This window comes from Amycolatopsis decaplanina DSM 44594, assembly GCF_000342005.1.
In the GTDB taxonomy this organism is placed as follows: Bacteria; Actinomycetota; Actinomycetes; order Mycobacteriales; family Pseudonocardiaceae; genus Amycolatopsis; species Amycolatopsis decaplanina.
Genome location: NZ_AOHO01000072.1, coordinates 1 through 57,226 on the forward strand (window position 1 = coordinate 1; position 57,226 = coordinate 57,226).

Here is a 57,226-nt window from a genome sequence, read left to right on the forward strand (position 1 = left end):
CACCGAACACTCATCACAGACATCAACAACCTCACCAACACCCCTTGACATCTATAGGAGCATCTTTCGCGACATCCAACGTCGCGAAAGTGGCTTTCGCGACACGCCCCGACACCACGCCACGTTTGCCTTATCCGTCAATAACCGTCTTTACCACTCACGACATCAGTACAACCCGGCCGAGTACCTGCCCGGTTCGTAGTACGCCTCGAGGTCGGCCATGCTCTCCTCCGGGCGCTCGAAGGTCTTCGCGATCGCCGCGCGGGACGGCAGCGCGTCGGGCGTCCAGCTCTCCGGCGACCAGAGCTTCGACCGCATGAACGCCTTCTGGCAGTGGTGGAAGATCTCGTCGATGTCGACCACCAGCGCGAGCTTCGGCCGGCTGCCCTTCACGATCATGTCGTCGAAGAACGGCGCCTCCCGCACGAGCCGCGCGTGGCCGTTGATCCGCAGCGTGTCGCCGCGGCCAGGGATCAGGTAGATCAGCCCGACGTGCGGATTCGACAGCACGTTGCGGAACCCGTCGGCGCGCCGGTTGCCGGGACGCTCCGGGATGGCGATCCGCGTGTCGTCCAGCACCAGCGTGAACCCGGCCGGGTCACCCTTCGGCGACACATCACAGGTGCCGTCCGCCGCCGAAGTCGCGATCAGCGCGAACGGTGACTCCGCGAGCCACTGACGGTCCATCTCGTGCAGCTTCGGACGCGCCTTGTTCGCCGTCCGCTCCAGCGGCGGCGGCAGGATCTCGCGCAGCTCGGCCTCGGTGGTGACTTCGACGAATCCGTCAGACAATGTTGTGCTCCCTCGTCACGGCCCGGTCGCCGTCGAACCGGCGGACGTCGAGCCCGGTGATGTCGATGGCCGGGACCCGCCCCAGGTAGAGGTCCCGTACGAGCTCCCCCACGGCCGGGCCCATCTGGAACCCGTGTCCCGAAAACCCGGTCGCGTAGAGGAACCGCGACAGGTGGACGCTTTCCCCCACGATCTGGTTGCGGTCCGGGGTGACCTCGTACAGCCCGGCCCAGCCGCCGCGGATCCCCGCGTCGAGTACGGCGGGCACCCGGCGCGCGGCGATTTCGGCGAGTTTCGGCAGCCACTCACCCGGCTGGTACCGGGTGTCGAAGCCGGGGTCGCCGTCACCGTCGCAGAAGGACATCGCCAGGCCGGGGCCTTCGCGGTGGAAGTAGAAGGCCGACGGCATCTCGATGGTCAGCGGTACGGAGCCGGGCAGATCCGCGACCGGGCCGGTGAACACGACCTGCCGCCGGTACGGCCGCACCGGGAGGTCGACCCCGGCCAGCTCGCCGATCCGGCCCGACCACGCGCCCGCGGCGCAGACCACCGCGTTCGTCCGCACCGAACCGTCGCCGGTCCGGACGCCGGTGATCTCGTCGCCGTCGCGTTCGATCCCGACGACCTCGACGCCGGTCCTGAGCACCGCGCCGTGCCCGCGGGCCGCCCGCGCGTAGCCCTGGACCGCGGAGTCCGGGGTGGCCTTGGCGTCGTCCGGCGACCACAACGCCGCGACGACGCCCTCGGTGTCGATGAGCGGGGAGAACCGCCGTGCTTCGGCGGGCTCGACGAGCCGGCTGCGGACGCCGTAGGAGTTCTGCAGTTCGGCGCAACGCTCGAACTCGGGCAGGTCCGCAGGGTCGGTGACCAGGTACAGGTACCCGTCGCGGCGGAAGTCGATCTCGATCCCGTAGGTCTCGGCGAAAGAGGCGTACTCGGCCAGCCCGCGCAGCCCGATCTCGATGTTGACCCGGGTGGTGAACGACGACCGGATCCCGCCCGCCGCCTTCGCCGTCGAACCCGCGCCCAGGATGTCGCGTTCGAGCAGCAGCACCGAAACCCCGGCGGCGGCGAGCCGGTACGCGCAGCCGACCCCGATGATGCCGCCACCGATCACGACGACGTCGGTGTGTTCAGGAAGTGGCTCCATCCATGTCCCCGATCCGTTCGTCCTCGGGTGGCGGTCCCGGCGGCGTGCCGTCACCGAACGGGCGCCCGCCCAGCTGCTCCCGGTGATGCGGCGTCGTCCAGCCGGACAGGTCCGGTCCCAGTGGGACGATCCGCGTCGGGTTCACCTGTTCGTGTACCACGTGATAGTGCCGCTTGATGTGGTCGAAATCGACGGTGTCACCGAAACCCGGCGTTTGGAAGAGGTCGCGGGCGTAGGCCCACAGCACCGGCAGTTCGGTCAGTTTGTTCCGGTTGCATTTGAAATGCCCGTGGTAGACGGCATCGAAGCGGACGAGCGTGGTGAACAACCGGATATCCGCTTCGGTGATCGTGTCACCGACGAGGTACCGCTGCTTTTCGAGCCGTTCGGAAAGCACGTCCAGCATGGCGAAGAGGCGGGTGTAGGCGTCCTCGTACGCGGCCTGTTTGGTCGCGAAACCGGCTTGGTACACGGCGGCGTTGACGTCGGCGAAGACACCCGCGTTGACGTCGTCGATCTCGCCGCGCAGCCGCTCCGGGTAGAGGTCGGGCGCGCCGGGCCGGTGCAGACTGGTCCATTCGGTGGAAAAATCGAGGGTGATCCGCGGATAGTCGTTGCTGACCAGCCGCTTGCTCGGAATGTCCACAATGGCCGGAACGCTGATCCCGCCCATGTAGTGCGGATCGGCCGCGTGATAGGCCTCGGCCAGGTACTTGATGCCGAGCACCGGGTCCCGGTCATCGGGATCGAGGGTGAACCGCCAGCTTTTCTCGTCCTGGATCGGATCGGCCACGGCCACGCTCAGCGCGGACTCGAGACCGAGGAGCCGCCGGACGATCAGACCACGGCTCGCCCAGGGACAAGCCCGGCTGACCACCAGCCGGTACCTGCCCGCCTCCACCGGCCAGCCGTCGCGGCCGTCGGCGGTGATACGCGCGTCGAAATGGTTGCCGGACCGACGGAACTCACCCGTCTGCGGATCGGTCGGGATCGTCATGTGAGCCACCCTAAAGCGTGAGAGGGTGGTTTCGGTGTGCGTAAACTCTGGCACCCGGCGTGCCCGCACGCCGCCGCGCGGAAGGTGGTCCCGACGATGCCGTTCATGCCCGTGACCGACTCGATGTTCCTTCTCGTGGAGACGCGCGAACATCCGATGCACGTCGGCGGACTGCAGCTGTTCAAGAAACCCGAGGACGCCGGACCGGATTACCTACGGGACCTTCGCCGGAAACTGCTCGATTCCGACAACATGCGCGACGTGTTCCGCCGCCGTCCCGCCCGGCCGGTCAACACCGCGGGCCACATCGCCTGGGCGACCGACAACGATCTCGAACTCGACTACCACTTCCGTCATTCGGCGCTGCCCCAGCCCGGCCGGATCCGCGAACTGCTGGAGCTGACCGGACGCTGGCACGGCACCCTGCTCGACCGGCACCGCCCCCTGTGGGAGATCCACCTGGTCGAGGGCCTGCAGGACGGCCGGTTCGCGATCTACAGCAAGATCCACCACGCGCTGATGGACGGCGTCTCGGCGCTGCGGCATCTGCAGGGCACGCTGTCGGACGATCCGGCCGACCTCGACTGCCCGCCACCATGGGGCTCCCGGCCCAAACCGGACGGCGGCCGCGACGGCAAGGCGTCACCCTCGATACTCAGCACCTTCGGCAAGACGGTCAACCAGCTCGCCGGCATCGCGCCGGCCGCGATGAAGGTGGCGCGGGAGGCGTTCCAGGAGCACACGCTCACGCTGCCGGCGCAAGCGCCGAAGACGATGCTGAACGTGCCGATCGGCGGTGCCCGGCGGTTCGCCGCGCAATCGTGGTCACTGGACCGGGTGCGCAAGGTGGCGACGGCCGCCGGGGTGTCGCGCAACGACGTCGTCCTCGCGATGTGCTCGGGCGCCCTGCGCGACTACCTGATCGAACAGAACGCGCTCCCCGACGCGCCGCTGATCGCGATGGTCCCGGTTTCCCTGCGGCGCAAGGACAGCGGGGACGCGGCGGGGAACAACATCGGCGCGCTGCTGTGCAACCTCGCCACCCAGCTGACCGATCCGGCCGCGCGGCTCGCGACGATCAACGCGTCCATGCGGAACGGGAAGAAGCTCTTCTCGGAGCTGACCCCACTGCAGACGCTGTTGTTGTCGGGGATCAACGTCGCCCAGCTCGGCGTGTCGCCGATCCCGGGCTTCGTGAACAACACGAAACCGCCGTTCAACCTGGTGATCTCCAACGTGCCGGGGCCGCGCAAGCAGATGTACTGGAACGGCGCTTCGCTCGACGGCATCTACCCGGCGTCGGTGCTGCTGGACGGGCAGGCACTGAACATCACGCTGACCAGCAACGGGGACAACCTGGACTTCGGCGTCACCGGCTGCCGCCGCAGTGTGCCGCATCTGCAGCGCATCCTGACCCACCTGGACACCGCGCTCGCCGAACTCGAACACGCTGTGTCCCTTGGGCGCAGCTGACCCCGCAATTCGGCACCTGGTTGCGATAGTTCGACGCCGAACCACCGCAACCAGGTGCCGAATCGCGTCGAGGGCTAGCTGCCGTCGGAGACGTAGATGGCGCCCGGGGTGATCGTGTACAGCTGGCCGTCCGGGCCGGCGGTCGCGTCACGCGTGCGGCCGAGGTCGGTCCAGAGCTTGCCGCCGTTGCCGTTCAGGTCGAGCTTGTACGTGCCGCCCTTGAGCGAGGCCATGTACAGCGAGCCCTTGTACGCCGCCAGCCCGCTCGGCGTCGCCGAAGACGTCGGCCACGCCTTCACCGGGTTGGTCATCCCCGCCGTGTTGCACGGGCCTTCGCAGGTCGGCCAGCCGTAGTTCTTGCCCGGCTCGATCTTGTTCAGTTCGTCGAGCTTGCTGGCACCGATGTCGGAAACGTACAGCTGCCCGTTCGCCCAGGTCAGACCCTGGACGTTGCGGTGGCCGTAGGAGTAGACGCGGCTGTTGAACGGGTTGCCGGGCGCGGCCGCGCCGTCCGTGGTGACGCGCAGGACCTTGCCGCCGAGGGAGTTCTTGTTCTGCGCGTTGGCACCGTTCTGGCCGTCGCCGGTGCCCGCGTAGAGGTAGCCGTCCGGCCCGAACCTGATCCGCCCGCCGTGGTGGTACTGCGAACCACGCGGGATGCCGGTGACGATCGGAGTCGGCGGCTGGCCCAGCTTCAGCTTGGCGATGCGGTTGTCGGAACTGGTCGTGTAGTAGATGAAGACCGTCTCGTCGGTGGCGTATTTCGGCGAGACGGCGATGCCGAGCAGGCCTGCCTCCGCGGTGACGCTCACCCCGGGGATGGTCTGGACCGTGGTGACCTTGCCCGCCTTGTCGATCTTGCTGATCGTCTTGGCGTCCTTCTGCGTGAAGAGGCCCGTGCCGTCGGGCAGGAAGTCGATCGACCAGGCCTGGTTGAGACCGCTCGCGAGCTGCCTGATCGCCTGGATGGACGGCGCCTCGGCGGCGGCCGCCGGGATGGCCGCGATCGACACGGCCGTCGCCGCGGCGAACGTGGCGGCGAGAGTACGACGTATGGACATGGGACGCCTCCTTCAGCTACACCCCTGGAGCTCGGATGGCGGCGGTAGACGAGTGGTCGGGGTGCACCCGTCGAGTTGGATAGAAACACACCACGGGACGAAACGGACACCACTGGACGGGCTATCGGGGGCATCGGCCGTTAACCGTTGTGTGCGCCGAGCGTGACGATCAGGCCTGCTCGATCGGCCATAGGTAGGAACCTTTACGAAATGACTCCGGAACTTGGACCTTACGTCTGGTCAGAATCGGCGACGCGCTTCTAGGGTGACGGGGCCCGGCCCGGTTCGATCCCATGTGGACGTTAGGAGCAGGAAATGATCGAAACCATCGAGGTATGGACCACGCCCGACTTCGTCGAGTACGAAACGCCCATGGAGGTCACCGCTTACGCGGCCCGCATGGAGGACTGATTTCGCATCCGGTGGTGGGGGCCGCCCCCCACCACCGCGCCGCCGTCCCGATCAGCGAGCCGTTGGAGGCAGCACGGTGTCCCTCCCCCCTTCCGCCGCACCGATGTCGTCGTCGGAGTTCATCGCGGCCTTGCGCGGGCTTTCGCACCGCTACTGGGGCACCCATCCGTTCCACGTGCGGATGCACGGCGGCGGCTTGTCCGAGTACGAACTGAAGATCTGGGCCGCGAACCGCTGGTACTACCAGTGCGTGCTCCCGCAGAAGGACGCGGCGATCATCAGCAACTGCCCGGTGCCGGAAATACGCCGGGAATGGCTCGACCGCATCGCCTATCACGACGGGGCGAAGGCCGGAGACGGCGGAATCGAGCGATGGCTCCGCTTGTGCACCGCGGTCGGGCTCGGCCGCGAAGAGGTTCTCGATCAGCGGCACGTCGCCCCCGGCGTGCGGTTCGCCGTCGACGCCTACGTGACTTTCGCCCGCACGAAACCTTGGCTCGAAGCGGTCGCCTCGGGGCTGACCGAAATGTTCGCCGGCCATCTCATGCAGCGGCGGGTCGCCGACATGCTGGCGAACTATTCGTGGATCGCGCGGGAAGACCTCGCCTATTTCACCGATCGCATCGACAAGGTCTCCGGTGAGGGCAAGGGGACGCTCGACATCGTCGTGCGGCACGCCGTCACCCGTGAGCAGCAGGAGAAGGCGATCGCCGCGCTGTCGTTCAAGACCGACGTGCTCTGGTCCATGCTCGACGCCATCGAGCGCGCGGCGGCCAAGGAGTAGCGATGACCACCCTCGAAATGGGCTCGGTGCCACGGCTGCGGCGCGGAGTCCGGCTGAGCTATGACCGGACCAGGGAAACACACGTCCTCCTGTTCCCCGAAGGCGTGCTCGTACCGAATCCGACCGCGGCGGCAGTGCTTTCACTCTGCGACGGCGTCGAAGATGTCGCGAGGATCGCTTCGGCGTTGCGCGAGCGCTACGCCGGTGTGCGCGAGGAAGAAATCCTGGACGTCCTGTCCCGGCTCGGAGATCGGCGGATCGTCGAATGGACCTGAACACCTCCACCGCGGCGCCACCGCTGGGCATGCTGGCCGAACTGACCCATCGCTGCCCGTTGCATTGTCCGTATTGCTCGAATCCGGTCGAGCTGATCACCCGGGACAGCGAACTGTCCACAGAGGAATGGCTGTCCGTGCTCTCGCAGGCACGGGAACTCGGCGTACTCCAGGTACACCTGTCCGGCGGCGAACCACTCGCCAGGCCGGATCTCCCTGTCCTGGTCGAGCACGCCACGAAGCTCGGTTGCTACGTCAATCTGGTGACATCCGGGCTCGGGCTGACGGAGTCCAGATTGCACGATCTCGTCGAACGCGGCCTCGCGCACATCCAGCTGTCCGTCCAAGGCGCGACCGCCGGCCGCGCGGACCGCCTCGCCGGAGCACGCGCCCATGACCGCAAACTGGTCGCCGCCGGACTGATCAAGAAGGCCGGGCTGCCGCTTTCGGTGAACGTCGTCCTGCACCGGCAGAACCACGACCAGCTCGCCGGGATCATCGACCTCGCCGAGAAAATGGGCGCGGACCGGCTCGAACTGGCCAACACGCAGTACTACGGCTGGGCGCTGCGGAACCGTGACGCCCTGATGCCGACCCGTCGGCAACTCGACGAGGCCGAGCCGATCGTGCGCGCGGCCACCGAACGGCTGCGCGGTCGCATGGAGATCATCTATGTCGTCGCCGACTACTACGAGCAGTACCCGAAGCCTTGTATGTACGGCTGGGGCGCGCGGCAATTGACCGTAGCGCCTGACGGAAACGTGCTGCCGTGTCCCGCGTCGACAGCGATCGAAACGCTGGAATTCGACAACGTCCGGGATAAGCCACTCGCGTGGATCTGGTACGAATCCGGTTCCTTCAACGCCTACCGCGGCGAGGATTGGATGCCGGACACCTGCGGCACTTGTGATCGGCGCGCGATCGACTTCGGCGGCTGCCGGTGCCAAGCTTTCCAGCTCACCGGCGACGCCGCGGCGACCGACCCGGTGTGCTCGCGTTCGCCGCATCGCGACGTCGTCGATCTCATCCTCGCCACGCAGACGAAAACGGACGAACTCGTGATGCGGGCGCCGCGATGAGGGTGATCCTGCTCGGCACCGCGGCGGGCGGCGGCTTCCCGCAATGGAACTGCGCCTGCGCACTGTGCGTTTCGGACGCGCCGCCGCGGACTCAGGACTGTGTCGCGGTGAGCGCGGACGGCGAGGACTGGTATTTGCTCAACGTGTCGCCGGACATCCGCGCGCAAATCCTCGCCACGCGGCCACTGCGAGCCGGACCGGGGCCGCGGGAAATCCCGCTGCGCGGGGTACTGCTGACCGACGCCGAGCTCGATCATTCACTCGGCCTTCTTCTGTTGCGGGAGGCGGGCGGACTTCCGGTGTGGGCACCCGACGCTGTCCTTCACGCGCTGTCCGAGCGGTTCCCCGCGCGGTCGATCATCGACGGCTACGGCGGCTGGGGCTGGCTGCCGTCGTCGGAGGTCGCCATCGACGGGCTCCGGGTGAGCGTGCTTCCTGTGAGCGACAAGCGGCCGAAGTACGCACGTACGTCCACTGAGGACGGGCCATGGGTGGTGGCGTACCGGATAGAAGACCTTCGGACTGGCGGCGTTTTCGTGTACGCGCCTTGCCTGAAGAGCTGGCCGGAGGGGTTCGACGACTTCACTCGCGACGCCGGTCTGGTGTTGCTGGACGCAACTTTCTACGCGCCGGACGAGATGTCGGGCGCCACCGCGGCCGAGGTCGGCGATGGCGCCCAGCTGGCGATGGGGCATCTGCCGATCACCGGCAGTCTCGCGAAGCTCCGGCCCGGTCCGCGTTGGGCGTACACACATCTGAACAACACGAACCCGGTGGTGGATCCCGCCTCGCCGGAGCACGCCGCCGTACTGAACGGCGGCGCCTCACTTCCCCTGGACGGTACCGAATTCAAGCTTTAGACGACCCCTTCGGGGCTCGCGCCCGACACGGGAACGGCGTCGGCGGTGAGACGATCGATCTCCGCGAGATCGTCCGCGGTCAGGTCGACGTCGGCCGCGGCGAGACTGGCTTCGATGTTGGCCGCCTTGCGCGCGCCCACGATCGCGACGTGTACGCCCGGCTGGGCGAGTGTCCACGCGATCGCGAGCCGGCTGACCGAGATCCCCTTGCCCGCCGCGAATTCCTTGAGCCTGTCGACGACGGCGAGATTGCGCCGGAACGTCTCGCCGGTGAACGCCGACGACCGTGAACGCCAGTCGGTTTTCTCGAACGTGGTCTCCGGCGTGAAGGATCCGGTCAGCAGGCCGCTGCCCAGCGGGCTGTACACGAGCACGCCGATGTCGTTCTCCCGCGCGTACGGGAGAGGATCGGTCTCGATGTCGCGGCGGAACAGGTGATACGGCGGCTGCAAGGTTTCCACCGGACGGGTCTTGTCGAAGTCGGCCAGTCCCGCGGCGTCGTAGTTCGAGACACCGATGTGCCGGATCTTCCCGGCGTCGACGAACTCCTGCAGGATGCCCGCCGTCTCCTCGGCCGGGGCGTCGGAATCGGGCCAGTGGATCTGATAGAGGTCGATGTGGTCGACGTCGAGGAAGCGGAGACTGTCCTCGATTCCCTGTGTCAGCCATTCGCGGCGGGAGTCGCGCGGCCGTTCGGAACGTGGCTTGATACCGCCCTTCGTGGCGATGACGAGGTTGTCGCGGTCGCGCTTGAGTTCTTCGCGCAACGCCTTTCCGAGCATCGCTTCGGACTTCCCGAAACCGTAGGCCTGGGCGGTGTCGAAGAAGTTGACCCCGAGTTCGCGGGCGTGGCGGATCGCGGCGATCGCCGTGTCCTCGTCGAACGAACCCCAGTCCCCGCCGAGCTGCCAGGTGCCGAAGGCGATCCTCGACACCTCGAGACCGCTCCTGCCCAATGTCGTCGTACGCATGCCTCCAGCAGAGCACAGACATCGGATCACCGCACCGGATCTCCCGGCCAACGAAACCCCCAAATAACTGTTTGACGGTCAGCGTCCCGGCAGTCGACACTCGCCTCATGTCCGAGTCCCCCGGCCTCGACGGGCTGCGCGTCCTCGCCCATCCCGTACGACTGCGCATTCTGTCGCTTTTGACCGGTGTCGCGATGAGCGCGGCCGAGGCCGCGCGCGAACTCGGTGAGACACAAGCGAATGTCAGCTATCACGTGCGACGGTTGCACGAGGCCGGACTGCTCGACGTCGCCGAGGAGGTCCGGATCCGGGGCGGGCTGGCGAAACGCTACCGGCACGATCCGGAGTCCGGATCGCGGTTCACGTCGAAGAATCCCGCGGAGGAACAGCTTCTCATCGCGACGATGGCCGAAGAACTCAAGCGCCGCAGCGAATTCCGCTTGCCCGGCGAACGCGGGTCGACAAGCGACGCGGAGATGTGGGTCGACCGCGAGACCTGGGAGAAAGCGCTCGAACACGCTCGCGAACTGGGCAGGCTTCTGCACTCGGCCGCGAGACCGCCCCGCACCCGGGGCACGATCCCGGTCAGCGCGACGGTCGCGATGTTCGCGATGAGGCGACCGTGACGTCGCTGCGCGAACCGCTGCGCCAGCACAACTTCCGCTGGCTGATCGGCGGTCGCACGTTCGGGGAATTCGGCAACGCCGTCGCCCCGCTCGCGCTCGCGTTCGCGGTGATCGACCTGACCGGTTCGGCCGTCGACATCGGCATCGTCGTCGGCGCCCGCTCGGTGGCGAGCGTGGTCCTGCTGCTGTTCGGCGGGGTGCTGGCGGACCGGTTGCCGCGATCGGTGATCCTGCAAGGCACCGAAATCGCCGCCACCCTGACCCAGGCCGTCATCGCGGCGAGTGTCCTTTGTGGATTCGCGACGATCCCCCTGCTGGTCGGCCTGAGCGTGGTCAACGGCGCGGTGGCCGCGATCTCCGCGCCCGCGTCGGCGTCGCTCACCCCGTTGACGGTGCCCGCCACACTGCTCGCGCAGGCCAACGCGCTGGCCAGGCTGCTGTCGAACTCCGGCCGGATCGCCGGCGCCGGGCTCGGCGGCATCCTGGTCACCGCGGTCGGTCCCGGTTGGGCGCTCGGCGGGAACGCGCTGCTGTTCCTGGGCTCCGCCCTGTCCTATCGGTGTATCCGCCTCAGCCGCCGGGAACGGATCCCCGGCAGCCGCCCGCTGGCGGAACTCGCCGAAGGCTGGCGCGAGTTCCGGTCACGGACCTGGGTTTGGGTCGTGGTCGTGCAGTTCATGGTGGTGAACGCCGTCATCGCCGGCGGGATCGCGGTGCTCGGTCCTGTCGTCGCCGACAGCACCTTCGGGCGTTCCGGCTGGGGATTCGCCCTCGCCGCGCAGACGATCGGCTCGCTCGCCGGCGGGATCCTCGTCGCCCGATGGCAGCCGCGCCGCGCGCTGTTCGTCGGCGTCGCGGTGATCCTTTTCGAAGCGCCGCCGTTGATCCTCCTCGGCCAGGCGCCTTTGCTGCCCCTGCTGCTCGCGGCCATGTTCGTCTCCGGCCTGGCGATCGAGCAGTTCGTGGTCGCGTGGGACGTCTCGCTGCAGGAGAACGTGCCCGAGGACAAACTCGCGCGCGTCTACTCCTACGACATGCTCGGTTCCTTCATCACCCTGCCCCTCGGCCAGATGGCGGCGGGGCCGGCCGCGCAGCACTTCGGGATCGGCACGACACTGCTGGCGTGCGCCGCACTGGTCGTCGCCGCCACCTGTCTCGCACTGTGCAGCGGCCAGGTGCGCGGACTCGTCCGGAAGACCCACGCTGTCCGGCCCTGACCCCGCGACCCCGAAAGTGGTAGCAAAGGTCCCTTGCTCTCCTTCCACAGGTCACGGCCAGGGGCGGACCTCCTCGAGGAGCTTCGCGACCGCGAGCACCAGGTCGTCGGAATGCCGCGGGCCGACGATCTGCAGACCGACCGGGAGGCCGTGGGAGGTGCGGCCCGCCGGCACGCTGATGGCGGGCTGCTGGGTCATGTTGAACGGGTAGGTGAACGGCGTCCAGTCCGGCCAGCCGCTCAGTCCGCTGCCCGGCGGCACTTCGTGCCCGGCTTCGAAGGCGGGGATCGGGAGGGTCGGCGTGATCAGCACGTCGTAGCGCGTGTGGAACTCGCCCATCAGGATGCCCAGCGCGGCCCGCTCGGCGTTGGCGCCGAGGTAGTCGCTCGCCGAGAACGTCTTGCCGAGTTCCCACACCTTCCGCAGCCCGGGGTCGACCTTGGTCTCCGAACCGGCGGGGAAGGTGTCCAGCCACTTGGCCGCCCCGGTCGACCACAGGATGTCGAAAGCGGGTTTGGGGTCGGTGAAACCGGGATCCGTCTCTTCGATGTGCAGGCCCGCGTCACCCAGCGACTGGACCGCCGACTTGACGATCGCCGCGACCTCCGGGTCGACGTCGACGTAACCGAGCGTCGGCGAGTAGGCGGCGATCAGCCCGCGCACGTCCCGGCGGACGGCCTCGCGGTAGGTCGAGACGGGCGGGGCGAGCGCGGCCGGGTCGCGGTGGTCGGGCATCGCGAGGACGTCGAGGAGCAGCGCCGTGTCGTCCACCGAACGCGCCATCGGGCCGGCGTGCGAGAGCGGTCCGAACGGGCTCGCGGGGAACAGCGGGATCCGGCCGTGTGTCGGTTTGAGTCCGACGATCCCGCAGAACGAAGCCGGAATCCGGATCGAACCACCGCCATCGGTGCCGACGGAGAGTTCACCCATCCCCGCCGCGACGGCCGCGGCGCTCCCGCCACTGGAGCCGCCGGCCGTCGTCGACGGGTCGATCGGGTTGCGGGTGATCCCGGTCAGCGTGTTGTCGGTGACGCCCTTCCAGGCCAGTTCCGGCGTCGTGGTCTTTCCCAGCAGTACCAAGCCGTTCTCACGCAGCCGCGCGGTGACGGGACTGTCGACGTCCCACGGCTGGCCGAGGTCGATGCACCGCGAACCGCGCAGCGTCGGCCAGCCCTGCGTCAGGAACATGTCCTTGATCGAGGCCGGGACGCCGTCCAGCCAGCCGATCGGATTGCCGTCCCGCCAGCGGACCTCGGACGCTTTCGCCTGTTCGAGCGCGCCATCGGCGTCGACCAGGCAGAAGGCGTTGGTCTCGCCGTCGCGTTCTTCGATGACACGCAACGCGTTCTGGGTGGCCTCGACCGGCGACAGCTCTCCGGTGGCGTACGCGGCGACGAGCTCGCTCGCGGTCAACTTGGTGTCGTTCAATCCGGCCCCTAACCTTGACGAAGCGTCTCCGACGGCACGTACCCGAGCTGCTTGTCCACGACGTTGCGCAGTGGCTCCCCCGCGCGCCAGCGACGGAAGTTGTCCGCGAACACCTCTACCAGAGTATTACGCCAGCCGACGAAGTCGCCCGACATATGCGGCGAGATCAGCACGTTCTCCATAGTCCACAAAGGACTATCGGAGGGCAGTGGCTCGGTGTCGAAGACGTCGAGCGCCGCACCGCCGAGCGGCCCGTCCCTCAGCGCGCCGATGAGGTCCGAGGTGACGACCAGTTCGCCGCGGCCGACGTTGACGAACCGTGCGCCGGGTTTCATCGCGGCGAAGGCCTCGGCGTCGAACATGCCCTTCGTCTGCTCGGTCAGTGGCGCGACAGCGACGACATAGTCCGCCCCGGGAAGATGGCGAGCCAGGTCCGAAGACGCGTACACGTCTCCGAAGTCGGGATCGCCCTCACGAGGACGGCGCCCGACACCCGCCACCGACATCCCGGCCGCCCGCAGCATCCGCGCGATCGACCGGCCGATCGGCCCGGTCCCGACCACGAGGACCCGGCGGCCGGAGATCCGTTCACTCTCCCGGTGCTTCCACCGCCGCTGCCGCTGCAGGGCCCACGAACGGACGAAATCCTTGGCGAACGCCAGGACGACCCCGAGGACGTACTCGGCTATCGCCCCGTCGAACACCCCACGGGAGTTGGTGAGCACGACGTCGCTCTCCTGCAACCCCGGGAAGAGGACGGGGTCGACGCCCGCGCTGGCGATGTGCAGCCAGCGCAGCTTGTCGGCCGCGTGCCAGGCACCCGGGACAGCGGTCGAAAGGAAATCGTAGACGAAGAACGCGTCGGCGCCGGATAACGCGTCGGCCAACCCAGCCTCGTCGGTGTAACGAACCACCGCTTCGGCTTCGATAGCGCGCATGTCCGGTGGGCGCGTGTCTCCGCAGAGCACCGCCAGCACAGGGGCCACTGAGGAGATCACGTTGACACCGTAAAAGTGGCTCGTATGATTGTCAACAATCCGAGGAACGACCCCCGGAGCACCGGACCTGTGGCAGCAGAAGCTTTCCGGAGGCTGAGACTTGGATTTCGACCTATTGGAGTTCGAAGGCCCGTTGGCGCAGCGCGGTATCGGCGTGATCGCCCCCTTCGACCTCGCTCTGGAGCGCGAGCTGTGGCGCTGGGTGCCCATGGAGGTCTCCCTCCATCTGGCGCGGACGCCGTACGAGCCCGTGCCCGTCAGCATGGAGATGGCCCAGCTCGTCAGCGACAGCAGGCATCTCGCCGCCGCCACGAGAGACGTGCTCCACGTGGAGCCCGAAGTCGTCGCCTATCTGTGCACCTCCGGCAGTTTCGTCAACGGTGTGGACTACGAACGTTCTCTGACCAAGGCGATCTGCGACGCGGGTGCGACGGACGCCGTCACCACGTCCGGAGCACTGGCGGAGGTTCTGCACCAGCTCGACCTCCACCGGGTCTCGGTGCTGACGCCCTACGACGGCGACCTGACCGGGAAGCTGCACGACTTCCTGACCGAACTCGGCGTTCGTACCGTCTCGAGCGACCATCTCGGCCTGGGCGGCGGAATCTGGAAGGTCAGCTACCGGACCATCGCCGAACGCATTCTCGCCGCCGACCACGCCGACGCGGAAGCCATCTTCGTCAGCTGTACCAACCTCCCCACCTACGATCTGATCGAGCCGCTCGAAAGCGCGCTCGGCAAACCCGTCCTCACCGCGAATCAGCTCACGATGTGGGCCTGCCTCCGGCGGATGAACCTGCCGATCGTCGGGCCCGGCAAGTGGCTCCGGGAGGTCGACTGACCTCTACCCTTACGATTGTCGACAATCTGCCCACCGGAGGTTCCGTGCCCATCACGCCGTTCGCCCCGCCCGAGCCGCCGTCCACGACGACCACCATCGGGTTCATCTACCCCGATCACGCGGCCGAAGACGACTACCCGCTCGCGGAACAGCTCCTCGGCGGGGACATGGCCGGGATCAAGCTGCCGGTCGAGCACATCTACGGGACCGACCTGCACGCCGTGCCCGAGCTCCTGGACCTCGGCAGCGAAAGCCGGCTCGCCGACGGCGCCGCGCTGCTGGCCAAACACGAACCGGACGCGGTGGTGTGGGCGTGCACCAGCGGCAGCTTCGTCTACGGCTGGGAGGGCGCCCGCGACCAGGCCGACCGGCTGGCCGCCGTCGCCGGCGTTCCGGCGTCGAGCACCTCCTTCGCCTTCGTCAACGCGGCGCGGGCCCTCGGCGTCCGGCGGGTCGCGGTCGCCGCCAGCTACCCGGGCGACGTCGCCCGGCTGTTCGTCGAGTTCCTCGGCGCGGGCGGGATCGAAGTGGTCTCCATGGGCAGCGCGGACATCGACACCGCCGCCGAGGTCGGCGAACTCAGCCCGGAAGCCGTCGTCGAACTCGTGGTGAGCCGTGACCACCCGGCCGCCGACGCGCTGCTCGTCCCCGACACCGCCATGCGGACGCTCGGCGAGATCAACACGCTCGAAACCAGGCTCGGCAAGCCGGTGCTGACCGCCAACCAGGTCACCGTCTGGGAAGGTCTGCGGCTCACCGGGAAGTCCCCGCTCGTCCGCACCTTGGGCGCGCTGTTCGGACAGAGGGGCAACTGAACCATGTCCTTGCCGGATATCGAGCCGGTCAGCCGGGAATCGACCGCCGGGATCATCGCGCGCCAGTTGCGGGACGCGATCATGACCGGCGCTCTCCCTCCCGGCACCCAGCTCGGTGAAACGGATCTGGCCTCCCGGTTCCAGGTTTCGCGGGGACCGCTGCGAGAGGCGATGCAGCACCTCGTTTCCGAAGGGCTCCTGCGCAGCGAGCGTCACCGCGGCCTGTTCGTGATCGACCTCGGGCCCGGCGACGTCTACGACATCTACTCCGCGCGCTCGGCCATCGAACGCGCCGCGATGCTGCGGGCGTTGCGCGGGGACAGGGAGCGGGTCGCCACCGAACTCGAAGAGGCCGTGAGCGCCATGGCCGCCGCCGCGGACGACGACGACCCGACCGCGCTGTCCTGGGCGGACCTCCGTTTCCACGAGGCGCTGATCGCCGCCTCCGGCAGCAAACGGCTCGTGCGCATGGCCCGGACCCTGCTGATCGAGACCCGGATGTGCCTCACAGCGTTGCAGGGGACCTATCAGCAGGTCGAAGAACGGGTCACCGAGCACACCAGGATCATCGAGGCCCTGCGGGCCGGCGACGAAGAGACCGCGCTCTCGCTGCTTGAAGCCCATATGGAGGACGCCGTCCAGCGGCTGGCCCCGGGAACCAGCCTGCGGGAGGGCGAAGCTCCCGCGGTGCCTTAGGGATTCAGCCACGGCCCCGCGCCCCCAGTACCGGCTGCCCGCCCGTCCCGCCGCGGAACTCCCTGTCCCACGGCCAGTTGCCGTGCTCGTCCTCGTAGACCAGTTGCAGGGCACGGAATTCTTCGCCGTACATGAGAACGGCGGTGAGCATGTGCGCCGACGGCGAACTGAGCGGAACGACCTCGAACGACGGCCACCCCACCGCGGCGGGCAGCACCTCCCCCGCTTCCGGCGGCCCCGACCGGACCGCCTGCTGGGCGAAATAATTCAGCAGCTGGCCGGATCTTCGCTCCCTCAGGCCGGTGACGACGAGTTCCGGCAGCCCGGCGTCGGTCAGCCCGACCGTGTACGCGAAGCCGGGTTGGACGATTCCGCGCTCGACCGTCTGCACCATCCAGCCGTACTTCCGGATCAGCGGACGGACCTCCTCGATGAGATAGTCGTCGCGGGTCTTCCCGGGGTTGTCGCAATGCCAGCACATCGGCACTCCTCCAGTCGTCGAATCCGATGATCGACACTGTGCACCGGGGCACCGACAAAAACCCACGGCCCGGAGCGGCGAGCATGCGGCGAACGGACCTTTCGTGGCGGATTTCGCGCCGGGATTCCCTTTCGCAGCAACGTTTTACCTTGCTCTGGAAAATGAGTGGGTCGCGAACGCGAGTAGTACATGAAGGCCCCCTTCCTTGCGCTAGGCGCAAGGAAGGGGGCCTTCATGTACTACTGCCGCCCGAAACCATGAATGGACCGTTCATGACTTCCGGGACTTGACACGCCACTATGCGGATCGTTCAAGATAGAGCGGCGACCACCGCGGACCCGAGTTCGGCGGTGGTGGACTTCCCGCCGAGATCAGGGGTCTGCACGATCCCCTCCTCGAGCACCTTTTCCACCGCGGCGCGCACGTCTTGTGCCGCGACGGTTTCCCCGAGATGGTCGAGCAGCATCGCCCCCGCCAGGATCTGCGCCACCGGATTCGCGATGCCCTGCCCGGCGATGTCGGGAGCGCTGCCGTGCACCGCCTCGAACATGGAAGGGAACTCACCGGTCGGATTGATGTTGCCCGAAGGTGCCATTCCGAGCCCGCCCGTCACGGCCGCCGCCAGGTCGCTCAGGATGTCACCGAAGAGATTGGAAGCGACCACGACGTCGAGCCGGTCCGGCGCCTGCACCATCCGCGCGGCGAGCGCGTCGACATGGCATTGTTCGGCGTGCACGTCGGGATATTCCGAAGAGATTTCGGCGAAGATCTCGTCCCAGAACGGCATCGAGTGAATGAGCCCGTTGGACTTGGTGGCCGAACAGACCCGCCCCGTCCTCGTCTTCGCCAGTTCGAAGGCGTAGCGGATGATCCGCTCCACCCCGACTCGCGTGAACACGGATTCCTGTAAGACGAACTCGTTGCCTTGACCACGATTGTGCCTGCCGCCGATCTCCGAGTACTCGCCCTCGGAGTTCTCCCGGACGATCACCATCTCCAGTTCGTCGGCGCCGCGGCCCGCCAGTGCCGACGTCGTCCCCGGCAGCAGCCGGACCGGCCGCAGGTTGACGTACTGACCGAACGCACGCCGAACCGGAATGAGGAGACCCCACAACGAAACATGGTCCGGGACACCGGGAAAACCGACGGCACCGAGAAAGATCCCGTCGAAAGGGGAAAGCCGCTCGATCCCGTCTTCCGGCATCATCGAGCCGGTCTTGGTGTACCGCTCACAACTCCAGTCGAACTCCGTCCAGGACAAGGAGAAACCATGCGATGCCGCCGCGCCGTCGAGGACCTTGCGGGCCTCGACCGTCACGTCGACGCCGATCCCGTCGCCGGGAATGCTCGCGATGCGATAGGAAGTCCCCGCTTGAGTAGTCACAGAGCCACCGCGATGTACTTGGTCTCGAGGAACTCGTCGATGCCGACGGTGCCGCCCTCGCGACCGAGCCCGGACTGCTTGATCCCGCCGAACGGCGCCGCGGGATTCGAAACCAGTCCTTGGTTGAGGCCGATCATGCCGGCTTCAAGCCGTTCCGAGACCCGCAGAGCCCGCTTGAGATCGGAGGTGTACACATAGGACACGAGGCCGAATTCGGTGTCGTTCGCCGCCGCGATGGCCTCGTCCTCACTGTCGAACGGAGTGATCGGGGCGACCGGGCCGAAGATCTCTTCCGAAGCGAGCCTGGCGTCCTTGGGCACGTCGGTGAGCACCGTGGCCTGATAGAAGTTACCCGGACCATCCACAGCAGATCCACCGGTGAGGACGCGCGCTCCTCGCTCGGTGGCGTCGGAAACCAGGCCACTGACCTTCTCGACGGCTCCTTCGTCGATGAGGGGACCGACGACGACACCCTCCTCGGTGCCGCGCCCCATCGGCAGGGCCTCCATGCGCTCGGTGAGGCGCCGGGAGAACTCTTCGACGACGCCACGCTGGACGTAGAAGCGGTTCGCGGCCGTGCAGGCCTCACCGATGTTGCGCATCTTCGCGGTCATCGCACCTTCGATCGCCGCATCGAGGTCGGCGTCTTCGAAGACGAGGAAGGGGGCGTTGCCACCGAGTTCCATCGAAGTGCGGAGCACCTTGTCCGCGCACTGTTCCAGCAGCTTCCGTCCGACGCCGGTCGAACCGGTGAAAGACAGCTTCCGGGCACGGCCGTCCCGGATCAGCGGCTCCATCACTCCACCGGAGTCCGACGTCGTCAGCACGTTCAGCACGCCTTCCGGCAACCCCGCTTCGGCGAGGATCGCCGCGAGGGCCAACATCGAAAGGGGGGTCTGAGCAGCGGGCTTGATGACCATCGTGCAGCCGGCCGCGACCGCGGGCCCGATCTTGCGGGTGCCCATCGCCATCGGGAAGTTCCACGGCGTGATCAGCAGACACGGCCCGACGGGCTGCTTCGTCACGAGGAACCGGCCCGTCCCGTTGGGAGCGACGGCGTAACCACCGTCGATCCGGACGGCTTCCTCCGCGAACCAGCGGAAGAACTCGGCCGCGTAGGTGATCTCGCCCTTCGATTCCGCGAGCGGTTTGCCCATCTCGAGGGTCATCAGCAGCGCGAGTTCGTCGGCGCGCTTGATCAGCAGCTCGTAGGCGCGACGCAGGATCTCACCGCGTTCACGCGGGGCGACGTTCGCCCAGTCGGCCTGTGCGGCGACGGCCGCGTCGAGCGCGCTGACACCGTCCGCCGGTGACGCGTCGGCCACCTCGCACAGGGTTTCGCCTGTCGAAGGGTCGAGAACGGGGAAGGTCTTCCCGTCCGCGGCGGGCACCCACTTGCCGCCGATGAACAGTTCCTTGTCGACCGCCGTGACTACGCCGGCCTCACTGATCGAGCTCATCCCAACGCTCCTCCATGTTGTCCCGAACGCCATGCTATGGATATTGTCAACAATCGACAACAGCTCAGCCGACCTAGGAGCGCAGCCCATGGCCCAGCTATCACCGCTGCTCAAGCAGGCAACGCCGGTCGTGGTCGACCACGGTGAAGGGGTTTACCTCTACGACACCGAGGGCAAACGTCACCTGGATTTCACCGCCGGTATCGGCGTGACCAGCACCGGCCACTGTCACCCGCACGTGGTGAGCGCGGCGCGGGAACAGATCGGCAAACTCATCCACGGGCAGTACACGACGGTCATGCACAAGCCGATGCTGGAGCTGACCGAGAAGCTGGGCGCCGTCCTCCCGGAAGGCCTGGATTCCCTCTTCTACGCGAACTCCGGCAGCGAGGCGGTCGAGGCGGCGCTCCGGCTGTCGCGGCAGGCGACCAAGCGGCCCAACGTCATCGTCTTCCAGGGCGGGTTCCACGGCCGGACCGTCGCGGCGGCGACGATGACGACGTCGGGCACCCGGTTCAGCGCCGGGATCTCGCCGCTCATGTCCGGCGTGCACGTCGCGCCCTTCCCATATGCCTTCCACTACGGCTGGGACGAGGAGACGGCGACGAAGTTCGCCCTGCGCGAGCTCGACTACCTGTTCGCGACGGTCTGCGCGCCGAACGAGACGGCCGCGTTCTTCATCGAGCCGGTGCTCGGCGAAGGCGGGTACGTCCCGGCGAATCCCGAGTTCCTGGCCGGGCTGCGGGAACGCGCCGACAAACACGGCATCCTGCTGGTGATGGACGAGATCCAGACCGGCTTCGGCCGGACGGGCAGGTTCTGGGGACACGAACACTTCGGGGTACGCCCGGACATCGTGCTCATCGCGAAAGGACTCGCGAGCGGGTTCCCCATCTCGGGTATCGCCGCGTCGGAGGAACTGATGGCGAAGGCGCTCCCCGGTTCGCAGGGCGGGACCTACGGCGGTAACGCGGTGGCCTGTGCGGCGGCGATCGCCACGCTCGACGTGATCCAGCGGGAGGGTCTGGTCGAGAACGCCGCCGAACGAGGACGCCAGCTCCTGGAGGGCGTGCGGGTGATCGCGGACAAGTCGCCGTCGATCGGCGACGTCCGCGGGCTGGGGCTGCTGGTCGGTTCCGAATTCACCACGCCGGACGGCGAACCGGACACCGCGAAGGCCCAGGCGGCCCAGAAAGCGGCGTCCGCCAACGGGTTGCTACTGCTGACGTGCGGGGCGTACATGAACGTCGTCCGGATGGTGCCGCCGCTGATCGTCGACTCCGAGCAGGTCGACGAGGCGCTGCGAATCTGGGGTGACGTCGTGGCGGGGGTCGAGTGATGGCCCGCTACATCACGATCACGCTCGACAAGCGCGGGGTGTCCTGCCGGGCCCGGCTGCTCGACGCCGAAGCCCCGAGGACCTGCCGCGCGGTCTGGGACGCGTTGCCGCAGAGCGGTTCGGCCTACCACGCGAAGTACGCGCGCAACGAGGTCTACACGCTCGTGCCGCCCTTCGCCGAGCCGAAACCGGGCCGCGAAAACCCCACGGTGACACCGATTCCCGGAGATGTCGTGTACTTCGGTTTCGAGGCTTGGGAGATCGGCAACCCGGCGTACGGCTACGACGAGGGCAGTGAGGCGCACAGCGATCAGGGCGCGACGGACCTCGCGATCTTCTACGGTCGCAACAATCTGCTGATCAACGGCGACGCGGGCTGGGTGCCCGGCAACGTGTTCGCGACGATCGAAGAGGGACTGGCCGAAATGGCGGAAGCCGCGCAGGACCTCTGGCTGCGAGGTGTCGAGGGCGAGACGCTTTCGTTCGCACGCGCGTGAAACCCGTGGGCGGTGCGGGTTCCCACCCCCACCGCCCACGGGCCGGCACCCCTCCCTGGCCTACTGCCGCGCTTCGGTGAGCCGGTACTCGACGCCACCGACCTCTTCGCCGTGCTGGTCGACCTGTGTCACGTGGACGGTGTACTGCCCACCGGCCGCCTCGTCGCCGGCGGTGAAGCTCAGCCTGGCGTCCACCTGTTCGCCCGACTTGAACGTCAAACCGCTGATCCGTGCCTGCTGCGGGTTCACGATGGCCAGCTCGGTCTCGCCGACCCGTTCGATGCCCTCACCCTTCGCGCCACCTGCCCGCCAGCGTGCGGCGAGGTCGGGGCCGAGGTCGATGGTGATCCGCCCCGGGCCGGTGAACGGCCTGCCCGGCTGGGTGAAGACGATGTCGCCGACCGCCGTGGGGTCGGGACCGTCCCAGCCGAACACGATCGGGCGGAGCACCGGGATCTTGATCTTGAACGGCACGGCGTTCACGTTGTGCCAGCCGATGTTGTTGTTCTTCCGCGCGTTGGTCGACGTGCTCAGGCCCTCGGTCGGCAGGTCGGTCGGCGAAAGCCATCGCGCCAGCAGGCAGAAGTGGGAGCCGATCGGGACCTTCCACGGGATGACGACCCGTTTGGTGCCGTAGGGCACGCTCACGTTGGTGGCCGAGCCGATGTAGTTCCACTGGCTCGACCACTGGGCCACGGTGCCTTGCTTCGTGTAGTAGACCTGCAGCGTCCCCTTCTCGAGTCCGTCCCCGTACGGGCCGGGGTTGTTCAGCGTGACGTGGATGTAGGCGGTGCTCCCCTGGACGATCGGGTCGTCGGTGGCGCAGAGGACCGTCGCCGAGAAACACACCCGGATGTCGGGACTGGAGTAGAGCGAACCGGTCGAAGGCTCGAACCCGACGTCGGACGTGTTGTCCCGGATGAAGACGTCGCTCCGGGCCTCCGGCGCGGCTTGCACCGCCGGTGCGACACCCGCGAACAGCGTCGCGGCGGCCAAGACGGCCGAGGCGAGCAGCGTTCGGCGGCGCCGCGGATTCCTGCTGATCATGTTCCCCTCCTTGGGCGAAACATTCGACCCGTTGACCGTCGGCCAGGCCGGTTGTGGCGGGGTTGTGGAGATCGTGTGCCCTAATCGGCCGATTTCGGTGGGTCTCGGCCCGGATACGCTCACCGAGGTCACATGCCGGAGGGAGCAGGGTGCCCGGGCCAGGGGAACTACGGGTGCTGGGTCCGGTCGAAGCGATCGGACCCACCGGGCGGGCGGGGTTGCACGGCGCCCGCCAGCGAGCCGTGCTCGGCGTTCTCGCCCTGCACGCGGGCTCGGTCGTCCCGATCCCCCGGCTGGTCGACGTGCTCTGGGGTGAAGATCCGCCGCGCACCGCGGTGAAGACCCTGCACAGCCATGTCGCCCGGATCCGGCAGGCGCTGGAGGACTGCGGGTTCCCGCCGGTCCTGCTGACGCGCAAGCCCGGGTACGTCCTGACGGTCGCACCGTCCTCTGTCGACGCTCTCCGCTTCGAAGAAGAACTTCGTGCCGCCAAGCGGAGCAATCCCGGTCCAGCGGTGGCGGCGTTGCGTGAGGCGTTGCGGCTCTGGCGCGGCGAAGCCTTCGCGGACGCCGAACTCGACGGCTGGGGCCAACGCGAGGTCGAACGGCTCCAGGAACTGCGGCTGTCCGCCTGGGAAGAGCTCTGGGACGCCGAGCTCAGGCTCGGCGAACACGAGGAGGTCCTCCGGGAACTTCCGCGGCTACGGGCCGAGCAGCCGTACCGCGAACGGTTCGCCGCGCTGCACATGCTCGCCCTGCATCGCTGCGGGAGGCATGCCGAGGCACTGGAGACGTTCCAGGCCGTGCGCCGGGGGCTGGCCGACGAGTTCGGCGTCGATCCCGGCCCGGAACTGGTCGAACTGCACACGTCGATCCTGCGCCGCGCGCCCGAACTCGACGCGCCCGCGCGGGGTACCGCGCCCGCGCAACTCCCCGCCCGTGTCGGGCACTTCACCGGACGACAGCAGGAGCTCGCTTCACTCGACAGTCTCCTCGACGAAGCCGAGCCGCCGGTCGTGGTCATCTCCGGGGCGGCGGGGATGGGCAAATCCGCGCTGGCCGTGCAGTGGGCGCACCGCATCGCGGATCGCTTCCCCGACGGTCAGCTCTTCCTCGACCTCGCCGGGCATCACCCGGACGAAGCAGTCTCGCCGGGTGACGCGCTCGCGCATCTGTCGCGTGGGCTCGGCCTCCCCGACGATCGGCTGCCCGACTCGACGGCCGAACGCGCGGCGCTCTATCGCTCACTGCTGCACGGCAGGCGTTGCGTGATCGTCGCCGACAACGCGGGCGGCGTCGACCAGATCCTTCCGCTCGTCCCCGGCACGGCGAAGGCGATGCTGATCGTCACCAGCAGGCAGACCCTGGCCGCGCTCGGCAGCAGGCACGCCGTCCGCGTGTTCGCCCTCGACGCGCTGGCGGACCCGGAATCGATGACGCTGCTCACCCGGGTGCTGGGCGCCGACCGGGTCGCCCGCGAACCCGCGCAGGCCGCGCGCCTGGCCAGGCTGTGCGACGGGATGCCGCTGGCACTGCGGATCGCCGCCGCGCGCCTGACCGGTGAGCCGGGCCGTCCGATCGCGGAACTCACTGCGGAGCTGACCGGCGACGGCCGACTGGAAACCCTTGCGGTACAAGGAGATTCCCGGACGGTCAAAACCGTCCTCGCGAGCGCCTACCTGCCGCTGAACCGTGCTCCGGCTCAACTGTTCCGGCTGTCCGGGCTCATCCCGGGCCCCTCGTTCTGTTCGGCCCTCGGCAGCGCGCTGTGCGGGGTGCCCGCCGAGGCCGGCCGGACCGCAGTCGCCGAACTGGCCGCGGCGCACCTGATCACCCCTGCGGGCCCGGACCGCTATCGCCTCCACGATCTGATCCGCGACTTCGCCGTCGCGTGCGCCCGCGCCGACGAAACGACGTCAAGCCGCGCCGAGGCCGCGGACCGGCTGATCGACTGGTACCTGCACGTCGCCGCCGAGGCGAACAGGATCATCGATCCGAACCGCGATCTGGTCACCCCGGCGCTGCGTCACCCGCCGCCCGAGCGGCCGTTCCCGGCGGAAAGGCGTGCGGCGCTGGCGTTCCTGGGTGCCGAGCGCGCGAATCTGCTGCCCGTGGTGCGGTTCGCGCGCGAACACGGCCGCAACACCGCCGCCTGGCAGCTCACTTATCTGCTCACCAGTTTCTACGACACCATGGGTGGCTGGAACGAACGGATCGGGCTCTGCCGCGAAGGGGCCGCGGCGGCCGCCGAGCTCGACGATCCGTTGGCGGAGGCGGAAATGCTGCGCGCGCTGGGCGCGGCCTATTTCATGACACGCAGGCTGACCGACGCGCTCGAAACCAACGCCCGCGCGTTGAAGGCCGCCCGCGCGGCGGGCGATCTCGAAGGGGAAGGGCACATCTACAACAACACCGCGAACGCCTACGCCGCCCTTCGCCGGTTCGACGAGGCGATCATCGCGTACCGGCTCGCCGTGGAGCGGTGCACCTCGGCGGGCAACCGGCTCGGGCGCGCGCTGTCCCAGCGCAACCTCGGCCACGCCTACATCCGCCGCGGCCAGCCGATGGACGGTCTCAGCCCGCTGACGGCCGCGCTGGAGACGTTCCGCGAACTCGGCAACGCCCGGCTGGAAGCCGCCACCCTGGACACGCTCGGCGAGGCCTACGAGGAACTCGGCGATCACGACGTCGCGCTGGACCATCTCGGCAAGGCGCTGGCCGCGTCCAGGGCGATCGGCGACCGTTGGCAGGAGTGGGAATCGCTGCTGCACGCCGGCCAGGTCCACCTCGCCCGCCTGGACTTCCGCGCCGCACGGGACGATTTCGACCAAGCGCTGTTGATCAGCCGGGACGTCGGGAACCGGCACAGTGAGGCAGCCGCGCTCGACCGGCTCGGCCGAGCCCACCTCGGGCTCGGCGATCTGGTTGCGGCGCGGGAAAACCTCGAACGCGGCGTCGCGGTCCGGTCGGGCGTCCCGGATCCGTACGAGGAAGCTCATCTGCACCGCGACCTCGGCGACCTCGAGGCGCGGTGCGGCGACACGGCCGCCGCGGCCGCCCACTGGGCTCGAGCGATCGAGCTGTACCGGCGGGCGAACGCGACGGCCGACGCCGACCTCGTCACCCGGCGGGGCTGATCAGCACGGTCGAGGTCGCGTACACGAGCCTGCCCTGCGACGGATCGAAGAACTCGACCCGCGCCTTCCCCGTCTGTCCGGGCACGATCGTGAACTCGGCGTATCCCCTCGTTTCACCACGCTGGAAGGTGACGACACCGTCCTTCACCGGCTCGTGGGCGGAGCCTTCGGTGCGATAGCGGATCGTGAGCGGTCCCGCGAGCCATGGCCGGGAGAGCACGAGCGGCACCCTGCAGCTGCTGCCCTGCGCGAAGTTGGGCGGGACCGACCAGCAGATCTCGCCTTCCTGGGTGGTGGCCAGCGGCGCGGTCTTGACCGTGTCGTCGTCGGCCACCCAGGCGACGCCGACGCTGTGCCCGATCCGCACGCCTTTCTCGCCGTACAGGCGCAGGGAGAACATCTCGTCGTTCTCCGCGAAGGAATCGGCGCGGACCTTGACCGCGACGGTTCGCGTGTCCGCCGTCCCGGACCAGGTCAGCGTGCCCGCGCTCGGCAGGTAGTCGACGTTCTCCTTCGCGATGAACGCGGGATCGACCGACGAGCCGTTGCCCTCGATCGTCCGGTATTCGACCGAGCCCTGCGGCGCGCAGCCACCGTCGTCGAGGGAAACGGTGAAGAGAAAGGTGGTGTACCCGGCACTTGTCCCCTCGGCCTGGCTGACGCCGCTGACGTTCGCCACGGGCGCGGTGCAGCCCGCTTCCCCGCCTTCGGCCGCCGGTATCGCGAGCCCGAACGTGACCGCGAGCGCCGCCCCCAGCGTCGCGGTCCGTCTCAATCTTGATCTCATCGAGCGTCCACCCCTTCCGGCGGACCGCCGCGGCCCGCTGCGACATGGGTAACCGAACGAGGTTGTCGCGAGGTTGTGACCACCGGGAAGCAAACATGAAAAGGATTCATGGCCATCTCCGCCCACGACGTACTACGCTTCGGTAACCAGGCAAAGAGGCGTGAGGAAGGGCAGTCGATGGGCGACGTTGCGTCACGGTTCGCCGAGATCGTCGGGGACACGAATTTGCTGTCGGGCGAAGCGATCCCCGAGGATTACGCGCACGACGAGGCTTTGACCACCACCGCACAGCGGCCCGCCCACCTGGCGAAACCGGGAAGCGCCGAGGAGGTCGCGGAGCTGCTCAAGGTGGCGAGCGCACACGGCGTGCCGGTCACCGCGAGAGGGTCGGGCACCGGGCTTTCGGGCGGTGCGCGGCCACACGAAGACGGCCTGGTGATCTCTTTCGAGCGAATGAACGCGGTACTGGAGATCGACACCGAAAACCACGTCGCCGTCGTCCAGCCGGGCGTCACACTGTCCGAATTGGACGAAAAGACCATGGAAGCCGGACTCGGCTACACCGTCTACCCCGGGGAACTGAGCGCGAGCGTCGGCGGCAACGTCGGGACGAACGCGGGCGGCATGCGCGCGGTCAAGTACGGCGTCACGCGGCACAACGTCGTGGGCCTGCAGGCCGTACTGCCGACCGGCGAGATCATCAGGACCGGCGGCAAGACCTCGAAGGTGTCGACGGGGTACGACCTGACCCAGCTGATCATCGGCTCCGAAGGCACCCTCGCGATCGCGACCGAGGTCATCGTGAAGCTGTACCCGCGCCTGCCGCACGGTGCCACGGTGTTCGCCCCGTTCGAGACCTTCGACGAGGTGATGACCATCGTCCCGAAGATCATCTCCAGCGGGCTCGCGCCGCACATCCTCGAGTACATCGACAACCTGACGCTCGCCGCGATCAGCTACAACGAGAAACTCAGCCTCGGCGTGCCGGACTCCATCCGTGACACCGCGCAGGCGTATCTGGTGGTGTCGCTGGAAAACCGCGACAACGACCGGCTGCACTCCGACATCGAGGAACTCGGCGGGTTGCTGGGCGACCTCGGCGCGATGGACGTGTACGTGCTCGAAGGCGCTTCGGCACGCAAACTCATCGAGGCACGCGAGAAGGCGTTCTGGACGGCCAAGGCGGCCGGTGCCGACGACGTCATCGACGTGGTGGTCCCGCGGTCCGCCATGCCCGAGTTCCTGCGCAGGGCCAGGGAAATGGCGTTGTCGCGCGAGGCGGGCGCGCTCGGCTGCGGGCACGCCGGCGACGGCAACGTCCACCTCGCCATCTTCTGCAAGGACACGGAGAAGCGGAAGCAACTGCTGACCGACATCTTCGCGCTCGGCATGGAACTCGGCGGCGCGATCTCCGGCGAGCACGGCCTCGGGAGGGCCAAGTCCGCCTACTTCCTCGACCTGGAGGACCCGGCGAAGATCGCGCTGATGCGCCGGATCAAGGAGAGCTTCGACCCGGCCGGGATCCTCAACCCCGGCGTTCTTTTCGCTGAGAGGGCTTGAAAGTGAGTGAGATGAACGGCGCCCAGTCCCTGATCCGGACACTCGTCGACAGCGGTGTCGACGTATGTTTCTCGAATCCGGGCACCTCGGAGATGCACTTCGTGGCCGCGCTCGACTCCGTGCCCGAGATGCGCGGCGTGCTCGGCCTGTTCGAAGGCGTCGTCACCGGCGCCGCGGACGGGTACGCGCGTATCGCCGACAAGCCGGCGGCCACGCTGCTGCACCTCGGTCCCGGTCTCGGGAACGGGCTGGCGAACCTGCACAACGCGCGCCGCGCGCACACCCCGATAGTCAACGTGATCGGCGATCACGCGACCTACCACAAGCAGTACGACGCCCCGCTCGAATCGGATATCGAGGCCGTCGCGGGTTCACTCGAAGGCTGGGTCCGCCGCTCCGAGCACACGAAGGACGTCGGTGCCGATGCCGCGGCGGCGGTCGCGGCTTCCCAGGACGCGCCTGGACAGGTGGCGACGCTGATCCTCCCCGCCGACGCGTCCTGGAGCGAGGGCGGCGAGACCTGCGCGCCCATCCCTCCACGGATCCCGCAAACCGTCGACGCGACGACGGTGAAGAACATCGCCGAAGTGCTGGCCAGTGGTGAACCGGTCGCACTGCTCGTCGGCGGCAGCGGCTGCCGTGAGGCCGGCCTGCGCGCGACCAGCCGGATCGCCGCCGCGACCGGTGCGAAGGCGTTCGTCGAGACCTTCCCCGCCCGGCTCGAACGCGGCGAAGGCCTGCCGACGATCGAGCGGCTGGGCTATCTCGCCGAGCAGGTCGCGTACCAGCTCGACGGGATCAAGCACGTGATCGTCGCCGGGACGAAGGCACCTGTGTCGTTCTTCGCCTACCCCGGCAAGGCGAGCAACCTGGTTCCCGAAGGCGCGCAGGTCCATGTGCTGGCCGAAGTCGCGCAGGACGTGCCGCGAGCTCTGAACGACGTCGCGGACCTGGTGGCCGCCGAAACGGAGCCGGTGCTGCAGGAGGCCGCCCGGCCCGCGCTGCCGTCCGGGCCGTTGACGCCGCAGAACTGGGTCGAGGTGATCGGCGCGCTGCTGCCGGAGCGCGCGATCATCGCGGACGAAGCGAACACCTCCGGTCTGCTGCTGCCCGCCGCGACCGCGGGGGCGCCCCGGCACGACGTGCTGACCCTGACCGGCGGCGCGATCGGCTACGGCATGCCCGTCGCGACCGGGGCGGCCGTCGCCGCTCCGGACCGGCCGGTGATCAACCTGCAGTCCGACGGCAGCGCGCTGTACACGATTTCGGCGCTGTGGACCCAGGCACGGGAGAACCTCAACGTCACCACGGTCCTGCTGAACAACCGCGCGTACGCGATCCTGCGGCTGGAGTTGCAGCGGGTCGGCGCGGACGCCAACGGCCCCAAGGCGAACGAACTGCTCGACCTTTCCCGGCCCGACATGGACTTCGTCAAGATCGCCGAAGGAATGGGCGTCCCGGCGACCCGGGCGACGACCGCGGAGGAGCTGGCCGAGCAGTTCCAGCGTGCGCTCGCCGAACCGGGACCGCACCTGATCGACGCGATCGTTCCGACGCTGTTCTGAGCGGAGCGTCCCTGCGTGCGATGAGGTCCCTCATCGCACGCAGGGCGCGCTAGTGGACCGAAGCGACCACTGGTTCGGGCTGACGCTGCTTCGGGACGAAAACGGTCAGTACGAGCCCCAGGAGTGCCGCACCGGCGGCGACCACGAAACTCAGCCGGAATCCCGCCGCGGAGGGAACGGAAACCCCGCCGACGGTGATCGCCAGCGACGCGAGCATGGTCGCCATCACCGCGCTGGACGTCGATGTGCCGACGGAGCGCATCAGCGAGTTCAACCCGTTCGCGGACGCGGTTTCGGTGACCGGCACCGAGCCCATGATCAGCGCCGGCATGGCCGCGTAAGCGATGCCCACGCCGCCGCCGATGATGATCGATGCCGTGATCAGCTCGAAGGCGTTGTCCATCAACACGGTCGCGAAGACATACCCGGCCGCGATGGTGGTGGCGCCGACCATCAGCGTCGTACGCGGTCCGTAGCGCTCGATGAGCCGGGCCGAAACCGGCGACAGCATGAACATGACCAGGCCGTTCGGCGCGAGGCAGAGCCCGGCCTGCACCATCGTCAGGCCGAGGCCGTAGCCCGTCGACGCGGGCGCCTGCAGCAACTGCGGGAACGACAACGCCATCGAGTACAGCGCGAACCCGATCATGATCGACGCGAGGTTGGTGAACAGCACCGGCCGCCGCGCGGAGACCCGCAGGTCCACGAGCGGATCCCGCCGCCGCAGCTGGTAGGTGCCCCAGACCAGCAGGATCACCACCGCGCTGCCGGCGAAGGCAAGGGTTCGGCCGCTGCCCCACCCCCATTCGCCGCCCTTGACGATCGGCAACAGCAGACAGACCAGTCCGACCGTCAGCCCGAGGGCCCCGAGGTAGTCGAACGGTGCCGGTGTCTTCACCGGTGACTCCGGCACCACGAACAGGATCAGCAGGCCGCAGACGAGTCCGAGCCCAGCCGACGCCCAGAAGAGGACATGCCAGTCGGCGTTCTGCGCGACCAGCGCCGACACCGGGAGCCCGATGGCGCCGCCGACGCCGAGCGTCGAACTCATCACCGAGATCGCGGCGCCGACCCGTTCCGGCGCGAGCTCGTCGCGCATGATGCTGATCCCCAGCGGGATCGCGCCCATCGCACAGCCCTGCAGACCACGGCCGAGGACCATCAACACGAGCGAGCTGGTCAGCGCGGACACCACCGAACCGGCGACCAGGAACCCCAGGCTGATCAGCAGCAATCTGCGCTTGCCGTAGAGGTCGCCGAGCCTGCCGCTCACCGGCATCACCACGGCTCCGGCGACCAGCGTCACCGTCACCACCCACGACGCGTCCGACGGGGTCGCGTTGAGCAGCCGGGGGAACGCCGGGATGAGCGGGACGACAAGCGTCTGCATGAACGAGGCCACCAGACCGCAGGTGGCGAGTACGACGACGAAGACCCGGGGCGAAGGTGCCCGTCCGACCGGTTTCACCATGCGCATCCCATGATCCGACCTTACACAGCACCACCCTTCTCAGTGAACGCTTGACCGAGGGAATCACAACCAGGTTCGAACCCCGCCGTGCCCGGAACAGGTACCTCGGCGATTCTGGCTGTAGCTATAGGAACCGTCCTTGCAGAGGGCGGTCGCGCCGGCGGCCGCGCCTGGCCCGGTCGCCGGCCGGTGGACACAGACGCCATCGGTGTTGCGGTAGTAGTCGCTTCCGCACTCCGCCAGGTTCGGCGCCTTCGCCGCCGGCGTCGCCTGCGTCGTCTTCGGACGTGCTTTTGTCGGTTTCGGCTCGACCTGCGTCGGCACCTCGACCGCGGTCGTGGCCGGCGGCACGAACTGCTGAGGTGTCGGAATGGGCGTGGCTGTGCTCGTGGGCGGCGCCCAGCTGCCGGCCGGCGTCGTCGACGTCGGGCTATTCTGCGGCGTGACCCGCCCGGTGGGCGCGGTCTCCACACCGCAGCCCCCGGCGACCAGCAGCCCGATCGCCAGCGCCATACCCAGCTTCGTTGTTCTCTTCGGCATAACGGCCTCCCCAGCACGTGATAGTGCCGCGTAGTCGGGAGATCGTTCGCCGGTGTTACTTCCGACGGGAAGGTCAGTCGACCATCGTGCCGCAAGTGATATTCAGCGCCGTCGCCGTCATGCTGCGTGCATGGTCCGATGCGGCGAAGGCGGCCACACGGGCGACGTCTTCGAGTGACGCCGTCCGCTTGAGCATCGTCGCTTCGACCATGTCACGGATGGCGTCGTCGAGTCCGGCGCCGGCCGGTATCGTCTCCGGAATCCCACCGGTACGCAGGGTCACCACACGGATGCCCTGCGGTCCGAGTTCGCACGCCAACCCTCGCCGTAACGCCTCCATCGCGCTGAACGCGACCTGCAGCCCGCCGAGGTGGTACCCCGGCAGCGGATCACCGTCACCGCCGAACATCAGGATCACCCCGGATCCTTGCCCGATCATGTGCCGGGCGGCCGCCCGTGCGGTCAGGAAGTTCGTCCGTACCGCCGTCCGGACCGGGCTTTCCAGGTCCTCCAACGACATCTCGACCAGCGGGGTGCCCTGGACGTCGTTGTGCGTGATCACGTTCATCGAGATGTCGACGCTGCCCGCCGAGGAGGCCACCGAAGCGGCGTGCTCGTCGATGGCGGCTTCGTCGAGCGCGTCGAACTCCGCCGTTTCCGCTTTCCCGCCCGCCGCCCGGATTTCGTCGGCCAGCGCTTCGAGTTTCTTCAGCGTGCGGCCGGTGAGGTGGACGGTCGCGCCCTCCCTGGCGAACCCGCGGGCCACCGCGCTCCCGATTCCGCCCGCCGCCCCGTAGATGATCGCGTTCCTGCCTTCGAGCAACATCGATTCCTCCTAATTGCCATCCAAGGTGATGAGTCCTTCGGGCGTTCCCTCCAAGTGGACCTCGGTCCACAGCGGGCGCCAGCCGTCGATCTCGTGAAATCGGCGCAGTTCGGCCAAACCGCTGAGCCAGCCCATCCACGAACCGTACGGCGGCTTCTCCTCGGAGAATCCACTTTGGACGAAGGTCAGCTTCGTCCCACCGTCGGAATCTTCGAGCTCCCACGAGGTGACGACACCGTGTTGGTACGCGAGCGACATACTGGAGCCGGGCACCAGATCGACGATCTTCGCTGGAGCAGAATCCTGCTCCAGCGAACCCATTGCCCAACGGCCGCCGACGTGGACCTCCGCCTCGATCCGGGCGCCGAACCAGCGTGTGAACACACCGGGGTCGGCGATCGAGGTGTAGACCTCGCCTCGCGGCGCGTCGATCAGTACTTCTTCGCTCATCAGGGGAGAAGTCAGGTCGCAGCGGGCGGTGAGCGAGCGGCCTTCGACGTGATCGACCAGGTTCGTCACGGACAGCGCCCAGAACGTGTGCATCATGCCGAGCGGCGAATCCGGGTCGGCGAGCAGCGCGTCGAAATCCGGCAGACCGGTCTGGCTGAACGACAGGGAGGTCGTGTCCCCGTCTTCCGTCAGCGCGATCTCGACGACCGTCTCCTTCCCCTCGACTGTCCAGGCGAACCGGAGGACGTAGTCCTCGGCCAGCAACAGCCGCTGGCGCGGACGATCGCCTTCCGGTGTGTAGCGACCCCAGAACTCGTACCGGGACGGCAGGTCGACTTCCGCGTACTCCGAAAGCCACTCGCGCAGTGCCCCGGGATCGATCAGCGCGTGCCAGACCTCGTCGATCGGCGCGCGCACGCGCACCCGGAACCTCGTCGGTTCAGTCACGGGCATCCCCCTTCGGGTAACAGGCCACGGCGAGTTTGAAGGCGTCGCCTTCCGCTCCGCCGTAGCGGGTGAACAGATCCTGCAAAGTCGTCTTCAGCTCGTCGAGGAACTCCTGGCGCCGCTCCGGCTCCACCCGGATCTCGCCGGAGACGCCGATCGACGGCAGTTCCGGCGCGGTCCTGTCGAGCGCGGCGACGTCCGCCTGGACCTCCTCCATGAGGTCCACCAGGTAGCCCAGGCTCAGCTCGTCCCGCGCAGCCCGCGGCCCGAGCCGGCCGACCAGCCCGGGTGACAACCAGTACGAACGGGCTGCCGCCTGGTACACGCCCTCGCTGACGGCGCGCACCTTCCGCTCCGACACCTGCTTCACGAGACCGGCTTCCAACAGTCGTTTCACGTGGTAGTAGACCCGCTGCGGCGTCTGGTCCAGTACCGCCGCCACCTCGGTGCACGACCGCGGCTCCGCCAGCTGCCGCAGGACGTCCACCCGCTGCGGTTTCAGCAACGCCTCCGCCTGCTCCAGCCGATCGAGGTACTCCACATCCTTCACGGCGCCACACCCTTGATCACAAAAATCAGTTTGAACGTAAAAATTAATTTTGTCAATCGGCCCGGATCGCGCTACTCTCGTCGTGTGGCGATCCTGCGGCGGTACGCGGCGGACATCGCGGTCACCGTGGCGGTGCTCGCGAGCTCCCTCGTGGTCTCGCTCGGCGCGAGCGCGGAACCGCCGCGCAACGCGGTCCTCGGCTGGATCTGCGCGGTGCTCGCGTGCGCCGCGTTGTTCCTGCGCCGTCGGTATCCGCTCCCGGTCACGATCTTCACCGCGGCCTGTTGCGCGATCTACTACCCGCAGACCGATCCGGACGGGTTCGTACTGCTCGCGTTCGCCTTCGCGCTGTACAACAACGCCTCGACCGGGCGGATCCGCAGCGCGGCGGTCGTCGCGGCGGCCTCGATGGGCGGCGTCGCGATCGGCGAGGCACAGACCGGCGCCGCACGGCAGGTGGACAACTTCGCGTTCCTGCTTATGGCGGGCTGGTTCATCGCACTGATCGCGGTGGGCGCCGTGACGTACTACCGCCGCGAAGCCGAGCGCACCAAGGAAACCGAGGCACAGCGCAGGGCCACGGACGAGCGGCTCCGGATCGCGCGCGAACTGCACGACGTCCTCGGCCACAACCTGGCGCTCATCAACGTCCAGGCGGGCGCGGCCCTGCACGGCAAGGATCCGGCCAAATCCGAGGAGGCACTGACCACGATCAAACAGACCAGCAAGGACGCGTTGCGTGAACTCCGCGCCACCCTGGGCATGCTGCGGCAGGCGGACACCCCGAGCCTGGCCAGCGTCGCCGAACTGGCCGAGTCGGCGGGCGCGCACGGGCTGACCGTCCGGACCGAGATCGACGGCACGGCGACGGAGCTGCCGCCCGACGTCGAACACGCCGCCTTCCGTGTCGTCCAGGAGGCACTGACCAACGTCGCGCGCCACGCCGCCGCGGACACCGTCGTGGTGCGGATCGGCTACACGCCCCATGCTGTGTCCGTGCAGATCGACGACGACGGCCGGGGAGGCACGGCGAAACCCGGCAACGGGATCCGCGGTATGACCGAGCGGGCCGAGGCACTCGGTGGCGAGCTCACGGCGACCGCGCGCGAAGACGGCGGTTTCCGTGTGCGCGCCCGGCTTCCCTTGCGGGTGAAGAAATGATCCGGGTCCTGCTCGTCGACGACCAGCGGCTGGTCCGCGCCGGATTCAAGTCCATCTTGGACGGTGAGCACGACATCACCGTGGTCGCCGAAGCGGCGGACGGCCGCGAATCCCTCGAAGCCGCGCATGAGCACAAACCCGACGTGATCCTGATGGACATCCGGATGCCGGTGATGGACGGGCTCACCGCGACCCGGCATCTGCTCGAAGACCCGGCACTGACCGGGGTCAAGGTCGTCATCCTCACCACCTTCGACCTCGACGAGGACGTCTACGGCGCGTTGCGCGCGGGCGCCAGCGGGTTCCTGGTCAAGGACACCGAGCCGGAGGAGCTGATCCACGGTGTCCGGGTGGTCGCCCGGGGCGACGCGCTGCTCGCGCCGTCGATCACCCGCCGCCTGATCTCCGAATTCGCCAGCCGGGTGGCCCGCCCCGCTCCCTCGCCTGTGCTGAACCGGCTCACCGAACGGGAACGCGAGGTGATGAGCCTCGTCGCGGCCGGCCTGTCCAACGACGAAATCGCAAAGGAACTCGTGCTCAGCCCGGCGACGGCGAAGACGCACGTCAGCCGCATCATGACCAAAGTGGATGTCCGTGACCGCGCGCAGCTCGTCGTGCTGGCCTACGAATCGGGCATGGTCACCCCTCGCTGGTTGACCCCGTGACCACAACCCCGGTAGTACGGGAAGCGCCTTAGGGGTATCCAGAAGTTGCGGGCGGACTGCCCGCCGCAGCCCGACGATTCACCGCGCGGAAAAGCCGATGCTTTCCGCCATGGACACCATCACTCTCTCTGACAGGCGGCCTGGGGGCACCCTGTCGAAGCTGGCGGGTTGGTCACAGCGCCACCGCTGGCTCGCCGTTTCGCTCTGGCTGCTCACCCTCATCGGTGTCACGCTCGGTTCACAGCTGGCCGGAAGCGCCTACCACGACGACCATTCCTTGCCGGGCACCGAATCCCAGCAGATCAGGGACCTGTTCAAGGCACAGGCTCCCGCGCAGACCGGCGCGACCGCCGAGATCGTCTTCAAAACCGACAGCGGACTCGCGACCGCACGCGGGCCGGTCGACTCGATGCTCGCCGAAGTCCGGAACCAGCCGCACGTGAAGTCGGTGACGAGTCCTTTCGACACCCCGTCGGCCATCTCGCGTGAGGGCACGATCGGTTACGCCGCGATCGCTTTCGACCTCGAGTCGAACGATCTGCCGTACGACGACATCGTGCGCGTCGTCGACACGGCGAAGAAGGCCGAGTCGGCCGGGCTCCAGGTCGAACTCGGTGGTGAGCCGATCGAGCGGACCAGTGAGAGCGGCGGCTCGTCGGAGGGCGTCGGATTGCTGGCCGCGCTGGTGATCTTGGTCTTCCTGTTCCGCTCGATCCTCGCCGCCGGGCTCCCGGTGATCACGGCGATCTTCGCCGTCGGCAGCACGCTCGGCGTGATCGTGGTCGTCAGCCGGTTCGTCGACATCGCCAGTTACACGGCGCCGCTGATGATGCTGGTCGGTTTCGGTGTCGGCGTGGACTACGCGTTGCTCATCTTTTCCCGCTACCGCGGCGAAATCCTGGCCGGTCTCGACCGCGAACAGGCGGCGCGGCGGGCACTGGACACCGCGGGCCGCTCGGTGCTGTTCGCCGGCGGCACGGTGATCATCGCGCTGCTCGGTCTGCTCGCGCTCGGCCTCGGTTCGCTGCGCGGGGTCGCGCTCGCGGTGGCGCTGACCGTGCTCGTGACGATGCTCGCCTCGATCACCCTGCTGCCCGCGCTGCTCTCCCTTTTCGGCCGCCGTCTGGAAAAGGGCATCCGCAAGCACGCCGCGAAACGACAACAAGGCAAGGCCTTGGGCAAGCTCGGGGACGCGGTACAGCGACGGCCGATGGTGCCGCTCGTGATCGGGCTGCTCGTCCTCATCGGGCTTTCCTTGCCCGCGCTCGGCATGCGCCTCGGGTTCGCCGACGCGGGCACGGATCCGGCGACGTCGACCACCCGGCAGGCCTACGACCTGATGGCGGAGGGTTTCGGTCCCGGGTTCAGCGAGCCGTTGATCGTGGTCACCGAGAACGGCGACGGCGTCGCGCTGCGACGGAAACTCGAAGCCACGCCAGGAATCGCCGAGGTGACGCCACCGATGGGGCAGGGCGTCACGACGGTTCTCGCTTTCCCCACCTCTTCACCGCAGGACGAAGCGACCGCCGAACTGGTGGAACGGTTGCGGACCGAGGTGCTACCGGATCTGCCGGGCGAATACCTGGTCGGCGGGAGTGTCGCGGCGGCGGTGGACTTCGCGGACGCCGTCGGCGCCCGGCTGCCGCTGTTCGTGCTGGTGGTCGTCGGCTTGTCGGCGTTGCTGCTGATGGTCGTGTTCCGCTCGATCCTGATCCCGCTCAAGGCGGCCGTACTGAACCTGCTCAGCATCGGCGCCGCGCTCGGCGTGATGACGGCGGTGTTCGGCGACGGCCTGTTCGGCGCGCAGCCGGGACCGATCGAGGCGTTCGTGCCGGTGCTGATCTTCGCGATCGTGTTCGGGCTTTCCATGGATTACGAGGTGTTCCTGGTGTCCCGGATGCACGAGGAATGGCGGCGCACCGGGGACGCGCGCCACGCCGTCCGCGAGGGACTCGCCTCAACCGGCGGGGTGATCACGGCCGCGGCGGTGATCATGATCCTGGTGTTCGGGGCGTTCTTGCTCAACCCCGACCGGATGCTGGCGCAGTTCGGTCTCGGGCTGGCGGTCGCGGTGCTGGTGGACGCGTTCGTGATCCGCTGTCTCGTGGTGCCCGCGGTGATGCGATTGCTCGGGGAACGCGCCTGGTGGCTGCCGCAGTGGCTGGACCGGCGGTTGCCGCACGTAGCGCTGGAACCGTCGTCCCGCTAGACCCCGGACGACATGAAAGGCCCCTTCATCGCAAATTTCGCGATGAAGGGGCCTTTCATTGCACGGGTTTACTCGTAGATCTCGCCCTTCGCGGCCTTCTCGACCAGCGACGCGGGCGGGTTGAAGTGGTCGCCGTAGCGCTCGGCCAGCTGACGCGCGCGGTCGACGAAGCCCTGCAGGCCACCCTCGTACTGGTTGATGTACTGGATGACACCACCGGTCCAAGCCGGGAAGCCGATACCGAAGATCGAGCCGATGTTGGCGTCGGCGACGGTGGTGAGCACACCCTCGTCGAAGCACTTCACGGTCTCGAGCGCCTCGGCGAACAGCATGCGCTCCTTGAGGTCCTCGAACGGGACCTCGGCGCTGCCCGACTTGAACGCGTCGCGCAGGCCCGGCCAGAGACCGGTCCGCTTGCCCGACTCGTCGTAGTCGTAGAAGCCCGAGCCGGTGGAACGGCCCTTGCGGTCGAACTCCTCCACCATCCGGTCGATGACACCCTCGGACGCGTGCGCGTTCCAGGTGCCGCCGGCGGCCTCGATCGCTTCGCGGGTCTCCTTGCGGATCTTCCGCGGCAGCGTCAGGGTCAGCTCGTCCATCAGTTGCAGCGGCGGGGCCGGGTATCCGGCCTGCGAACCGGCCTGCTCGATCGACGCCGGCTCGACACCCTCGCCCAGCGCGGCGACGGCCTCGTTGAGGAACGTGCCGATGACGCGCGAGGTGAAGAAACCGCGGCTGTCGTTGACGACGATCGGGGTCTTCTTGATCTGCAGCGTGTAGTCGAAGACCTTCGCCAGCGTGGCGGGCGAGGTCTTCTCACCGCAGATGATCTCGACCAGCGGCATCTTGTCCACCGGCGAGAAGAAGTGGATCCCGATGAAGTCCTCGGTCCGCTGCACGCCCTCGGCGAGCGCGGTGATCGGCAGCGTGGAGGTGTTGGAACCGAGCACGGCGTCGGGGTTGACGATGCCCTCGATCTCCTGGAACACCTTGTGCTTCAGCTCGACGCTCTCGAAGACGGCCTCGATCACGAAGTCGACGCCGGCGAAGTCCTCCGCCTTGTCGGTCGGCTTGATCTTGGCGAGCAGCGCGTCGGACTTCTCCTGCGTGGTCTTGCCGCGGGAAAGAGCCTTCTCCTCCAGCTTGACCGCGTAGCCCTTGCCCTTTTCGGCGCCTTCGAGGGTGACATCCTTGAGCACGACGTCGATACCGGCCTTCGCCGAGACGTACGCGATCGCGGCGCCCATCATGCCCGCGCCGACGACGCCGACCTTCTTGGCGGTGTACTTCTCGAAGCCGTCCGGACGCGAGCCGCCGGAGTTGATGCTCTGCAGGTCGAAGAAGAACGCCTTCGTCATGTTCTTCGAGACCTGGCCGGTGGCGAGGCTGATGAAGTAGCGGGTCTCGACGGTGATCGCGGTGTCGAAGTCGACCTGCGAACCCTCGATGGCCGCGGCGAGGATCGCCCGCGGGGCGGGCATGTTCGCGCCCTTGATCTGCTTGCGCAGGTTCGCCGGGAACGCGGGCAGGTTCGCCGCGAAGCTCGGGTTCGACGGGGTGCCGCCCGGGATCTTGTAGCCCTTGACGTCCCACGGCTGCACGCCGCCCTCGGGGTTGGCCTTGATCCACGCCTTCGCGGCCGGGACCAGTTCCTCGACGGTGCCGACGAGCTCGTGCACGAGGCCGAGTTCCTTGGCCTTGGCCGGGCGGTGCCGCTGGCCCTGGAGAAGCACGTTCAGCAACGCGCTTTGGATGCCCAGCAAACGCACGGTGCGGACCACGCCACCGCCACCGGGGAGCAGGCCGAGGGTGACCTCGGGGAGGCCGATCTGGCTGCCCTTGACGTCGGCCGCGATGCGGTGGTGCGTCGCGAGCGCGAGTTCGAGGCCGCCGCCGAGCGCGGCGCCGTTGATGGCGGCCACGACCGGCTTGCCCAGCTGCTCGAGCCGTCGCATCTGGCCCTTCATCAGGGCGCTGCTCTCGGTGATCTCGGCCGCGTTCTCCGGCTTGGCCTGGATCAGGTCGTTGAGGTCGCCGCCGGCGAAGAAGGTCTTCTTGGCCGAGGTGAGAACGACACCGGTGATGCTGTCCTTCTCCGCCTCCAGGCGGTCGACGACCACGCCGAGCGACTCGCGGAAGTCGGCGTTCATCGTGTTGGCGGACTGCTTCGGGTCGTCCAGGGTGAGCACGACGATGCCGTCGGCGTCCTGCTCCCAGCGGATGGTCTTCGCTTCAGTCATTGTCTCTTCCTCAGACCCGCTCGATGATGGTCGCGACGCCCATGCCGCCGCCGATGCACAGGGTGACCAGGGCGCGGCGCGCCTGACGACGCTCCAGCTCGTCGACGACGGTGCCGACCAGCATCGCGCCGGTGGCGCCCAGCGGGTGCCCCATCGCGATGGCGCCGCCGTTGACGTTGACCTTCTCCTCGTCGAGGTGCAGGTCCTTGATCCACTTGAGGACGACCGAGGCGAAGGCCTCGTTCAGCTCCCACAGGTCGATGTCGTCCGGGGTGAGGCCGGCGATCTTGAGGACCTTCTCGGTGGCCGGGGTCGGGCCGGTGAGCATGATCGTGGGCTCGGAGCCGACGGTCGCGGTGGCCACGATGCGGGCCCGCGGGGTCAGGCCGAAGTCCTTGCCGACCTGCTCGTTGCCGACCAGGACCACCGCGGCGCCGTCGACGATGCCGGACGAGTTGCCGCCGGTGTGGACGTGGTTGATCTTCTCGACCGAGTGGTACTTCTGGAGCGCGACGGCGTCGAAGCCGCCCAGCTCGCCGATACCGGCGAAGGCGGGCTTGAGCTTGCCGAGGCCCTCGATGGTGCTGCCCGGGCGACGGTGCTCGTCGTGGTCGAGGATCGTGACGCCGTTGATGTCCTTCACCGGGACGACGGACTTCGCGAAGTAGCCGCCGGACCAGGCCGCTTCGGCCTTCTCCTGCGAGCGGACGGCCCACGCGTCGACGTCCTCGCGGGAGAAGCCCTCGATGGTGGCGATCAGGTCGGCGCCGGTGCCCTGCGGGACGATGTAGTTGTCGTACGCGGTGGCCGGGTCCATGAACAGCGCGCCGCCGTCGGAGCCCATCGGCACGCGCGACATCGACTCGACACCGCCGGCGATGATCAGCTGGTCCCAGCCGGAACGCACCTTCTGCGCGGCGGTGTTGGTGGCCTCGAGGCCGGAGGCGCAGAAGCGGTTCAGCTGCACACCGGCGACGGACTCGGGAAGACCCGCGTTCAAGGCCGCGGTGCGCGCGATCACGGCGCCCTGCTCGCCGACCGGGGATACGACGCCGAGGACGATGTCGTCGATCACGGCGGGGTCGAGGTTCGGGTGCCGGACCTTCAGTTCCTCGATGAGGCCGACCACGAGATCGACCGGCTTGGTGCCGTGGAGGGCACCGCCCTTGTTCTTGCCGCGAGGCGTACGGATCGCCTCGTAGATGTAGGCCTCGCTACTCACAGAAAAACTCCTCCGCAGTACGGCGCTGTATCAGAGATGAACACAGCCGGATCGTACCGGCCAGTAGCCATGCTAATGGTCATTAACATAAACCGCGATAACCCCATGGTGTCAATGGGTTGCGATGCACGCAACCGGCGCTATCGTGTGTTCACCTATGGATCACCCGACCGAGCGTTCCCCGCGACCGCGCGACCGCAAGGCCCAGCTGGCCGGCCTCGCCGCGGAGCTCTTTCGCGCCCGCGGGTTCCACGGCGTCGGCATCAACGACATCGCCGCCGCGGCCGGGATCACCGGGCCCGCGCTGTACCGGCATTTCGCGGACAAGCAGGCTGTGCTGTCCTACGTCGTGCTGTCCGGCATCGACGACATGGAGACGGCCACCACCGAGACACTCGCCGACGTCGACCTTCCCGTGCCCGCCCAGGTCAACGCCCTGCTGGGCACTCTCGCCGCGCAGGCCGTGGAGCGGCGGGAGGTCGCCGCGCTGTGGCGCTGGGAGGGCAGGCACCTGCCCCGGGAGGGACGGCGGGAGATCCGCCGCCGGTCGGGCGCGGTGCTCGAGGCGTGGTCGAAGGCACTGCTCGCGTTGCGCCCCGAACTGACCGCCGACGATGCCGAGCTGCTGTGCTGGGCGGGGCTGAGCGTGTTCGGCAGTGTCTCCGTGCATCACACGTCCGTGGCGAAGAAACGCTTCGCACAGATCCTGGTGCAGCTGGCCGAGTCGGTGCTGCATGTCACACTGCCCGAGCCCGTGGAGCCGCCGGAAGAAACGCCGTCGCTCGCGCTCGGCGAGCCATCCCGCCGCGAGCAGATCCTCGCGGCCGCGACCGGACTATTCGGGGAACGCGGCTTTCGTTCGGTGAGCATGGAGGAGATCGGCGCGGCGGCCGGGATCGCCGGGCCCAGCGTGTACCGGCACTTCCCCAGCAAGGCGGCGCTGATGGTGGCGATCGGGCATCGAGCGGCCGACAGGCTGGCGCTCGCCGCGGAACGCGCGTTGCGGACCGACGACGAACGCGACGCGCTGCGCAGGCTGGCGGCGTCCTATGTGCACACCCTGCTGCACACGCCCGAACTGCTGGTGTCGTTCTCCGGCAGCCCCATGGAACTGCCGGAACGCGACAAGGCGGACCTGATCCGGGTCCAGCGGGACTACGTCGCGCGCTGGATCGCACTGGCTTCGGAAGTCCGGCCGGAACTGAGCCTGCGCGAAGTGAAGATCACCGTGCACGCGGCACTGACCATCGCGAACGACCTCGCGCGCACCCGGCGGGTCAACGGCCGCCCGAACATCGAGGCCGAGCTGACGACGCTGATGCACGCCGTGCTCGGAGTCTGAAGGTCAGCTCTGAGCAAACTCGCGTGTGCCGCGAAGGAGTGAAGGGCACGATGTGCGCGTGCCCACGAAACGCGGCCTGCATCTGGTGACCCGGGAAGAAGACCACAAGGTCACCACGCTGGAGCTCTTCTTCGACCTGGTCTTCGTCTACGCCATCACCCAGACCACGCAGCTGATGGCCGATCACCTCACCCCGCTCGGCATCGGGCAGGGCGTGGCGATGATCGCCGTGCTGTGGTGGTGCTGGTGTGCCTACGCCTGGCTGGCCAACACCCTCCATGTGGACCGGGGCATCGCCCAGCTGGCGATGTTCGCCGCGATGGGGACGATGTTCCTGGTCTCGCTGACCATCCCGGAGGCCTTCACCGACCTTCCCGGTGGCCTGTACGCGCCGCTGATGTTCGTCGGGTGCTACTTCGTCGTGCGGCTGCTGCACCTGACCGCGTACTTCGGCGCCGCGCGGACCGACCCGGAGCTGCGCAAGGTCGTCCTGAAGATGTTCGTCGGGCTGCTGCCGAGCGTCGCGCTGCTGACCGTCGCGGCCTTCTTCTCCGGCTGGGTACAGCTCGGTATCTGGGCCATCGCGATGCTGGCCGACTACGTCAACGTCTTCCGGACCCGGTCCTCGGACTGGCGGCTGCACCAGCCCGGCCACTTCGCCGAGCGGTTCGGGCTGATCGTGATCATCGCGCTGGGTGAGTCGATCGTGGCGATCGGCATCGGGATCAGCTCGTACCCGATGTCCTGGCCGATCACACTGGCCGCCGTCTTCGGGCTCACGCTCGCTTCGGCGATGTGGTGGATGTACTTCGCCGTCGTCGCGCACGTGTCCGAGCACAACCTGAAGCGCGCGGAGGGCGTGGAGCGAGTGCGGATCGGGACGGACACGTACACGTTCCTGCACCTCCCGCTCATCGCCGGGATCGTGCTCGTCGCGCTGGGACTGAAGAAGTCGCTGCTGTACGTGTCCGACACCGAACACCACAGCCTCGTCGACGGTCTCCACGGGACGCCCATCTGGGCGCTGACCGGCGGGTTCGCGCTCTACCTGATCGCGTTAAGCGGGCTGCGGCGGCGGAACCTGGGCTCGTGGAACATTCAGCGGCTGGTACTCGCGGCGGTCCTGCTGGCGGCGACACCGTTGCTGGAGCTGGTGCCGGCGATCGTCCTGGTCGGCGCCGTGGCGCTGGCGGCGGTAGGTCTCGTGGTCTTCGAGAGGCGCAAGATCGTGAGTAATCCGGTCCTTCCCGACCGCCCGAATCACTCACCGGCGTGACGTTCGCCTCCCCCGTGGTGGCGCATCCGCCCGAGGAGAGTTAACCTACTCACGAGTAGGTAAGCGAGGCAGGGAGACTCACCGTGGGTGCGCCTAGGAAACGAGACGCGATGGGCCTTGGCCTGTCCGCGCTCACCCGGCTGGCCGGGAGCAAGGTCATTGAACGGGCCGGACTTCGGAAGCCCGTGCAGAACCTGGTCAGTGCCGGGACGCGCAACGGCTTCCGGGTCGCGGGCGCGGCGGGACGGACCTTCAAGTCCGCCCAGAAGCTCGGCAAGCCCGCGCGGCTCGCGCCGGCCGAGGACACCGGGCTGTTCGATCTCACCCCGAGTGAGGACCAGCAGCTCATCGTCGAGACCGTGACGGAGTTCGCGGCCGAACAGCTGCGGCCGGCCGCGGCCGACGCCGACGCCAAGCTCCAGGCGCCCGAGGGCCTGTTGAGCCGCGCCGCCGAACTCGGCATCACGCTCGTCGGCATCCCCGAAGAGCTGGGCGGGGTCGGCACCGAACGGTCGGTCGTCACGAACGCGCTGGTCGCCGAGGCCCTCGCGCACGGCGACCTGGGACTGGCGGTCGCGGTGCTCGCGCCGTCCGCGGTCAGCACCGCGCTGGTGTCCTACGGCGACGAGCAGCAGCAGGCCGACTACCTGCCCGCGTTCGTCGGCGAGAACGTCCCGGCCGCGGCGCTCGCACTGCAGGAGCGCACCGCGCTGTTCGATCCGTTCAAGCCCGCCACCAAGGCCCGTCGCACCCCGAAGGGCTACCAGCTCGACGGCGTGAAGTCGCTGGTCCCGCGTGCCGCGGACGCCGAACTGTTCATCGTGTCGGCCGACCTCGAAGGTCCGGCGGGCACCAGTCCGGCGCTGTTCCTCGTCGAGTCGTCGAACTCCGGCGTCACCATCGAGTCCGAACCGGCGATGGGCCTGCGGGGCGCGGCGACCGGGAAGCTGCACCTGGAGAAGGTCGCCCTGCCCGCCGGGGCGTTGCTCGGCGGGGGCAAGGCCGAGGTCTTCACCGAAGTCGTCCGGCTCTCGCGGCTCGGCTGGGCGGCGCTGGCCGCCGGTACCGCGAAGGCCGTCCTCGACTACGTGGTGCCGTACGTCAACGAGCGCAAGGCCTTCGGCGAACCGGTGAGTCACCGGCAGGCCGTCGCGTTCTCGGTGGCCGACATCGCCATCGAACTGGAAGGACTGCGGCTGGTCGCGCTCCGCGCCGCCGCCCGCGCCGAACAGGGCAAGCCGTACGCCCGTGAGGTCGCGCTGGCCCGGAAACTGGCCGCCGACAAGGGAATGCAGATCGGCAGCGCCGGGGTGCAGCTGCTCGGCGGACACGGGTTCGTCAAGGAACACCCGGTCGAACGCTGGTACCGCGACCTCCGTGCGATCGGCGTGATGGAAGGCGCCGTCCTTCTCTAGGACTTGGGAAAGGCAGTCATGATCAACCTTGAGGTTCCGAAGAAGGCCGGCACCCTGATCAACCAGGCGTACCAGGCCGCGGCCGAGGTGTTCCGGCCGATCTCGCGCAAGTACGACCGCGCCGAGCACACCTACCCGGCCGAACTCGACATGTTCGCCGCGCTGCTGGACGGACTGAACTCCTCCGGTGAGGGCGGGGCGGGCGCGGCGGGTGTCCGCCGGTCCGAGAAGAACGAGAAACCGGGCAACCGCAACGGTTCCAATCTCAACATCGTGCTCGGCACGATCGAGATGTGCTGGGGCGACGTCGGGCTGCTGCTGTCCATGCCGCGTCAGGGGCTCGGCAACGCCGCCATCGGCTCGGTCGCCACGGACGAACAGCTCAAGAAGTTCTCCGGGCTGTGGGCCGCGATGGCGATCACCGAACCGGACTGCGGCTCGGACTCCGCCGCGATCACCGCGACCGCGCGCCTGGACGGCGACGAGTACGTGATCAACGGCGAGAAGATCTTCGTGACCGCGGGCGAGCGCGCCGACGCCGTCGTCGTGTGGGCCACTCTGGACAAGACGAAGGGCCGTGCGGCGATCAAGTCGTTCGTCGTCGAGAAGGGCACGCCCGGCTTCGAGGTGGTGCGCGTCGAGCACAAACTCGGCATCCGCGCCTCCGACACCGCCGTGCTGCGCTTCGAGAACGTCCGCGTGCCCAAGGAGAACCTCCTCGGCACGCCGGAGATCGACACCGCCAAGGGTTTCGCCGGGGTCATGCAGACCTTCGACAACACCCGGCCGCTGGTCGCCGCCATGGCCATCGGTGTCGCCCGCGCGGCACTGGAGGAGACCCGGAAGATCCTCACCGACGCCGGCGTGACCATCGACTACGACAAGCCCGTCCACAGCCAGCACGCGGCGGCCGCCACGTTCCTGCAGCTGGAAGCGGACTACGAAGCGGCGTACCTGCTGACCATGGAATCGGCTTGGATGGCCGACAACCGAAAGCCGAACTCGCTGCAGGCCTCGATGGCCAAGGCGAAGGCGGGCCGATCGGTCGTCGAGATCACGCTCAAATGCGTCGAGCTGGCCGGAACCTTGGGCTACACCGAGGAATCGCTGCTGGAGAAGTGGAGCCGGGACGCGAAGATCCTGGACATCTTCGAAGGCACGCAACAGATCCAGCAGCTGATCGTGGCGCGCCGGATCCTGGGCAAGACGTCGGCCGAACTCAAGTAGCCCGTGGGCCTCGTGAGTGGCAAGGACGGTTAGAACCGTCCTTGCCACTCACGAGGCCTTTTTCGTTTATTACCAACAGAACGACAACACCATCAAGTGAACCGCCGCGGCTGCCGGACAGAGGTACTCTCTAACCTCCCTTTGCCCGCCAAGGCCGGAGTCGCGATGAGACTCGCCGCTCGACAGCTTCCCCCTGCCGCACGCTGGTGTCTCATCGTCCTCGGTGTCACGGTCTGCTACTTCGCGACGGCCCGGATCGGGATCCAGTGGGCGATCGTGCGGGAGCAGATCTCGCCGCTGTGGCCCGCCGCGGGTGTCGCGCTGGCGGTGCCGATGCTGCTGGGACCGCGGTTCTGGCCGGGGATCTTCCTCGGCGCCCTCCTGACGAACATCGCCCTCGGCCCCTCCCTGGTCACGGTCATGGTGATCACCGCGGGGAACACGATCGGCCCGATGCTGGCGTACGCGGTGATGCGGCGGCTGGGTTTCCGCACTCGGCTCGACCGGCTTCCCGACGCCGTCCTCCTGGTGGCGGTCGGGGCGATCGGGAGCACGGCCGTCAGCGCCACGCTGGGCACCGGCGTGCTGGTCCTCGGGGACGGGCTGAGTCCCGGGGACTTCTGGGCGACCGCGCTCGTGTGGTGGACCGGCGACGCGATAGGCGTCCTGACGGTCACACCTCTGCTGCTCCTGGCGCCGAGGTTCCGCATGCCCAAGCGGGTTCCGCTCGGCCGCTGGGGCGAGGCGGTTGCGCTCGCGCTCATCGGTCTCGGCACGGCGGTCCTCGCGTCCACGGCGACGGCGAAGCTGTTCCTGATCTTCCCCGTGCTCATCTGGGCGGCGCTGCGCTTCCGGCAAGCCGGGGCGTTGCTGTGTTCCCTGTGCGTCTGCACCTTCACGATCGTCGCCGCGGCCCGCGGGCTGGGCCCGTACGGTTCCTACGAGCTGGCGGCCAGGATGCTGCACGTCCAGGCCTACGCCGCCACCGTCGGCCTCACCGCGCTGACGTTGTCCACGATCGTCCTGCAACGCGATCGCGCGACCGCCGAGATCACCGAGGCCTGGCTCCAGGTCACCGAAATGGTGGAGATGATCGCGCCACGCCAGTCCTTGCGCAGCGCCATCACCCAGCGCGAGGACGACGAACTCGCCGGCTGAGGCTCAGGCGGCCTGTTCGTCGAGGAACCGGTCGAGGTAGCGCCACGTGGTCCCGCGTGCCTTCCGGCCGGTGAGGACGCCCAGGTGCCCGCCGGGCGCGGTCTCGAAGGTCACCGACGGCGAGTTGTCCAGCAGTTCGGTGAGCCGTTCGACGGCCGCGCGCGGGGCGATCGTGTCGTTCTGCCCGGCGATGACCAGCGTCGGCACCTTGACCCCGGACAGCGCGATGATGCGGCCGTTGAGGTCGACCGTGCCCTCGGCGAGGTCGTTGGCGCGGAAGAACCGGTGGTAGATCTGGCCGAACGTCCGCCCGGGGTAGGCGATCATGTTGTCCATGAAGTGGTCGACGGCCTCGATCTGCGCCAGGTAGTCCCGGTCGTCGAGATTCTTCAGGATGGCCAGCGGTTTGGTGATCTCCTTGCTGATCCCGGTCGCCCGGAAGACCCGGCTGACCAAATAGGACGGTGCCCCGCCGAGCACGCGGTAGATCGGGGTCAGCAGGTGGCCGCCGGTGAGATCCACCAGCGGGCGGAACGGGGCGATCAGCGGGATCGCGGTGAAGTCGAACGGCGACGCGATGGTCGCGATCGACGCGATCGGCAGATCGGGCTGGTCGGCGGTGGTCAGCAGGGAGAAGATCCCGCCGAGGCACCAGGCGACGACGTGCACGCCCTGGCCGCCGGAGTCCTCGCTGACCTTGCGGATCGCCCGCGGGAGCACCTCCTCGATCCAGTGCTCGATGCCGAGGCGCCGGTCGGAGAACGCGACGTTCCCGTAGTCGACCAGGTAGGTGTTGCGGCCGCCGTCGACCAGGTGCTCGGCGAGGCTGCAACCGCGGCGCAGGTCGAAGCACAGCGCGGGCGCGGCCAGCGGCGGCACCAGCAGCACCGGCGGGCCGGCCTGGGGGCCCTTGCCGTTCGTCAGCCGGTACAGCGAACGATTGGGGCCCTGGTCGATCAGGACGCGCGGCACCGGGCGAAGATCGGCGACACCTCCGTGCAGCACCTTCCCGACGACGTTCGACGCGGCGGCGGCGAGCCGTGCCGGCGGTGTGGCCATGGTGTGCCTCCTGAGGAATCAACGCGGTAAGACGTAATCTTGCCGCTTGCGGGCGCGCGACTCAACATCGCGGCCGCCTCAGGCCGTCCATTTCGGACAGTCGCTAGGCCGTACGAGTTAAGAATCGGTACTCTTGTCCGCCGCCGGGGCACTCCGCGCGGCACGCGACTCGTACTCCGCGCGAGCACTGGAATGCGTGGCGGAGGACAAAATCCTGTCGCCGCCGAGCGTGCGAACCAGCCCTTCGCCGAGACGGCGCGGAAGCAACCGTGTGATCCTGCCCATGGCGTCCAGCGACGCGGGAACGAAGACGTCGAACTTGGGACGGCGTAACGCATCGACAATGGCCTGCGCCACATCTTCGGGCCGCACCGATTTGAAGAACTTCGCCTCGCCGAGCCCGCTGGCCAGTTCCGTGCGCACCACCGCGGGCATCACGCAGGACACCAGCACGCCCGTCCCGCGCAATTCCAGATGCACCGATTCCGACAAACCGACGACGGCGTGTTTCGTCGCGCAGTAGGTGGCGGCGCCGGGGAATCCGGCCTTCCCCGCCATCGAGGCGATGTTGACGATGTGGCCGGTGCCACGCGGGCGCATCCGCTTCACGGCTTCCCTGGTGCCATGGATGACCGCGTGCAGGTTGATCTCGAGCAGCCTGCGGGTCGCCGCGTCGTCCTCCTCGTCGAGCGGCGCGAGCGGCATGATGCCCGCGTTGTTGATCAGCACGTCCATCGGGCCGACGCGCCGCTCGACCTCGTCGAGGAACTCGGTGAAGCCCTTCGTGTCGGTGACGTCGAGCGGCAATGCCTCGGCGCCCAGTTCGGCGGCGGTCTTCTCGGCGAGGACCTGGTCCAGGTCGCCGATGACCACCTTGGCGCCGAGCCGGGACAGCGCCGTCGCGGTACTGGCCCCGATGCCCTGCGCCGCTCCGGTGATCACGACGACCTTGCCCGCCAGGGAACGTTCACGCTTGGCCATGCTGGGCTCCTCTGCGACTTCGTTGTCCGGGGCACTGTTGGCGATGTGTCAACTATGGTGCACCGGAAGCCGCGAGGACGCCAGTCCTACGGGCGCTGCTCGAACACCTGCCCGATCCAGCCGTTGACGTCGAAGCGTTCCGTCGGCTTGAAGCCCTGGCTTTCGTAATAGCGCTGCAGGTCGCCGTCACCGCCCGCCCAGCAGTCGACCCGCACCAGCCCGATACCGCGTTCCCGTGCCTCGGCCAGCGCGAACTCGATGAGCCGCGAGCCGACCCGGTGACCGGTGAACCGGCGCGAGGTCAACAGCAGCCCGAGGTAGATCTCCGGCTCGTCGACCGGCGAGACATGCGGAAAGCGGTCACCGAGGATGGTCGCCCCGGCCGCCTGACCGTCGATCTCGGCGATGTACAGCCCCGACCCGTCGACCATCCCGCGGACCCGCTCGACCCGTTTCGGGATCGTGGACCACGGCTCGGTCCCCCACTGTCCTTCACTGCCGCGTCCGGCCAGCCACGCGACGGCCTCGTCGAACATGTCCAGCAAGGTTTGAAAGTCCCCAGAACCACCCTGGCGGATGATGAAATCGCTCATACCACCGTTCTACAACATCGTGGGCGCTCGCGGACTTTCTGTCGCGCTCGGACTGCGGTTGGTCCCCGGTCCGTGAAGGCCTCCTTGAGGGACCCAGGGTCCCTCAAGGAGGCCTTCACGGACTTGCGGGACAGTGCGCCGAAGTGTCAGGCGACGCCGAGGTGCCGCGCGATCAGCATCCGCTGCACCTCCGAGGTCCCCTCCCCGATCTCCAGGATCTTCGCGTCCCGGTAGAAGCGGCTCACCGGGAACTCGTTCATGAAGCCGTACCCGCCGAAGATCTGCGTCGCGTCGCGCGAGTTGTCCATGGCGGCGTTCGACGCGACGAGCTTCGCGATCGACGCCTCCTTCTTGAACGGCTCGCCGCGCAGCATCTTCGACGCCGCCGCGTAGTACGCCAGCCGCGCGGTGTGCGTGCGCACCTCCATGTCGGCGATCTTGAACTGGATCGCCTGATACTCCCCGATCTTGTGCCCGAACGCCTCGCGTTCCTTGACGTACCGCAGGCATTCGTCGACGCAGCCCTGTGCGAGCCCGACGCTCAGCGCGGCGATCGCGACCCGGCCTTCGTCCAAAATGGACAGAAACTGGGCGTAGCCGCGGCCGCGTTCGCCGACCAGGTTCTCCGCCGGGACACGGACGTCGTCGAACGAGAGCTCGTGCGTGTCCGAGCAGTTCCAGCCGACCTTCGAGTACTTCGGCGCGACGGCGAAGCCCGGGGTGCCGGACGGGACGATGATCGCCGAGATCTCCTTGCGCCCGTTCTCCTTCACGTCGGTGACGGCGGTGACCGTGACCAGTTTCGTGATGTCGGTGCCGGAGTTGGTGATGAACGACTTGCTGCCGTTGATCACCCAGGTGTCGCCGTCGAGTTTCGCGCGCGTGCGGGTGGCGCCGGCGTCCGAGCCGCCGCCGGGTTCGGTGAGCCCGAAGGCGCCGAGCGCGGTGCCTGCGCACAACTCCGGGAGCCACTTCTCCTTCTGTTCCTCGGTGCCGAAGCGGTAGATCGGCATGGCACCGAGGGAAACGCCCGCCTCGACGGTGATCGCGACCGAGGAATCGACGCGCGCCAATTCCTCCAGCGTCAGGCAGAGCGCGAAGTAGTCGCCGCCCATGCCGCCGTACTGTTCGGGGAAGGGCAGGCCGAACAGGCCCATGTCGGCCATCTTCGCGACGATCTCGTACGGGAATTCCTCCCGCTCGTAGAGGTCGCCGATGACCGGGGCGACCTCGGAGCGCGCGAATTCCTCGACCGTCTTGCGCAGCGCCTCGTACTCGTCATCCAGCCGAAAGTCGATCATTGCTCATCCTTTTGGGGTGTCACGACGGCTACCGTCTCGTCCAGCGCGACCTGTTGGCCCACCCGGACGGGGAGTTCGCTGACCACGCCGTCGATCGGCGCGGTGATCGTGTGCTCCATCTTCATCGCCTCGACGACCACGAGGGGGGTCCCGGCGCTCACCACGTCACCGGCGGCGGCCTTGACCACCAGCACGGTCCCGGGCATCGGGCTGGTCACCGGTCCGGCGCCACCCGCGGCACCGGCGGCCGAGCGCAGCCTTTCGCGCTCGCCGATCGCGAAGCTGTGACCGTCACGCGCGAGCCATACCGTCCTCCCGCTCCCGGCGGCGTGCCGGTAGCGGTGGAAACCGGTGGGATGCCGGACTTCCAGCAGATCGCCCTCGCGCCGCGCGGACATCCGGACCGGCTCGTCGCCGTCGACGCTGACGAGCGCGTTCGCCGGGGTCCCCTGCACTCGCACGACGGCTTCGGAACTTCCCGATTTCAACGCGAAGTCGATCCCGCCGGACGCGCCGAGCCGCCAGCCGTCCGGGACGTCCCACGGGTCGACGACGGCCCCTTGGGGCTGCAGGGAAAGCAACCTGTCGAGCGCCGCCGCCACGAAGAACTCCGGCGGCACCTCTTCGGAGACCAAAGTGGACAGTCTCCGGTCGACGAGGCCGGTGTCGAGCTTGCCGTCGCGGACGTCGCCGTCGGCGAGAAGCCCGCGCAGGAAGGCGACGTTGGTGCCGAGGCCGAGCAGCGCGGTGTCCGCGAGCGCCAGATCGAGCCGGTGCAACGCGGCCGCGCGGTCCGGGCCCCAGGCGATGACCTTGGCCAGCATCGGGTCGTAGTTCGAGCCGATGACCGCACCCTCGCTCATCCACGAGTCGACGCGGACGCCCTCGCCGGACGGTTCGTGGACCGCGAGCACGGTCCCGCCCGTCGGGATGAATCCGCGAGCGGGATCCTCGGCGTAGACGCGGGCTTCGACGGCGTGGCCGTCCAGCCGGACGTCGTCCTGCGACACGGTGAGCACGTCGCCGGCGGCGATCTTGACCTGCCATTCGACGAGATCGAGCCCGGTCACCAGTTCGGTCACCGGATGCTCGACCTGCAGACGCGTGTTCATCTCCATGAAGAAGAACTCGTCCGGCGCCTTGGCTGACACGATGAACTCGACCGTTCCCGCGCCGACGTAGCCGACCGAGCGCGCCGCCTCGACCGCGGACGCGCCCATCTTGGCGCGCGTGGCTTCGTCGAGGAGGACGGACGGCGCCTCTTCGATGATCTTCTGATGCCGCCGCTGCAGACTGCATTCGCGTTCACCGAGGTGGATCACGTTGCCGTGCGTGTCGGCGAGCACCTGGATCTCGATGTGGCGCGGTGTGGTGACGAACCGTTCCATGAGCAGCGTGTCGTCACCGAACGAGCCCTTGGCCTCGCGGCGGGCGGACTCGACCGCGGCGTCCAATTCGGACAGTTCGGTGACCAGCCGCATACCCTTGCCGCCACCACCGGCGGACGGCTTGAGAAGCAGCGGGAAACCGACCTTCTCCGCGGCGGCCGCGAAACCGCCCTCGGGAATATCCACATCGGAGGCTCCCGGCACCACGGGGACACCGGCCTTGGACACCGTCGCCTTGGCGCGGATCTTGTCGCCCATGGCGTCGATCGCCTCGACCGGCGGGCCGATGAAGACCAGCCCGGCCTCGGCGCAGGCGCGGGCGAATTCCGCGTTCTCCGCGAGGAAACCGTAACCGGGGTGGACCGCTTGCGCGCCCGTGTCGAGCGCCGCCTGGACGATCGCGGGAATGGACAGATAGCTTTTCGCCGCTTCGGCCGGGCCGATACGGACGGCGGTGTGCGCCTCCCGGACGTGCCGGGCGTCGGCGTCCGCGTCGCTGTACACCGCGACCGAGCGGATGCCGAGCCCTTGCAGCGAGCGGATCACGCGGACGGCGATCTCCCCGCGGTTGGCGACCAGAACCGTGTCGAACATGCTCACATCCGGAAAACGCCGTAGTTGACATCGGACAAAGGCGCGTTGGCCGTCGCGGACAGCGCGAGGCCGAGCACCGTGCGGGTGTCCGCCGGGTCGATCACGCCGTCGTCCCACAGCCGCGCCGTCGAGTAGTACGGGCTGCCCTGCGCCTCGTACTGGTCGCGGATCGGCTCCTTGAAGGCCTCTTCGTCCTCAGCGGACCATTCACCGCCGCGAGCCTCGATGGCGTCCCGGCGGACGGTGGACAGCACCGACGCCGCCTGCTCGCCGCCCATCACCGAGATCCGCGCGTTCGGCCACATCCACAGGAACCGCGGCGAGTACGCGCGGCCGCACATCGAGTAGTTGCCCGCGCCGAACGAGCCGCCGATGACGACGGTCAGCTTCGGGACGCGCGCGCAGGCCACCGCGGTGACCATCTTCGCGCCGTGCTTGGCGATGCCGCCCGCCTCGTAGGCCCTGCCGACCATGAAACCGGTGATGTTCTGCAGGAACAGCAGCGGGATCGAGCGTTTGTCGCACAGCTCGATGAAATGCGCGCCCTTCATCGCGGACTCGGCGAACAGGACGCCGTTGTTCGCGATGATGCCGACGGGGTGGCCGTGGATCCGGGCGAACCCGGTGACCAGCGTCGAGCCGTACTCCTTCTTGAACTCGCCGAACCGGCTGCCGTCGACGATCCTGGCGATGACCTCGCGGACGTCATAGGGCACACGCGGGTCGGTCGGGACGACGCCGTACAACTCGTTCGGGTCGGCGACCGGCGCCTCCGTCGGGAGGACGTCCCACGGGCGCGGCGTACGCGGCCCCAAAGTCGACACGATCGAGCGAACGATGCGCAGCGCGTCGGCGTCGTCTTCGGCCAGATGATCCGTGACGCCGGACTGGCGCGAGTGGACGTCGCCGCCGCCGAGTTCCTCGGCCGTGACGACCTCCCCTGTCGCGGCCTTCACCAGCGGCGGGCCACCGAGGAAGATGGTGCCCTGGTTACGCACGATCACCGCTTCGTCGCTCATCGCCGGGACGTACGCGCCACCAGCCGTGCAGGATCCGAGCACCGCGGCGATCTGCGGGATACCGCGCGCGGACATCGTGGCCTGGTTGTAGAAGATCCGGCCGAAGTGCTCACGATCCGGGAAGACCTCGTCCTGCCTCGGCAGGAACGCGCCGCCGGAGTCCACCAGGTAGACGCACGGCAGGTTGTTGTGCAGCGCGACCTCTTGCGCGCGCAGATGCTTCTTGACCGTCATCGGGTAGTACGTGCCGCCCTTGACCGTCGCGTCGTTGGCGACGATCACGCATTCGCGGCCGGAGACCCGCCCGATTCCGGTGATGATCCCGGCCGACGGCGCCTCGTCGTCGTACAGTCCGGTCGCGGCCAGCGGGGACAGCTCCAGGAACGGCGAACCCGGGTCGAGGAGGGTGTCGACCCGGTCGCGCGGCAGGAGTTTGCCCCGCTCGACGTGGCGGGTGCGGGATTTCTCCGGGCCCCCGAGCCGGGCCGCGGCGAGCCGCTTGCGCAGGTCCTCGACCAGCTCGGCATGGGAGGTGACGCTGCGGGCGTACTCGTCGCTGCCCGGATCGGCCGAAGTGCTCAGTACGGGTGTGTCCATGGCTCCTCGTCGCCAAGTTAGCCGTCGTTAACTCGTTCGGTCAGGTTAACGCCCACTAACCCACTCTGTCCACCGCACCCCGGAAGTACGTGAAGGCCCCCTTCCTGTACCTAGGCGCAAGGAAGGGGGCCTTCATGTACTTCGAGCGAGGTCAGCCGATCGCGGAGACCAGCGGGTTGTAGTAGCCGCCCCGCTGACCGGTGGCCGTCGGGTGGTACGAGTTCACGATCGGCCAGGTGAGGCTGTGCAGGTAGTCGTCGGCCGACGAGCAGATGTTGTGCCCGGCGAAGGCGCTCCGCACGTCGACGAACTTCGCACCGTGCGCGGAAGCGCGGGACGAGATCACCGACGCCAGCGTGTCGGAACCCGAGTTGATCGCGGTGCGCTTCGCGTCGCTCAGCCCGACCGAGCACGAACCCGGCACCGTGTAGAACTGCGGGTAACCGAGGACGACCAGCTTCGCGCTGGGCGCCTTCGCCTTGATCTTGCTGTAGACGTTGTCCAGCAGCCCGGGAAGCGTGTTGTTCACGTAGGTCTTCGCGGTGTTGACCCGGTTGATGCAGGTCTGGTCACCGCTGGTGGTGCAGGTGGTCATGACGTCGGCGAAGCCGGCGTCGTTGCCGCCGACCGAGACCGTCACCAGCGTCGCACTGGAGGTGACGTTCGCGATCTGGTTGAGGACGTCGCCGGTGCGCGCCCCCGAGCACGCGACGAACTTGAAGGTGGTCCCGGCGTGGGCGTTGGCCCACAGCTGGGGATAGGCGTTGGCACTGCGCATGCAGTCACCCGAGTTCCCGTAGCTGCCGGCACCGACGCCGGACGAGTACGAGTCACCGAGCGCCACATAGTTGGTCGCCGCTTGGGCGGTGCCCGCGAGACCGAAGGTGGCAAGGACAGCGACCCCCAGGGCCGCACCTAAACGAGTGAAGGAAAGAGCTTTGATCCGAGCAGGGACGGCCATGGTCACTCCTTCGTGACAAGTTAACGAGAGACAGCATTACCAGGTGGTAGCTCCACGCAAAAGGGTCATTTCCCCAGGTAACCCGCTTGGCTCAGGCTGGAAGTACGGCCACGTGTTAGCGCTCGCTAACACGCGGCCCTAATATGGCCAGATGCCGGCGAACCCCACCCCACTCGTGAACGGCGAGAAGGCGAACAGGCGCGAACAGATCATGGCCGCCGCCGCCGAGCTCTTCGCCCACCACGGTTTCCACGGCGTCGGCATCGACGACATCGGCGCGGCCGTCGGCATCTCCGGCCCGGCGCTGTACCGGCATTTCCGCAGCAAGGACGCCATCCTCGGGGAGATGCTGAACTCGATCAGCCGCTATCTCCTCGACGGCGGGACGGCCAGGGCGAGCCAGCGGGACGAGCCGGGCGAGGTTCTCGAAGCATTGGTGGATTTTCACGTCGAATTCGCGCTCGCGCATCCCGCGCTGATCACCGTCCAGGAACGCAACCTCGCCAATCTCACCGACAGTGATCGCAAACAGGTCCGCGCCCTGCAGCGCCAGTACGTCGAGGTCTGGGTGCGCGCGATCTGCGACGCCGTCCCCGGGATCGGCGAGCGGCAGGCTCGCTCGGCGGCGCACGCGGTCTTCGGGTTGATCAACTCGACGCCGTACAACCGCCATCTCGGTGACAGCGAACTGGCCGAGATGCTCTGCCGTCTCGCGCTGGGTGCACTGCACGCCGCCAAGTGACCACGACCGGGTTTCGGCCTATCCCCACTTTTCCGTCCTCTGGTGTTTGATAGGCACGTGG

52 protein-coding genes (1 of these 52 cut by a window edge) are annotated in these 57,226 nt (G+C 68.2%); 26 read left to right on the forward strand and 26 right to left on the reverse strand.

The annotated features are described in order from the left end of the window. Positions 1-165 precede the first annotated feature (165 nt). Genes H074_RS29790 through H074_RS29800 form a run of 3 tightly spaced genes read right to left on the reverse strand, consistent with a single transcriptional unit; the run spans position 166 to position 2,939 of the window. Positions 166-792 carry a pyridoxamine 5'-phosphate oxidase family protein gene (locus tag H074_RS29790; RefSeq protein ID WP_007033792.1) on the reverse strand — a complete coding sequence of 209 codons (627 nt, stop codon included), beginning with the start codon at positions 790-792 and terminating at the stop codon, positions 166-168. After that, on the reverse strand, positions 785-1,942 hold the full coding sequence (locus H074_RS29795; protein ID WP_007033793.1) for an NAD(P)/FAD-dependent oxidoreductase: 1,158 nt from the start codon (positions 1,940-1,942) through the stop codon (positions 785-787). Before H074_RS29795 ends, H074_RS29790 begins: the two co-directional genes overlap by 8 nt. Continuing rightward, positions 1,926-2,939 carry a glutathione S-transferase family protein gene (locus H074_RS29800; RefSeq protein ID WP_007033794.1) on the reverse strand — a complete coding sequence of 338 codons (1,014 nt, stop codon included), beginning with the start codon at positions 2,937-2,939 and terminating at the stop codon, positions 1,926-1,928. Before H074_RS29800 ends, H074_RS29795 begins: the two co-directional genes overlap by 17 nt. 96 nt (positions 2,940-3,035) lie before the next feature. On the opposite strand from H074_RS29800, the gene H074_RS29805 reads away from it, so the two are divergent. Beyond that, positions 3,036-4,412 carry a WS/DGAT/MGAT family O-acyltransferase gene (locus H074_RS29805; RefSeq protein ID WP_039923670.1) on the forward strand — a complete coding sequence of 459 codons (1,377 nt, stop codon included), beginning with the start codon at positions 3,036-3,038 and terminating at the stop codon, positions 4,410-4,412. A 74-nt stretch (positions 4,413-4,486) separates the two neighbouring features. On the opposite strand, the gene H074_RS29810 is transcribed toward H074_RS29805, so the two are convergent. Beyond that, complete coding sequence (locus H074_RS29810; RefSeq protein ID WP_007033796.1) at positions 4,487-5,473, reverse strand: PQQ-dependent sugar dehydrogenase; 987 nt, start codon at positions 5,471-5,473, stop codon at positions 4,487-4,489. Between the two features lie 315 nt (positions 5,474-5,788). On the opposite strand from H074_RS29810, the gene pqqA reads away from it, so the two are divergent. The 5 genes from pqqA to pqqB all read left to right on the forward strand — a co-directional run bounded on the left by pqqA (position 5,789) and on the right by pqqB (position 8,882). Further along, positions 5,789-5,884, forward strand: coding sequence for a pyrroloquinoline quinone precursor peptide PqqA (pqqA, locus tag H074_RS29815; RefSeq protein ID WP_007033797.1), 96 nt, complete (start codon positions 5,789-5,791; stop codon positions 5,882-5,884). A gap of 103 nt (positions 5,885-5,987) precedes the next feature. Further along, entirely contained in the window at positions 5,988-6,668 is a 681-nt protein-coding gene (gene pqqC, locus H074_RS29820) for a pyrroloquinoline-quinone synthase PqqC (RefSeq protein WP_039923661.1), read from the forward strand. A 2-nt stretch (positions 6,669-6,670) separates the two neighbouring features. Then, entirely contained in the window at positions 6,671-6,943 is a 273-nt protein-coding gene (gene pqqD, locus H074_RS29825; RefSeq protein ID WP_007033799.1) for a pyrroloquinoline quinone biosynthesis peptide chaperone PqqD, read from the forward strand. Continuing rightward, positions 6,934-8,022, forward strand: coding sequence for a pyrroloquinoline quinone biosynthesis protein PqqE (gene pqqE, locus H074_RS29830; RefSeq protein ID WP_007033800.1), 1,089 nt, complete (start codon positions 6,934-6,936; stop codon positions 8,020-8,022). Before pqqD ends, pqqE begins: the two co-directional genes overlap by 10 nt. Continuing rightward, on the forward strand, positions 8,019-8,882 hold the full coding sequence (pqqB, locus tag H074_RS29835; protein ID WP_007033801.1) for a pyrroloquinoline quinone biosynthesis protein PqqB: 864 nt from the start codon (positions 8,019-8,021) through the stop codon (positions 8,880-8,882). Before pqqE ends, pqqB begins: the two co-directional genes overlap by 4 nt. Here the strand turns inward: pqqB and H074_RS29840 are convergent. Further along, positions 8,879-9,853: an aldo/keto reductase gene (locus tag H074_RS29840; protein ID WP_051072035.1), complete on the reverse strand. Its 975-nt coding sequence runs from the start codon at positions 9,851-9,853 to the stop codon at positions 8,879-8,881. The genes pqqB and H074_RS29840 overlap by 4 nt on opposite strands. A gap of 107 nt (positions 9,854-9,960) precedes the next feature. Here H074_RS29840 and H074_RS29845 point away from each other — a divergent pair, with 107 nt between their 5' ends. Both H074_RS29845 and H074_RS29850 read left to right on the forward strand, forming a co-directional pair. After that, positions 9,961-10,479 carry a winged helix-turn-helix domain-containing protein gene (locus tag H074_RS29845; protein ID WP_007033803.1) on the forward strand — a complete coding sequence of 173 codons (519 nt, stop codon included), beginning with the start codon at positions 9,961-9,963 and terminating at the stop codon, positions 10,477-10,479. Next, entirely contained in the window at positions 10,476-11,696 is a 1,221-nt protein-coding gene (locus tag H074_RS29850; RefSeq protein WP_007033804.1) for an MFS transporter, read from the forward strand. Before H074_RS29845 ends, H074_RS29850 begins: the two co-directional genes overlap by 4 nt. Positions 11,697-11,747: 51 nt before the next feature. Here H074_RS29850 and H074_RS29855 read toward each other — a convergent pair whose 3' ends face one another. Together H074_RS29855 and H074_RS29860 are read right to left on the reverse strand one after the other, a co-directional pair. Beyond that, a complete protein-coding gene (locus tag H074_RS29855) occupies positions 11,748-13,124 on the reverse strand; it encodes an amidase (RefSeq protein ID WP_007033805.1) in 1,377 nt (458 codons plus the stop codon). An 8-nt stretch (positions 13,125-13,132) separates the two neighbouring features. Further along, complete coding sequence (locus H074_RS29860; protein WP_007033806.1) at positions 13,133-14,062, reverse strand: D-2-hydroxyacid dehydrogenase; 930 nt, start codon at positions 14,060-14,062, stop codon at positions 13,133-13,135. 160 nt (positions 14,063-14,222) lie between these two features. On the opposite strand from H074_RS29860, the gene H074_RS29865 reads away from it, so the two are divergent. The 3 genes from H074_RS29865 to H074_RS29875 are packed head-to-tail and all read left to right on the forward strand — an operon-like array spanning position 14,223 to position 16,474. Continuing rightward, complete coding sequence (locus H074_RS29865; protein ID WP_039923665.1) at positions 14,223-14,963, forward strand: maleate cis-trans isomerase family protein; 741 nt, start codon at positions 14,223-14,225, stop codon at positions 14,961-14,963. 44 nt (positions 14,964-15,007) lie between these two features. Further along, positions 15,008-15,778 carry a maleate cis-trans isomerase family protein gene (locus H074_RS29870; protein ID WP_007033808.1) on the forward strand — a complete coding sequence of 257 codons (771 nt, stop codon included), beginning with the start codon at positions 15,008-15,010 and terminating at the stop codon, positions 15,776-15,778. Positions 15,779-15,781: 3 nt separating this feature from the next. After that, positions 15,782-16,474, forward strand: coding sequence for a GntR family transcriptional regulator (locus tag H074_RS29875; RefSeq protein ID WP_007033809.1), 693 nt, complete (start codon positions 15,782-15,784; stop codon positions 16,472-16,474). A gap of 4 nt (positions 16,475-16,478) precedes the next feature. Here H074_RS29875 and H074_RS29880 read toward each other — a convergent pair whose 3' ends face one another. The 3 genes from H074_RS29880 to H074_RS29890 all read right to left on the reverse strand — a co-directional run bounded on the left by H074_RS29880 (position 16,479) and on the right by H074_RS29890 (position 19,799). Further along, the gene (locus tag H074_RS29880) at positions 16,479-16,955 is read right to left on the reverse strand and encodes a DUF4262 domain-containing protein (protein WP_007033810.1); all 477 of its coding nucleotides are present in this window, start codon (positions 16,953-16,955) and stop codon (positions 16,479-16,481) included. A gap of 310 nt (positions 16,956-17,265) precedes the next feature. Continuing rightward, complete coding sequence (locus H074_RS29885) at positions 17,266-18,339, reverse strand: tartrate dehydrogenase (RefSeq protein WP_007033811.1); 1,074 nt, start codon at positions 18,337-18,339, stop codon at positions 17,266-17,268. Beyond that, the gene (locus H074_RS29890; RefSeq protein WP_007033812.1) at positions 18,336-19,799 is read right to left on the reverse strand and encodes an NAD-dependent succinate-semialdehyde dehydrogenase; all 1,464 of its coding nucleotides are present in this window, start codon (positions 19,797-19,799) and stop codon (positions 18,336-18,338) included. The genes H074_RS29885 and H074_RS29890 overlap by 4 nt, the downstream gene beginning before the upstream one ends. Before the next feature lie 88 nt (positions 19,800-19,887). On the opposite strand from H074_RS29890, the gene H074_RS29895 reads away from it, so the two are divergent. Both H074_RS29895 and H074_RS29900 read left to right on the forward strand, forming a co-directional pair. Beyond that, positions 19,888-21,138, forward strand: coding sequence for an aspartate aminotransferase family protein (locus H074_RS29895; protein WP_007033813.1), 1,251 nt, complete (start codon positions 19,888-19,890; stop codon positions 21,136-21,138). Next, complete coding sequence (locus tag H074_RS29900) at positions 21,138-21,635, forward strand: DUF3830 family protein (protein WP_007033814.1); 498 nt, start codon at positions 21,138-21,140, stop codon at positions 21,633-21,635. Before H074_RS29895 ends, H074_RS29900 begins: the two co-directional genes overlap by 1 nt. A gap of 60 nt (positions 21,636-21,695) precedes the next feature. On the opposite strand, the gene H074_RS29905 is transcribed toward H074_RS29900, so the two are convergent. Further along, positions 21,696-22,682 (reverse strand): hypothetical protein, encoded by a 987-nt coding sequence (locus H074_RS29905; RefSeq protein WP_007033815.1) that lies wholly within the window; start codon positions 22,680-22,682, stop codon positions 21,696-21,698. 149 nt (positions 22,683-22,831) lie between these two features. Between H074_RS29905 and H074_RS29910 the strand changes: the two genes are divergently transcribed. Then, the gene (locus H074_RS29910; protein ID WP_235096908.1) at positions 22,832-25,819 is read left to right on the forward strand and encodes a BTAD domain-containing putative transcriptional regulator; all 2,988 of its coding nucleotides are present in this window, start codon (positions 22,832-22,834) and stop codon (positions 25,817-25,819) included. Here H074_RS29910 and H074_RS29915 read toward each other — a convergent pair. Next, the gene (locus tag H074_RS29915; RefSeq protein WP_007033817.1) at positions 25,803-26,594 is read right to left on the reverse strand and encodes a Calx-beta domain-containing protein; all 792 of its coding nucleotides are present in this window, start codon (positions 26,592-26,594) and stop codon (positions 25,803-25,805) included. The two genes, H074_RS29910 and H074_RS29915, sit on opposite strands and share 17 nt — an antisense overlap. A 189-nt stretch (positions 26,595-26,783) precedes the next feature. Between H074_RS29915 and H074_RS29920 the strand changes: the two genes are divergently transcribed. Further along, positions 26,784-28,166, forward strand: a complete 1,383-nt coding sequence (locus H074_RS29920; RefSeq protein ID WP_007033818.1) for an FAD-binding oxidoreductase — start codon at positions 26,784-26,786, stop codon at positions 28,164-28,166. Positions 28,167-28,177: 11 nt separating this feature from the next. Beyond that, complete coding sequence (locus H074_RS29925) at positions 28,178-29,731, forward strand: acetolactate synthase large subunit (protein ID WP_007033819.1); 1,554 nt, start codon at positions 28,178-28,180, stop codon at positions 29,729-29,731. Between the two features lie 49 nt (positions 29,732-29,780). On the opposite strand, the gene H074_RS29930 is transcribed toward H074_RS29925, so the two are convergent. The 5 genes from H074_RS29930 to H074_RS29950 form a co-directional block, all read right to left on the reverse strand. After that, entirely contained in the window at positions 29,781-31,208 is a 1,428-nt protein-coding gene (locus tag H074_RS29930) for an MFS transporter (RefSeq protein WP_007033820.1), read from the reverse strand. 57 nt (positions 31,209-31,265) lie between these two features. Next, entirely contained in the window at positions 31,266-31,742 is a 477-nt protein-coding gene (locus H074_RS29935; RefSeq protein WP_200865829.1) for a DUF3761 domain-containing protein, read from the reverse strand. 73 nt (positions 31,743-31,815) lie between these two features. Next, entirely contained in the window at positions 31,816-32,568 is a 753-nt protein-coding gene (locus H074_RS29940; protein ID WP_007033822.1) for an SDR family NAD(P)-dependent oxidoreductase, read from the reverse strand. Positions 32,569-32,577: 9 nt separating this feature from the next. After that, the gene (locus H074_RS29945) at positions 32,578-33,465 is read right to left on the reverse strand and encodes an SRPBCC family protein (RefSeq protein WP_039923673.1); all 888 of its coding nucleotides are present in this window, start codon (positions 33,463-33,465) and stop codon (positions 32,578-32,580) included. Next, on the reverse strand, positions 33,458-34,015 hold the full coding sequence (locus H074_RS29950) for a helix-turn-helix domain-containing protein (RefSeq protein WP_007033824.1): 558 nt from the start codon (positions 34,013-34,015) through the stop codon (positions 33,458-33,460). The genes H074_RS29945 and H074_RS29950 overlap by 8 nt, the downstream gene beginning before the upstream one ends. 84 nt (positions 34,016-34,099) lie before the next feature. Here H074_RS29950 and H074_RS29955 point away from each other — a divergent pair, with 84 nt between their 5' ends. The 3 genes from H074_RS29955 to H074_RS29965 all read left to right on the forward strand — a co-directional run bounded on the left by H074_RS29955 (position 34,100) and on the right by H074_RS29965 (position 38,050). Next, positions 34,100-35,176: a sensor histidine kinase gene (locus tag H074_RS29955; RefSeq protein ID WP_007033825.1), complete on the forward strand. Its 1,077-nt coding sequence runs from the start codon at positions 34,100-34,102 to the stop codon at positions 35,174-35,176. After that, positions 35,173-35,841 carry a response regulator gene (locus H074_RS29960; RefSeq protein WP_007033826.1) on the forward strand — a complete coding sequence of 223 codons (669 nt, stop codon included), beginning with the start codon at positions 35,173-35,175 and terminating at the stop codon, positions 35,839-35,841. Before H074_RS29955 ends, H074_RS29960 begins: the two co-directional genes overlap by 4 nt. 109 nt (positions 35,842-35,950) lie before the next feature. Continuing rightward, entirely contained in the window at positions 35,951-38,050 is a 2,100-nt protein-coding gene (locus H074_RS29965; protein ID WP_039923674.1) for an MMPL family transporter, read from the forward strand. Positions 38,051-38,118: 68 nt separating this feature from the next. Here H074_RS29965 and H074_RS29970 read toward each other — a convergent pair whose 3' ends face one another. Both H074_RS29970 and H074_RS29975 read right to left on the reverse strand, forming a co-directional pair. Continuing rightward, entirely contained in the window at positions 38,119-40,290 is a 2,172-nt protein-coding gene (locus tag H074_RS29970; protein ID WP_007033828.1) for a 3-hydroxyacyl-CoA dehydrogenase NAD-binding domain-containing protein, read from the reverse strand. A 10-nt stretch (positions 40,291-40,300) separates the two neighbouring features. Continuing rightward, entirely contained in the window at positions 40,301-41,512 is a 1,212-nt protein-coding gene (locus H074_RS29975) for an acetyl-CoA C-acetyltransferase (protein WP_007033829.1), read from the reverse strand. A gap of 157 nt (positions 41,513-41,669) precedes the next feature. Here H074_RS29975 and H074_RS29980 point away from each other — a divergent pair, with 157 nt between their 5' ends. The 5 genes from H074_RS29980 (at position 41,670) to H074_RS30000 (ending at position 47,930) form a co-directional block, all read left to right on the forward strand. After that, positions 41,670-42,854, forward strand: coding sequence for a TetR/AcrR family transcriptional regulator (locus tag H074_RS29980; protein WP_007033830.1), 1,185 nt, complete (start codon positions 41,670-41,672; stop codon positions 42,852-42,854). Between the two features lie 52 nt (positions 42,855-42,906). After that, positions 42,907-44,130, forward strand: a complete 1,224-nt coding sequence (locus H074_RS29985; protein ID WP_007033831.1) for a low temperature requirement protein A — start codon at positions 42,907-42,909, stop codon at positions 44,128-44,130. Positions 44,131-44,240: 110 nt separating this feature from the next. Next, positions 44,241-45,545 (forward strand): acyl-CoA dehydrogenase family protein, encoded by a 1,305-nt coding sequence (locus tag H074_RS29990; RefSeq protein WP_007033832.1) that lies wholly within the window; start codon positions 44,241-44,243, stop codon positions 45,543-45,545. An 18-nt stretch (positions 45,546-45,563) separates the two neighbouring features. Beyond that, positions 45,564-46,772 carry an acyl-CoA dehydrogenase family protein gene (locus tag H074_RS29995; RefSeq protein ID WP_007033833.1) on the forward strand — a complete coding sequence of 403 codons (1,209 nt, stop codon included), beginning with the start codon at positions 45,564-45,566 and terminating at the stop codon, positions 46,770-46,772. Positions 46,773-46,937: 165 nt separating this feature from the next. Next, positions 46,938-47,930, forward strand: coding sequence for an MASE1 domain-containing protein (locus H074_RS30000; protein WP_007033834.1), 993 nt, complete (start codon positions 46,938-46,940; stop codon positions 47,928-47,930). 3 nt (positions 47,931-47,933) lie between these two features. On the opposite strand, the gene H074_RS30005 is transcribed toward H074_RS30000, so the two are convergent. The 7 genes from H074_RS30005 to H074_RS30035 all read right to left on the reverse strand — a co-directional run bounded on the left by H074_RS30005 (position 47,934) and on the right by H074_RS30035 (position 56,423). Further along, complete coding sequence (locus tag H074_RS30005; RefSeq protein WP_007033835.1) at positions 47,934-48,989, reverse strand: alpha/beta fold hydrolase; 1,056 nt, start codon at positions 48,987-48,989, stop codon at positions 47,934-47,936. A 117-nt stretch (positions 48,990-49,106) separates the two neighbouring features. Further along, positions 49,107-49,970 carry an SDR family oxidoreductase gene (locus H074_RS30010; RefSeq protein WP_007033836.1) on the reverse strand — a complete coding sequence of 288 codons (864 nt, stop codon included), beginning with the start codon at positions 49,968-49,970 and terminating at the stop codon, positions 49,107-49,109. Positions 49,971-50,056: 86 nt separating this feature from the next. Then, entirely contained in the window at positions 50,057-50,563 is a 507-nt protein-coding gene (locus tag H074_RS30015; RefSeq protein WP_007033837.1) for a GNAT family N-acetyltransferase, read from the reverse strand. Between the two features lie 146 nt (positions 50,564-50,709). Beyond that, positions 50,710-51,864, reverse strand: coding sequence for an acyl-CoA dehydrogenase family protein (locus H074_RS30020; RefSeq protein WP_007033838.1), 1,155 nt, complete (start codon positions 51,862-51,864; stop codon positions 50,710-50,712). Beyond that, positions 51,861-53,846: an ATP-binding protein gene (locus H074_RS30025; RefSeq protein WP_007033839.1), complete on the reverse strand. Its 1,986-nt coding sequence runs from the start codon at positions 53,844-53,846 to the stop codon at positions 51,861-51,863. The genes H074_RS30020 and H074_RS30025 overlap by 4 nt, the downstream gene beginning before the upstream one ends. A gap of 2 nt (positions 53,847-53,848) precedes the next feature. Further along, a complete protein-coding gene (locus H074_RS30030) occupies positions 53,849-55,462 on the reverse strand; it encodes a carboxyl transferase domain-containing protein (RefSeq protein WP_007033840.1) in 1,614 nt (537 codons plus the stop codon). A 151-nt stretch (positions 55,463-55,613) separates the two neighbouring features. Next, on the reverse strand, positions 55,614-56,423 hold the full coding sequence (locus H074_RS30035) for an SGNH/GDSL hydrolase family protein (protein ID WP_007033841.1): 810 nt from the start codon (positions 56,421-56,423) through the stop codon (positions 55,614-55,616). A gap of 151 nt (positions 56,424-56,574) precedes the next feature. On the opposite strand from H074_RS30035, the gene H074_RS30040 reads away from it, so the two are divergent. Further along, positions 56,575-57,165 (forward strand): SACE_7040 family transcriptional regulator, encoded by a 591-nt coding sequence (locus tag H074_RS30040; protein WP_007033842.1) that lies wholly within the window; start codon positions 56,575-56,577, stop codon positions 57,163-57,165. A 57-nt stretch (positions 57,166-57,222) separates the two neighbouring features. After that, positions 57,223-57,226, forward strand: partial view of a hypothetical protein gene (locus tag H074_RS30045; RefSeq protein ID WP_007033843.1) — the beginning only. Its footprint extends 494 nt past the window's final position; only the first 4 of its 498 coding nucleotides appear in the window; it begins with the start codon at positions 57,223-57,225; its stop codon lies off the right edge, out of view.

Excerpts from the sequence above, each read along its gene's own strand:
- H074_RS29795 (WP_007033793.1), bottom strand. The coding sequence starts at position 1,942 with ATGGAGCCACTTCCTGAACACACCGACGTCGTCGTGATCGGTGGCGGC.
- H074_RS29800 (WP_007033794.1), bottom strand. The coding sequence starts at position 2,939 with ATGACGATCCCGACCGATCCGCAGACGGGTGAGTTCCGTCGGTCCGGC.
- H074_RS29805 (WP_039923670.1), top strand. The coding sequence starts at position 3,036 with ATGCCGTTCATGCCCGTGACCGACTCGATGTTCCTTCTCGTGGAGACG.
- H074_RS29810 (WP_007033796.1), bottom strand. The coding sequence starts at position 5,473 with ATGTCCATACGTCGTACTCTCGCCGCCACGTTCGCCGCGGCGACGGCC.
- pqqA (WP_007033797.1), top strand. The coding sequence starts at position 5,789 with ATGATCGAAACCATCGAGGTATGGACCACGCCCGACTTCGTCGAGTAC.
- pqqC (WP_039923661.1), top strand. The coding sequence starts at position 5,988 with ATGTCGTCGTCGGAGTTCATCGCGGCCTTGCGCGGGCTTTCGCACCGC.
- pqqD (WP_007033799.1), top strand. The coding sequence starts at position 6,671 with ATGACCACCCTCGAAATGGGCTCGGTGCCACGGCTGCGGCGCGGAGTC.
- pqqE (WP_007033800.1), top strand. The coding sequence starts at position 6,934 with ATGGACCTGAACACCTCCACCGCGGCGCCACCGCTGGGCATGCTGGCC.
- pqqB (WP_007033801.1), top strand. The coding sequence starts at position 8,019 with ATGAGGGTGATCCTGCTCGGCACCGCGGCGGGCGGCGGCTTCCCGCAA.
- H074_RS29840 (WP_051072035.1), bottom strand. The coding sequence starts at position 9,853 with ATGCGTACGACGACATTGGGCAGGAGCGGTCTCGAGGTGTCGAGGATC.
- H074_RS29845 (WP_007033803.1), top strand. The coding sequence starts at position 9,961 with ATGTCCGAGTCCCCCGGCCTCGACGGGCTGCGCGTCCTCGCCCATCCC.
- H074_RS29860 (WP_007033806.1), bottom strand. The coding sequence starts at position 14,062 with ATGCGCGCTATCGAAGCCGAAGCGGTGGTTCGTTACACCGACGAGGCT.
- H074_RS29875 (WP_007033809.1), top strand. The coding sequence starts at position 15,782 with ATGTCCTTGCCGGATATCGAGCCGGTCAGCCGGGAATCGACCGCCGGG.
- H074_RS29880 (WP_007033810.1), bottom strand. The coding sequence starts at position 16,955 with ATGTGCTGGCATTGCGACAACCCCGGGAAGACCCGCGACGACTATCTC.
- H074_RS29890 (WP_007033812.1), bottom strand. The coding sequence starts at position 19,799 with ATGAGCTCGATCAGTGAGGCCGGCGTAGTCACGGCGGTCGACAAGGAA.
- H074_RS29895 (WP_007033813.1), top strand. The coding sequence starts at position 19,888 with ATGGCCCAGCTATCACCGCTGCTCAAGCAGGCAACGCCGGTCGTGGTC.
- H074_RS29900 (WP_007033814.1), top strand. The coding sequence starts at position 21,138 with ATGGCCCGCTACATCACGATCACGCTCGACAAGCGCGGGGTGTCCTGC.
- H074_RS29905 (WP_007033815.1), bottom strand. The coding sequence starts at position 22,682 with ATGATCAGCAGGAATCCGCGGCGCCGCCGAACGCTGCTCGCCTCGGCC.
- H074_RS29920 (WP_007033818.1), top strand. The coding sequence starts at position 26,784 with ATGGGCGACGTTGCGTCACGGTTCGCCGAGATCGTCGGGGACACGAAT.
- H074_RS29925 (WP_007033819.1), top strand. The coding sequence starts at position 28,178 with ATGAACGGCGCCCAGTCCCTGATCCGGACACTCGTCGACAGCGGTGTC.
- H074_RS29930 (WP_007033820.1), bottom strand. The coding sequence starts at position 31,208 with ATGCGCATGGTGAAACCGGTCGGACGGGCACCTTCGCCCCGGGTCTTC.
- H074_RS29935 (WP_200865829.1), bottom strand. The coding sequence starts at position 31,742 with ATGCCGAAGAGAACAACGAAGCTGGGTATGGCGCTGGCGATCGGGCTG.
- H074_RS29940 (WP_007033822.1), bottom strand. The coding sequence starts at position 32,568 with ATGTTGCTCGAAGGCAGGAACGCGATCATCTACGGGGCGGCGGGCGGA.
- H074_RS29960 (WP_007033826.1), top strand. The coding sequence starts at position 35,173 with ATGATCCGGGTCCTGCTCGTCGACGACCAGCGGCTGGTCCGCGCCGGA.
- H074_RS29965 (WP_039923674.1), top strand. The coding sequence starts at position 35,951 with ATGGACACCATCACTCTCTCTGACAGGCGGCCTGGGGGCACCCTGTCG.
- H074_RS29970 (WP_007033828.1), bottom strand. The coding sequence starts at position 40,290 with ATGACTGAAGCGAAGACCATCCGCTGGGAGCAGGACGCCGACGGCATC.
- H074_RS29980 (WP_007033830.1), top strand. The coding sequence starts at position 41,670 with ATGGATCACCCGACCGAGCGTTCCCCGCGACCGCGCGACCGCAAGGCC.
- H074_RS29990 (WP_007033832.1), top strand. The coding sequence starts at position 44,241 with ATGGGCCTTGGCCTGTCCGCGCTCACCCGGCTGGCCGGGAGCAAGGTC.
- H074_RS29995 (WP_007033833.1), top strand. The coding sequence starts at position 45,564 with ATGATCAACCTTGAGGTTCCGAAGAAGGCCGGCACCCTGATCAACCAG.
- H074_RS30000 (WP_007033834.1), top strand. The coding sequence starts at position 46,938 with ATGAGACTCGCCGCTCGACAGCTTCCCCCTGCCGCACGCTGGTGTCTC.
- H074_RS30005 (WP_007033835.1), bottom strand. The coding sequence starts at position 48,989 with ATGGCCACACCGCCGGCACGGCTCGCCGCCGCCGCGTCGAACGTCGTC.
- H074_RS30010 (WP_007033836.1), bottom strand. The coding sequence starts at position 49,970 with ATGGCCAAGCGTGAACGTTCCCTGGCGGGCAAGGTCGTCGTGATCACC.
- H074_RS30015 (WP_007033837.1), bottom strand. The coding sequence starts at position 50,563 with ATGAGCGATTTCATCATCCGCCAGGGTGGTTCTGGGGACTTTCAAACC.
- H074_RS30020 (WP_007033838.1), bottom strand. The coding sequence starts at position 51,864 with ATGATCGACTTTCGGCTGGATGACGAGTACGAGGCGCTGCGCAAGACG.
- H074_RS30025 (WP_007033839.1), bottom strand. The coding sequence starts at position 53,846 with ATGTTCGACACGGTTCTGGTCGCCAACCGCGGGGAGATCGCCGTCCGC.
- H074_RS30030 (WP_007033840.1), bottom strand. The coding sequence starts at position 55,462 with ATGGACACACCCGTACTGAGCACTTCGGCCGATCCGGGCAGCGACGAG.
- H074_RS30035 (WP_007033841.1), bottom strand. The coding sequence starts at position 56,423 with ATGGCCGTCCCTGCTCGGATCAAAGCTCTTTCCTTCACTCGTTTAGGT.
- H074_RS30040 (WP_007033842.1), top strand. The coding sequence starts at position 56,575 with ATGCCGGCGAACCCCACCCCACTCGTGAACGGCGAGAAGGCGAACAGG.